Below are 57,077 nucleotides of genomic sequence, written 5' to 3'. Positions count from 1 at the left end.
TGATGCCGGCGGATGCGCTGCATATCCGCGGCATGCACAACGCCACCAACGCGATGGCCGCGCTAGCGCTGTGCCGTGCCATCGACCTGCCGCTGAATGCCTTGCTGCACGGCCTGCGGGAATACCGCGGCGAGCCGCACCGGGTGGARTGGGTSGCSACGATCGACGASGTCGARTWYTTCGAYGACAGCAAGGGCACCAAYGTGGGCGCCACSGTGGCCGCGCTGTCCGGGCTGGCCAAGCGCGTGGTGCTGATTGCCGGCGGCGAAGGCAAGGGGCAGGATTTCTCGCCGCTGGCCGCGCCGGTGGCGCAGTACGCCCGCGCCGTGGTGCTGATCGGCAAGGATGCGGGCGAGCTGCGCCGCGCGCTGCAGGAGACCGGCGTCACGCTGGCCGACGCCGCCACGCTCGAACAGGCTGTCAGCCTGGCCGCCACTGCGGCGCAGGGCGGCGATGCTGTGCTGCTGTCGCCGGCGTGCGCCAGCCTCGACATGTTCCGTAACTATGTGCATCGCGCCGAAGTCTTTCGTGCCGCGGTGGAAGAACTGGCGATGTCCAGGGGGATCGTGCCATGAGCGACGCACCGGTCAAGCGCAGCGGCTTTATCGGAGCCACCATCGGCAACGCCTGGGGCGGATTGCGCGATGCGGTGTCCGGCGTCAAGCCGACGCGCTCGCGCATGATGGAGTACGACCAGCCGCTGCTGTGGGTGGCGATCGTGCTGCTCGCGCTTGGCCTGGTGATGGTCTTCTCGGCCTCGATCGCGCTGCCGGACTCGCCGCGGTACGCCAACTACCGTGAAAGCCATTTTCTCGCACGACATGCGTTCGCGCTGTTCATCGGGCTGTCCATGGGCTTGCTGGCCTTCCAGATTCCGGTCAAGTTCTGGGACAAGTACGCGCCCAAGCTGTTCGTGATCGCGCTGGTGATGCTGATCCTCGTGCTGGTGCCCTTCGTGGGCAAGGGCGTGAATGGCGCGCGGCGCTGGATTCCGCTCGGCATCATGAACTTCCAGCCGTCCGAGTTCATGAAGCTGGCGGTGGTGCTGTACACGGCCAACTACACCGTGCGCAAGCAGGAGTGGATGCAAAACGTGGGCAAGGGTTTCCTGCCGATGGGCGTGGCGGTGGTAGTGGTAGGCATGCTGCTGCTGCTGGAGCCCGACATGGGCGCCTTCCTGGTGGTGGCCACGGTCGCCATGGGCATCTTGTTCCTGGGCGGCATCAACGGCAAGCTGTTCGCCGGTCTGGTCGGCGTGGCGGTGGGTGCCTTTGCGCTGCTGATCACGGCGTCGCCATGGCGGCGCGAGCGGATCTTCGCCTATCTCAACCCGTGGGAAGAGGCCAACGCGCTCGGCAAGGCCTACCAGCTCACCCACTCGCTGATCGCCTTCGGCCGCGGCGAGTGGACCGGGGTGGGGCTGGGCGGCAGTATTGAAAAACTGCACTACCTGCCCGAGGCGCATACCGACTTCATCCTCGCCGTGATYGGCGAGGAATTCGGCTTTRTSGGTGTGCTGGTGGTGATCGTGCTGTTCTACTGGATGGTGCGCCGCGCCTTCGAGATCGGCCGTACCGCCCTGCAGCTCGACCGCACCTTTGCGGGGCTGGTGGCCAAGGGCGTCGGCATCTGGATCGGCTGGCAGACCTTTATCAATATGGGCGTGAACCTGGGCCTGCTGCCCACCAAGGGGCTGACCCTGCCGCTGGTGAGCTACGGCGGCTCGGGCATTTTGATGAACTGCGTGGCGCTGGCGATCCTGCTGCGCATCGACTATGAGAATCGCGTCATGATGCGCGGAGGGAAAGTATGACCGCACCGCGCACCTTGCTCGTGATGGCCGGCGGCACCGGGGGGCATGTCTTCCCCGGGCTGGCGGTCGCTCGCGCATTGCGCGAGCAGGGCTGGCGCGTCGTGTGGCTGGGCAACCGGACGGGCATGGAAGCCACGCTGGTGCCCAAGTACGACATCCCGATGGAGTTCATCCAGTTCGGCGGCTTGCGCGGCAAGGGTCCGCTGACCAAGCTGATGCTGCCGCTGAACCTGTTGCGCGCCTTCTGGCAAAGCGTGCAGGCGTTGCGCCGGGTGCGGCCCAATGTGGTGCTGGGCATGGGCGGCTATATCACCTTCCCGGCCGGCATGATGGCCTCGCTGTTGGGCCGGCCGCTGGTGCTGCATGAGCAGAATTCGATCGCCGGTCTGGCCAACAAGGTGTTGGCGAAGGTCGCGGACCGGGTGCTGTGCGCCTTCCCGAACGCGCTGCCGGACAGCGAGTGGACCGGCAACCCGGTGCGTGACGAGGTCGCGCGGATGCCGGCGCCCGAGCAGCGCTACGACAGCCGCAGCGGCCCGTTGCGGCTGCTGGTGGTGGGCGGCAGCCTGGGCGCGGCGGCGCTCAACGAAGTCGTACCGAAGGCGCTGGCGCTGCTGCCGGAAGGCGAGCGCCCGCTGGTCAGGCACCAGGCCGGCGCCAAGCAGATCGACACGCTGCGCGCCAATTACCAGGCCGCCGGCGTGGCGGCGGAAGCATTGCCCTTTATCGACGACATGGCAGCGGCCTACGCCGAGGCGGATCTGGTGATCTGCCGCGCGGGCGCGATGACCGTGTCGGAGGTGGCGGCGGCAGGCGTGGCGGCACTGTTCGTGCCTTTCCCGCATGCGGTCGATGACCACCAGACCACCAATGCGAAATTCCTGTCGAGCCAGGATGCCGCCTTGCTGGTCCAGCAGAACGAACTGACCGCGAGCGGGCTGGCGCAGACGCTGGCCTCGCTGTCGCGGCCCCGACTCAAAGAGATGGCGCATCAGGCGCGTGGTCTTGCCAAGCCGGAAGCAACCCGGCGCGTGGCGGAGATCTGCAGCCAGATGGCCAGGGATTGATACAACGGATTCATGAAGCACATCGTCAAGAACATCCACTTCGTAGGCATCGGCGGCGCCGGCATGAGCGGCATCGCGGAGGTCCTGCTGAACCAGGGATATAAGGTCTCGGGGTCCGACGTGGGCAGCAATGCCGCCACGCGGCGCCTCGCATCGCTGGGTGCGACCGTGATGCACGGCCACGACGCCGCCAACATCAACGGCGCCAATGCCGTGGTTGTGTCCACCGCCGTCACCAACGACAACCCCGAGGTGCTGGCTGCGCGGGCCAAGCGCATCCCGGTGGTGCCGCGCGCGGTGATGCTGGCCGAGCTGATGCGCCTGAAGCAGGGCGTGGCCATCGCCGGCACCCACGGCAAGACCACCACCACCAGCCTGGTGGCGTCGGTGCTGGCCGAGGGCGGGCTTGACCCCACCTTTGTGATTGGCGGCCGCTTGAATTCGGCGGGCGCCAACGCGCGCCTGGGCACGGGCGACTTCATCGTGGCCGAGGCCGACGAGTCGGATGCCTCGTTCCTGAACCTGTTCCCGGTGATCGAGGTCATTACCAATATCGACGCCGATCACATGGACACCTACGGGCACGACTTCGCTCGTCTCAAGCAGGCGTTCGTGGAATTCACCCAGCGCCTGCCGTTCTACGGCATCGCGGTGCTGTGCGTGGACGATCCCAACGTGCGCGAGATCATGCCGTTCGTCTCCAAGCCGATCGTGCGCTATGGCTTTGCCGAGGACGCGCAGATCCGCGCGGTCAACGCGCGCGCGGTCGACGGCCAGATGCACTTCACCGTGTTGCGCCAGCTCAACAGCCATGCCGAGGCGCCGCTGGATGTGGTGCTGAACCTGCCCGGCATGCACAATATCCAGAACGCGCTGGCGGCCATCGCCATCGCGACCGAACTGGAAGTGCCCGATGCCGCTATCGTCAAGGCGCTGCGCGAGTTCCACGGCGTGGGACGCCGCTTCCAGCGCTATGGCGAAGTTGCTTGCGTCAGCACGGATGCGCAGGGCGAAACCAGGAGCGAAGGCACCTTCACGCTGGTCGACGACTACGGCCACCACCCGGTCGAGATGGCCGCGACGCTGGCGGCGGCGCGGGGTGCGTTCCCCGGACGCAGGCTGGTGCTGGCCTTCCAGCCGCACCGCTTTACCCGCACGCGCGATTGCTTTGAAGATTTCATCAAGGTGCTGGGCACCGTGGATGCGCTGTTGCTGGCCGAGGTCTATGCCGCCGGCGAAGCCCCGATTGTGGCCGCCGACGGCCGCGCGCTGACGCGCGCGCTGCGCGTGGCCGGCAAGGTTGAACCCGTTTTTGTGGAGCAGATCGACGAAATGCCGCAGGCTATCCTGAATGCCGCCCGGCCCGGCGACGTGGTGGTGACAATGGGCGCCGGCACGATCGGCACCGTGCCCGGACAACTGGTTTCGCAACAGGCTGGGGGGCAGGCATGAGTTTCGTCGCCCATCCCAATATCGATCCCAAATCGCTGGGCAAGGTCGGCGTGCTGCTCGGCGGCCGCTCGGCCGAGCGCGAGATTTCACTGCTGTCGGGCAACGGCGTGCTTGCCGCGCTGCGCTCGCGCGGCGTCGATGCCCATGCCTTCGATCCCGGCCTGCAGTCGGTGGCCGAGCTGGCCACGGCCGGTTTCGATCGCGTATTTATCGCCCTGCACGGCCGCTACGGCGAGGATGGCACCATCCAGGGCCTGCTGGAGCAACTGGGCGTGCCCTACACCGGCAGCGGCGTGCTGGCCTCTGCGCTGGCCATGGACAAGCAGGCAACGAAGCGCCTGTGGATGACCCACGGCCTGCCCACGCCGCGCTTTGCCATGCTGCATGCCGATACGGATTTCGACGCCGTTGCCGCCGACCTGGGCCTGCCGCTCATCGTCAAGCCGGCGCGCGAGGGTTCGTCGATCGGCCTGACCAAGGTGACCGAGTCCGGCCAGATGCGTGCCGCCTTCGAGAAAGCCGCGGCGCTGGACAACGACGTCATCGCCGAGACATTTATCGACGGCGCCGAGCTGACCTGTCCGATAGTCGGGGAGGGCGCTAGCGCCGAAGCCCTGCCGGTGATCCGCATCGTCGCGCCCGGCGCGAACTACGACTATCAAAATAAGTACTTTACTGACGATACCCAATATCTGTGCCCGTCGGGCCTGCCGGACGACGTGGAAGCCGAGGTCCGGCGCCTGGCTGTGCAGTCCTTCCGCGTGCTGGGTTGCCGCGGCTGGGCGCGCGCCGATGTGATGCTGAGCGCCGACGGCAAGCCTTTCCTGCTCGAGATGAATACTTCGCCCGGCATGACCGGCCATTCGCTGGTGCCGATGGCGGCGCGCGCGGTGGGCATCAGCTACGAGGATTTCGTCATGCAGGTGACCGCGGCCGCCACGCTGGACCTGCATCCCAGCGAGGCCTGGAAACCCGATTGAGCACTGGACAAACACTGCAACCCGACCGACCGGAACCGGAACAACGCTAAGCCATGTGGCACAACACTCGCCTGCTCAACCTGATCGCTTCCACGCTCTACGCGCTGGTGGCGGTGATGGCGTTCGCGGCCGGCCTGCTGTGGCTGGCGCAGCGGCCGGTATTTGCCATCACGCACGTCGAGCTGGCGCCGATGGAAGGCGGCTCACTGCGGCATGTCAATGCGCCGAGCGTGCGCGCCAACGCGCTGGGCAAGCTGTCGGGCAGCTTCTTCACGCTCGATCTCAACGAGGCGCGGCAGATTTTCGAGTCGGTGCCCTGGGTGCGCCGCGCCAGCGTCCGCCGCGAATGGCCCAACGGGCTGGCGGTCGAGGTCGAGGAGCACGAAGCGCTCGGTACGTGGGGCAATGCAGACAGTAGCCGCCTGATCAACACCTATGGCGAAGTGTTCGTCGCCAACCCGGCGGAAGCCGAGGAAGATGCCCAGTTGCTCGCGCTCGACGGCCCGCCGGACAGCGAGGGCGACGTGGTCGACAAGCTGGAGACCATGCGCGAATGGTTCAAGCCGCTCAAGGTCGAGCCGCTGGCGGTCACGCTGTCGTCTCGCTATGCCTGGCGCACCAAATTGTCCAACGGCATGGTGGTGGAGCTCGGGCGCGAACAGAACGACGAGGAGCGCGACGCCATGGCGCAGCGCGTCAAGCGATTCGTCGTGGCCTGGCCCCAGGTCACCGAGCAGTGGGGCAAGCAGATCGAGTACGCGGACCTGCGCTACCCCAACGGGTTCGCCATCCGCGCGGCCAACGTGCGGTTCCTGACCGATGCCCAGGCAGCCGCGGCCGCCAAGGCGAAACCCGGCGGCGCCGGCACGAATACAAGTACGAGTACAAGTACCAACACCAATCCGAATAACAATCCGACGCGACTCAAGAGCAAGAACGCGGAGAAAAACCGATGAGCAAGGAATACAAGGACCTACTGGTCGGTCTCGATATCGGCACTTCCAAGGTGGCCGCGGTAGTGGCGGAGTTGCGCCCCGACGGCAGCTACGAAGTGATCGGGATGGGCCAGTCAGAGTCCAAGGGTCTGAAGAAAGGGGTCGTGGTCAATATCGAGGCCACCGTGCAGTCCATCCAGCGGGCGCTGGAAGAGGCTGAGCTGATGGCCGACTGCAAGATTTCCGAAGTGTTCACCGGCATTGCCGGCAGCCATATCCGCAGCTTCAATTCCAGCGGCATGGTGGCGATCAAGGACAAGGAAGTCACCCAGACCGATGTGGCCCGGGTGATCGAGACCGCCAAGGCGGTCAATATCCCGACCGACCAGCAGATCCTGCACATTCTCACGCAGGAATTCATCATCGACGGCCAGGAAGACGTGCGCGAGCCCATCGGCATGAGCGGCATCCGGCTGGAGGTGAAGGTGCATATCGTCACCGGCGCGGTCAGCGCGGCGCAGAACATCGTCAAGTGCGTGCGCCGCTGCGGGCTGGAAGTGCACGACCTGATCCTGCAGCCGCTGGCGTCGAGCCTGGCGGTGCTGACCGAGGACGAGAAGGAACTGGGCGTGGTGCTGGTCGATATCGGCGGCGGTACGACCGACATCGCCATCTTCAGCGAAGGCGCGATCCGGCATACGGCCGTGATCCCCATCGCCGGCGACCAGATCACCAACGACATCGCCATGGCGCTGCGTACGCCTACACCCGATGCCGAAGACGTCAAGATCCAGTATGGCATCGCCAAGCAGGCTATCGCCGATCCGGAAGACATGATCGAGGTGCCCGGCGTGGGCGACCGCGGCACGCGCTCGCTGTCGCGCCAGGCGCTGGCGGCGGTGATCGAGCCGCGTATCGAGGAGTTGTACTCGCTGGTGCATCAGGTGGTGCGCGAGTCGGGCTATGAAGAACTGCTGTCGTCGGGCGTCGTGATCACCGGCGGTACCGCGATGATGCCGGGCATGGTGGAACTGGGCGAGGACATCTTCCTCAAGCCGGTTCGGGTCGGCGTGCCGGAATATCGGGGAAATTTGCACGAAGTTGTTAAGAGTCCGCGCTATTCGACCGTAATGGGACTACTGCTCGAAGGCCGCGTGCAACGCATGCGCGGCCGCAAGGTCGCGGTGCAGAGTGGTTCCGTCAAGCAGGTGTGGACCCGCATGAAGGAATGGTTCGTCGGCAATTTCTAAGTTGCCGCCGATTGGATTGCACTTGAATGAATGACGGGATTGTCCACGCTATTGTGGGCAATCCGTTGAACAGGCAGTTTTCTTTTGATGGTTTCTTGTTCAGTAACCAAGGGTTGCGGCGGGGAGGCTGCAGCGTTTGGCGGCTGATACTACTTGGAGGCAGTGATGGACTTTGACATGATCGAAACGGAATTGCAGGACGGCACCATCATCAAGGTGATCGGCGTGGGCGGCGCGGGCGGCAACGCTGTGCAGCACATGATCAGCCGTGGCGTGCAAGGCGTCGAATTTATCTGCATGAACACCGATGCGCAGGCGCTCAAGCGCTCCAGCGCTTCGCGTGTGCTGCAGCTCGGCAACACCGGCCTTGGGGCAGGCGCCAAGCCGGAGGTCGGCCGCAACTGCGCGGATCAGGCGCGCGAGCAGATCGCCGACTCGCTGCGCGGTGCCCATATGGTCTTCATCACTGCCGGCATGGGCGGCGGCACCGGTACCGGCGCTGCACCGGTCGTGGCCCAGGTTGCCAAGGAAATGGGCATCCTGACCGTGGGCGTGGTCAGCAAGCCCTTCGAGTTCGAAGGCGCGCGCCGTGCCAAGGTGGCGGAAGCCGGTTCCGGTGAGCTGGAGTCCTGCGTCGATTCGCTGATCGTTGTGCTTAACGAGAAGCTGTTCGAGGTCATGGGCGACGACGCCGAGATGGACAAGTGCTTCCAGTGCGCCGACGACGTGCTGCATAACGCAGTCGCGGGCATCGCCGAGATCATCAACGTCGATGGCTTGGTGAACGTCGACTTCGAAGACGTGAAGACGGTCATGGGCGAGCAGGGCAAGGCCATGATGGGCACGGCTACCGTGTCGGGCGTGGACCGCGCCCGCCTGGCTGCCGAGCAGGCTGTCGCCAGCCCGCTGCTGGAAGGCGTGGACCTGTCGGGCGCGCGCGGCGTGCTGGTCAACATCACGGCCAGCCGCTCGCTGAAGCTGTCGGAAACCAAGGAAGTCATGAACACCATCCGCAGCTATGCCGCGGAAGATGCCACCGTGATCTTCGGTACGGTGTACGACGATTCCATGGGCGACGCGCTGCGCGTGACGGTGGTGGCGACGGGCCTGGGCCGTTCGGCCAAGAAGCAACAGCCGATGACCCTGCTCAAGACCGGTACCGACAATATGCCGGTGCAGATGATGGGCAATATGACCAGCAGCGTGAACGCCGGCCACAGCAGCGCTCCCGATTACAGCAACCTGGACACGCCGGCGGTATGGCGCAGCTCGCGCGAGTCTGCGTCCGCCCACGTGGCCGCGTTGCAGGAAAAGGGTGTGGATACGTACGACATCCCGGCGTTCCTGCGCAAGCAGGCGGACTGAGTTGGCTCGGCAAGGTGTCGACAAGGCCGGCTGCCAGCCAGGCCCCGCCCCGGATCGGCGAAACACGCTAGCGCTCCCTATCCGCTCGTGTTGCGCCCGGTGGCGGTGGACTGACCAGCAGCCAGCCATGCCGCACCCGCGCTGACGCCCTCAGGCCGCATCCCGTCGCCGGGACAGGCGTGCCTCCGGCCGCCTCCCCGGACTGGTCTCCCGCCATCCCGGCCGGGATGTGCCGTCGTCCGCGCGTCGATCGCAAGATCGGCACGCGGACCCATTTGAAAAGCAGTGCGGCTCGAAGCCCTCCGGGCCTTGAGCCTGGCGCCATCAATGCCGCCCAGGAAACGAGTCTGGCGTGCCGCGCAGATCTGCGCGCGGCGCCATAGGCTCCCTCCGCCAGCCAAAGTCTCGCCTATGTCGGACAATTCCTACGGCATACCCGGCAGTGTCAGACTTGGGCGCCTGCGGCTGGCGCACTATGATGCTAAACAGGGTTTTTACCGAGACAGGAAGACACAGCATGATCGAAATTGGAGCGCGTGTGCCCGACGCCACGCTGAACGAGTTCTTTGAGGTCGAGACCGGCGGCTGCGCTCTCGGGCCCAATTCCTTCTCGGCCGCCGAACTCGCCCGTGGCCGCAAGATCGTGGTGTTCGGCCTGCCCGGCGCCTTTACCCCCACCTGCTCCGCCAAGCATGTGCCGGGCTACTTGGCGCAGGCCGAAGCGCTGCGCGCGGCCGGCGTGGACGAAGTCTGGTGCGTCTCGGTCAACGATGCCTTTGTCATGGGCGCCTGGGGCCGCGAGCAGAACACCGAAGGCAAGGTGCGCATGATGGCCGATGGCAGCGCCGAGTGGACGCGCCGCCTGGGCCTGGACCAGGACCTTACCGCACGCGGCATGGGTGTACGCTCCAAGCGTTACGCCATGGTCATCGACGATGGCGTGGTGACCCACCTGTGGCTTGAAGCGCCTGGCGAATTCAAGGTCAGCAGCGCTGAAGCGGTGCTTGCGGCGTTGCGCGCGTAATACGTGAATGTGTCATTGAGTAACTAACAAGTTACTTAAAGTGCACTTGTGGCGGCTTATTTCTTCGGTACTAACAGACCGAAACAAAGTGGCGCAGCGCAGCAAACGAAGCAATGGTAAAATCGCTATATTAGAAAGTGTACTTGATAGATTTTAATAATAGCTGAGAACGTCATGCTCAAACAGCGCACCATCAAATCCCTGGTCAAGACCGTTGGCATAGGCTTGCACTCGGGCCGTAAAGTGACGCTGACGCTGCGCCCGGCTCCGGTGGATGCCGGTATCGTATTCACCCGCGTCGACCTGCCCGAAGCCGTCGAGATCCCCGCGAGCGCGTCAGCCATTGGCGATACGCGTCTTGCATCGGTCCTGCAGAAGGATGGCGCGCGCGTGTCGACCGTGGAACATTTGATGTCCGCCTGCGCGGGCCTTGGCATCGACAATCTGTACGTGGATGTCGATGCCGAGGAAATCCCGATCATGGACGGCAGCGCTGCATCCTTCGTCTTCCTGTTGCAGTCGGCCGAAATCGAGCAGCAGTCCGCGCCCAAGCGTTTTATCCGCGTGAAGAAGGCCGTGGAAGTCCGCGAGGGCGACAAGCTGGCGCGCCTGGAGCCTTACTTCGGCTTCAAGCTGGCTTTCACCATCGACTTCCGTCACCCCGCGGTGGACAAGACCGGCCAGACCTTCTCCATCGATTTCGCCGATACAAGTTACGTGCGCGAGATTGCCCGCGCCCGCACTTTTGGCTTCGCCCACGAAGTCGAGGCGTTGCGGGAGATGGGGCTGGCGCGTGGCGGCAGTCTGGATAACGCCATCGTGCTCGATGAGCATCGGATGCTGAACAACGAGGAGCTGCGCTACGGCGACGAGTTCGTGCGCCACAAGATCCTTGATGCGATCGGCGATCTGTATGTGGTCGGCCATCCCTTGATTGGTGYCTATGTCGCCAACAAATCCGGCCACGGGCTGAACAACCAGCTGTTGCGGGCATTGCTGGCGGATCAGGAAGCGTATGAGATGGTGACGTTCGAGCGGGCCGAGGAAGCGCCGCCGGCGTTTTTGCCGCAGTTGCAGCCGGTGTTTGCATAACGCCTGCCGGGGGGGCAGGGTTCTGGTATCACCGGAAGGCCGGCGCAAGCCGGCTTTTTTACGTCCAGGGCACGGGCTTCAGGAACCAGCGCCGGTCGTCGTCTTTTGCCGATGATGCGACAACAGGGTATTCAGGGCATCCCGCAACGGCGACTCGGGCAACTCCTGCGCCAGTTGCGTCAGGCTGGACAAGCCGGTCGCCGACATCCGGGCCACCTTGGGCCGCACTACCGGCCCGGTGTCCCAGTCACTCTGCCGGCCCACCTCGGGTTGTACCCTCACCCGGATTGCGGTAATCTGCGATCCCCGCTGTTGCAACCTGGAAAGTAGTGTAGGAACCACTTGCCGGACACGTGCAGCGGCTGCCCCATGGGCGGCCAGCAACAGCAAAGTTCGCTCCGACTGGCCTTGGCCGACACCGCGGGCGTCCTGCTTGACGCCCGCGACAGCGATGCCGTCCTGCAGGCCGCGTGGCAGGAGCGACAGCACCTCAGCTTCCAGTACCGCCAGTTCCCGCGCCGTCTGCATCAGGGCCGAGACCGGGCCGGCTTTGTCCAGCCAGTCGTTAAGCGGCTTGGCGGCGGGCGTCTGGAGGGCGTGATGGGTAAACATGCGCATGCGCGCATTCTAGCGTGCCGTTCGCGCCAGCGCGGCGGCTTATGCGCCGCAGCCACGAAGCCGGCGCCAGGCCTTGCATGGGAAGGATTGCATCATGCAGATCATCGTGCTTCATCCGCGCCTGCCGCGCGTGCGTCATTTCACCTTGTCACGGGGGAAGATTTTCGCCGGCATCGTGCTGCTGTGCCTGGTTGTCGCGCTGGTCTCGTCGGCGCTGACCTGGATCGTGGCGCGGGCGGGCATTAGCGCGCCAGTCCGTGCACCGGGCGACGATGCCTACCTGCGCGCCAATCTCAATGTGCTGGCCGCCCGCGTGGGCGAGATCCAGGCCCGTATGGTGAGGCTGGATGCGCTTGGCGAGCGGGTTTCCGGGCTTGCCGGCATCGCACCCAAGGAATTCGACTTCAAGCAGCCGCCTGGCCGTGGTGGCCTCGCGCCCTCGGCGCAGTCGCGCACCTCGAGTCTGCCTGAGCTGCAACTCGCGCTGGCGAGTCTGTCCGAGCAGGCTGACAGGCATGCGGACTATTTCGATGTGGTGGCCAGCACCTTGCTGGATCGCCGGATCGAGGATCGCCGGGTTCCACGCGTGCTGCCGGTAGCGACCGGCTACGATGCATCCGGCTTCGGCTGGCGCTTCGACCCATTTACCGGGCGCCGCTCCCCGCATGACGGCGTCGATTTTTCCGCGCCCGCGGGCACGCCGATCGTCGCGGCCGCCGGGGGCGTGGTGGCGGCGGCGGAGTGGCACGCCGAATACGGCAACCTGATCGATCTCGATCACGGCAATGGCCTCAAGACCCGTTATGCGCATGCTTCCAGGCTGCTGGTGAAGCCCGGCGACCTCGTCAAGCCGGGCCAGCAGATCGCGCTGGTGGGCTCCACCGGGCGCTCCACAGGCGCCCACCTGCATTTCGAGGTGCATGTGGACGGTGTGCCGCAGAATCCGAATCGCTTCCTCGCCGTGGCGAAATCATCACCTGCGCAGGTTGCCCAGGCAATAATTCCAACCGATCGTACGGCAATCCGTTGAAGAATCCGCGACCCGCCCCGATGTCGGGGGGATTGGATGCGCGGGCCCCATCCGGACAGGTAGCGTTTCGCCCGCCGCTTGGTTCCGGTCGTGACCCGCGCGCGTGATAAACTCGGCGTTTTGCGCCAATCTTCCTATTTCCTCGCGCGGTCCGCCCTGGGCAGCCGGCCAAGCCGGCGGCCAGGCCGCCTAGTGCGTACCACGGCGGCGTACCACTCGCGTAGGTGAAAGCAATCGATGATCACGGGCCTTCTCAAGAAAGTCTTCGGCAGCCGTAATGAACGGCTGATCAAACAATATGGCAGGACCGTCGCGCAGATCAATGCGCTGGAGCCGAAGTTCGAGGCACTTTCGGATGACGACCTGCGTGGCATGACCGAGGTCTTCCGGCAGCGCCATGCCGCCGGGGAGTCGCTCGAGGCCTTGCTGCCCGAGGCCTTCGCGGTGTGCCGCGAGGCCAGCAAGCGGATCATGAAGATGCGCCACTTCGACGTCCAGATGATCGGCGGCATGGTGCTGAACGATAACAAGATCGCCGAAATGCGCACCGGCGAGGGCAAGACSCTSACCGCSACGCTGGCSGTGTACCTCAAYGCCATYACCGGCAAGGGCGTGCACGTTGTCACGGTCAACGACTACCTGGCCCAGCGCGACGCCGAATGGATGGGGCGCCTGTACAACTTCCTCGGCCTGTCGGTCGGCGTGAACCTGTCGCAGATGCCGCATGACCAGAAGGCGGCGGCCTATGCGGCCGACATCACCTACGGCACSAACAACGAGTTCGGCTTCGAYTACCTGCGCGACAACATGGTCTACGACCCKKSSCAGCGCGTGCARCGSCCGCTGMACTACGCSATCGTCGACGARGTGGACTCGATCCTGATCGAYGAGGCGCGCACGCCGCTGATCATCTCGGGCCAGGCGGAGAACCATACCGACCTGTACCAGCGCATGAACGGCGTTCCCAAGCTGCTCGAGCGCCAGATTGGCGAGGAAAAGGCCGATGGCACCGGCGTCGAGAAGCCGGGCGACTACTTCGTCGACGAGAAGGGCCACCAGGTCTACCTGACCGAGGCCGGCCATGAGAAGGCGGAGGTGATCCTGGCGCAGCAGGGCCTGATCGGCGAGGGCGAATCGCTCTACGCGCCGCAGAACATCACGCTGATGCATCACCTGTACGCGGCCCTGCGCGCGCACAGCCTGTTCCATCGCGACCAGCATTATGTGGTGCAGAACGACGAAGTCGTGATCGTCGACGAGTTCACCGGCCGCCTGATGACGGGACGGCGCTGGTCCGACGGCCTGCACCAGGCGGTGGAAGCCAAGGAAGGCGTGACCATCCAGCAGGAAAACCAGACGCTGGCCACGATCACCTTCCAGAACTACTTCCGCATGTACGAGAAGCTGTCCGGCATGACCGGCACGGCCGATACGGAAGCCTACGAATTCCAGGAAATCTATGGCCTGGAAGTGGTGGTGATCCCCACCAACCGCACGGCCCAGCGCAAGGACTTCCAGGACCAGATCTACAAGACCTCGACCGAGCGCTACGATGCCGTGGTGCGCGATATCCGCGATTGCTACGACCGCGGCCAGCCCGTGCTGGTGGGCACCACCTCGATCGAGACTTCGGAATACCTCTCGGACCTGCTGAACAAGGCAAAACTGCCGCACCAGGTGCTCAACGCCAAGCAGCACGCGCGTGAAGCCGAGATCGTGGCGCAGGCGGGCCGGCCCAAGATGGTCACCATCGCCACCAATATGGCGGGCCGTGGTACCGACATCGTGCTGGGCGGCAATGTGGAGAAGCAGGCCGGCTTTATCGAGGCCGACGAAAGCCTATCCGACGCCGACAAGGCCGCGCGCATCGCCCAGCTGAAGGGCGAATGGCAGTCGCTGCACGAGCAGGTCAAGGCCGCCGGCGGCCTGCATATCGTGGGCACCGAGCGCCACGAGTCGCGCCGTATCGACAACCAGCTGCGTGGCCGTGCCGGCCGCCAGGGTGACCCGGGCTCGTCCCGCTTCTACCTGTCGCTGGACGACCAGCTGCTGCGCATCTTCGCCGGCGACCGCGTGCGCGCCATCATGGAACGCCTGAAGATGCCGGAAGGAGAGCCGATCGAGGCGGGCATCGTCACGCGCTCGATCGAGTCCGCCCAGCGCAAGGTCGAAGGCCGCAACTTCGATATCCGCAAGCAATTGCTGCAGTACGACGACGTTGCCAACGACCAGCGCAAGGAAATCTACAAGCTGCGCAATGAAGTGCTCGAGTCGCAAGATGTCGGCGAGATGGTGAAGAACCTGCGCGAGAGCGTGCTGGTCGAGATGTTCCGCGACCACGTGCCGGCCGACACCATGGAAGAGCAGTGGGACATCGCCGGCCTGGAAGCCAAGCTGCGCGACGAATGGTCGCTGGAAGTGCCGCTGGCCAAGACCATCGAGGCCGCGCAGAGCATCGAGGACGAAGAACTGCTGAACCTGATCATGCGTGCCGCCGACGAGCGTTACGAAGCCAAGGTCAGCCAGGTCGGCCGCGAATCCTTTGCCGGGTTCGAGCGCTCGGTGATGCTGCAAAGCATCGACACCCACTGGCGCGAACACCTGGCGGCGCTGGACCACCTGCGCCAGGGCATCCACCTGCGCGGCTATGCGCAGAAGGATCCCAAGCAGGAATACAAGCGCGAATCGTTCGAACTGTTCGCCCGCCTGCTCGACGTGATCAAGGTCGAAGTCACGCGCGTGATCTTCAACGTGCAGATCCAGTCTCCGGAAGAGCTCGAGCAGGCCTCGGAGCAGATCGAGGAAGGCCTGTCGCATCTCGCCAACGTGCAGTACAAGCATGACGAGTTCGACGAGGCTACCCAGGTGGCCGAGGGCGCCGGCAGCAGCGCGCCCGAGCGTGCCGGCATCGCCTACGCCGCCGCGGCTGAGGCTGCCGGCATGGCCAAGGTGGGGCGCAACGATCCCTGCCCGTGCGGCTCCGGCAAGAAGTTCAAGCTGTGCCACGGCAAGCTCAGCTAAGCCGCGCACAGTGAAGTCAGCAAACATGCCCGCGCAAGCGGGCATGTTCGTCAGGGGAGGCGCACCATGTACTGTCCGCCGCCGCCTGGCAGCAGCAGAAACTGCATAACCAGCAACGTCGAACGCATAGAGGAACGCACATGGCCGTCAACCTGCCCCTGCCGCTGGCAGAGAACCTGAAACCTGTCGCCGGCGTCGAGCTCGGCTGGGCTGAAGCGGGTGTCCGCAAGGCCAACCGCAAGGACGTGCTGGTGGTGCGCGTTGCCGAAGGCAGCACCGTGGCCGGCGTGTTCACCCGCAACCGCTTCTGCGCCGCGCCGGTGCAGGTCTGCCGCGAGCACCTGGCCGCGGCCAAGGGCATCCGTGCGATCGTGGTCAACACCGGTAACGCCAACGCAGGCACCGGCGAACCGGGCCTGGCCAACGCCCGCGCCACGTGCGACGCGCTGGCCGCGCAACTCGGCATTGCTGCCGAGCAGGTGCTGCCGTTCTCGACCGGCGTGATCCTCGAGCCGCTGCCGGTGGACCGCATCGTCGCCGCGCTGCCTGCCGCGATTGCCAACGCCAAGGCCGACAACTGGCTGGCCGCGGCGGAATCGATCATGACCACCGACACGCAGCCCAAGGCCGCCTCGCGCACCGTGCAGATCGGCGGCAAGACCGTGACGCTGTCCGGCATCAGCAAGGGCGCGGGCATGATCCGTCCCAATATGGCGACCATGCTGGGCTTTATCGCTACCGACGCTACGGTGTCGCAGGACGTCGTACAGGCACTGGTGTCGTACGCGGCGGACCGCTCCTTCAACAGCATCACCATCGACGGCGACACCTCGACCAATGACTCCTTCGTGCTGATCGCCAGCGGCAAGGCAGGCGCGCCGGCCATCGAGCGTGCCGAAGGGGCGGATTTCGAGGCGCTGCGCGCCGCGCTGACCGACCTGTCGCAGGAACTGGCGCAGATGATCGTGCGCGATGGCGAAGGCGCCACCAAGCTGATGACCATCCAGGTCGAGGGCGGCAAGGACGTGGCCGAATGCCGCCTGATCGCCTACGCGGTGGCGCATTCGCCGCTGGTCAAGACCGCCTTCTACGCCTCGGACCCCAACCTGGGCCGCATCCTGGCGGCCGTGGGCTACGCCGGCGTCGACGATCTCGAGGTCGAGCATGTCAATTTGTGGCTGGACGATGTCCTGGTCGCGCGCGACGGCGGCCGTAATCCCGATTATCGCGAGGAAGACGGCCAGCGCGTGATGAAGCAGGYCGAGATCACCGTGCGCATCGCGCTCGGGCGCGGCGATGCCACCGCCACGGTCTGGACCTGCGACCTGTCGCACGATTACGTTTCGATCAACGCGGACTACCGTTCGTAAGCACCATCGCGTGCGTGCCGCTCCCGCCAGCGCGGGGCGGCGCGCTAGCCGCCAGCACTCCCGCCAACGATCCGCCAGCCTTTCCTTCAAGCCGCCATGTCCGACCTTGCCGCCCGCCTCGACAGTTTCCTCGCCCGCCTTGAACAATGGCTGCCGCCCCAGCTGACCGAGTCTGACTGGAAGGAAGCGGTCGCCTTCCGCTGGCGCAAGCGGCAGAGCCTGTTCGGCAACATCGGCTACCTGCAGRCGATCCGCCAGCTGCCGCCGATCCATCTCGACGACCTGAAGAACATCGAGCGCCAGAAAGACGCCATCGTCGCCAACACGCGTCAGTTCGTGCAGCGCCTGCCGGCCAACAATGTGCTGCTGACGGGCGCGCGCGGCACGGGCAAGTCCTCGCTGATCAAGGCCTGCCTCAATGCCTTCGTCAAGGATGGCCTGCGGCTGGTGGAAGTCGACAAGGACGACCTGGGCGACCTGGGCGACATCGTCGAGCAACTGTCGGGGCGTCCGGAGCGCTTCGCCATCTTCTGCGACGACCTGTCCTTCGAGGAAGGCGAGTCGGGCTACAAGTCGCTGAAATCGGCGCTGGATGGCTCGGTGGCGGCGCAGTCGGACAATGTGCTGATCTACGCCACTTCCAATCGCCGCCACCTGCTGCCCGAATACATGAAGGACAACGAAACCTACCGGCACACCGACGATGGCGAGATCCATCCCGGCGAGGTGGTGGAGGAAAAGATCTCGCTGTCCGAGCGCTTCGGGCTGTGGCTGTCGTTCTATCCGCCCAAGCAGGACGAGTACCTGGCCATCGTTGGCCACTGGCTCGGGCATTTCGGCTGCAGCGCCGAAGACGTCGCCGCGGCGCGCGGCGACGCGCTGGTGTGGGCCCTGGAGCGCGGCTCGCGCTCGGGCCGGGTGGCCTGGCAGTTCGCCCGCGACTGGGGCGGCAAGCATGGCAAGCCCTTCATCGCTTCCGCGCAGGACGGCCAGGCATGAGCGAGGCAGCGCGAGCAGCCGGCGAAGCCACGCCGGCGCGCAAGGTGACCGAGGTTGCCGTGGGCGTGATGGTGCAGGCCGACGGCCGTTTCCTGCTGGCCCAGCGGCCGGCTGGCAAGCCCTACGAAGGCTACTGGGAGTTTCCCGGCGGCAAGCTGGAGCAGGGTGAATCGGTGGAAGATGCGCTGGCGCGCGAACTGCACGAGGAACTCGGCATCGAGGTGGGCGCGTGCGTGCGCTGGCACGTGCTGGAGCATGACTACCCGCATGCCTATGTGCGCCTGCACTTCTGCAAGGTCACGGCGTGGACGGGCGAACTGGTCGGCCGCGAGGGCCAGGCCTTCTCATGGCAATCGGCGCCGGTGGACGTGGGGCCCTTGCTGCCCGCCACCATCCCCGTGGTGGACTGGCTGGCTGCCGAGGGCGGCGGCGCCTGAACTGGCGGGGCCGCAACGGCCCTGCGGAGCTTACTCCTCGTCTTCCTGGTCCTGCGAGGGGTTCTCGCCGGGTTTGCCGCCGATCACGTACTTCTCGGAAGCCCAGGCGCCCAGGTCGATCTGTTTGCAGCGGTTGGAGCAGAAGGGACGGAATTTATTCTCCGGCACCCAGGCCACGTCCGTACCGCAGGTGGGGCATTTGACTACGGTTGTCATTGCTTCAGAAATCAAAAATCAGAAATTGCAGAGCTTGAGCAGGAAAGGGATGTCGGCGTCGACCGAGCGCGGACGAAGGTCGCCATCCTGCTGCGTGAAACGAACCCACAGCATGTACTTGTTGGCGCTCATCTCTGGGATGAAAGCCAGCAGGGAATCATCCAGCAGCACCTGCATCAACTGGTAGCTGCGCCCGGACAGCATCTGCTGGTAGCTGCCGCCGGTGGCGATGACCTTGCCGCTCTGGCCGGACTCGCGCAACAGGCGCAACACGGTGTCGGTGCCAATGCGAAGCGGCACCAGCGGGCGTGCCCACTTGAGGATGTCCGAGCGGCGGTCTTCGGCGGGGCGATGCTGCCAGGCGTAGTAGGCCGGCAGGTCGAACTCGCAGGTGCCGCCCGGGATGATGGCGCGGCTGCGGATACTGGTCAGCCACTCGTTGTCGGTGAGCAACTGGCCGGCCTTGCCGACGGTCTGGTTGAGCTGGGCCATGGCCTGCTCGATCTCACCGATTACGCCATCCAGCGCGCCCTGGTCGATCTGCGGATTGGCGCGCAGCGCGGCCAGCGCCTGGCGCTGGCGCTCCAGTTCCTTGAGCAGGTCGGTCTTCAGGTCCGCGCGGCCGGCGACGTCAATGATCTCGAACAGAGTCGTCAACGCCACATGATGCTGCAGGGCGTGATCCTGGGCGAGGAAATAATCCAGCCGATCGAACAGGTCTTCCAGGCGCAGGAGAGTCCTGATGCGTTCGTTAAAAGGATATTCGTACAGAATCAATGGGTATGTCCGTGCAACAGGGCGGGTTGGCGGGTGGGCAGTCTGACCCTGGGCGGCGTATCGGAGCCGAGATTGCATCCGGTGCGCCTGGGTCCGCTCGATGTGACTCGGCGTGGGCCCGCGATATCGGCAGTATGCGGCCATTTCCCGCGTGGTTCCAGCGCATTCTATGCGAGTCCGCAAATCAGAACAAATGAAACAGCCGACTTAGGGTGCAGCATTCAGGGTGCGGCATTCGTCGCCGCACAAACATGGTGCCTAGCCAGCGGCCAGGCCGCGGTAAAGCTGGTCGAGACGGTCCACCTGCGCTGGCAGCGCCTCCGGCGGCCCATCGTTGTCGATCACATCGTCGGCAGCGGCCAGGCGGTCGCCGCGCCGCGCCTGCCTGGCCATGATGGCCTGGACCTGGCCCTGGCTGAAGCCGTTGCGCGCCATGACGCGGGCGACCTGGGTGGTCTCGCTGCAATCAACCACCAGCACCCGGTCCACCCGCGCGCGCCATGAGCCTGATTCGACCAGTAGCGGCACCACGTAGATCAGGTAGGGGTGAAGCCCGGAGGCGCGGATCGCGGCGGCGCGCGCTTCGGTCAGTTGGCGGATCAGGGGATGGGTAATGCCTTCGAGCCGGGCCTTGGCCGCCGGGTCGGAGAACACCAGCTCGCGCATGGCGTTGCGGTCCATGGCGCCGTCGTCGCGCAGGCACGTGGGGCCAAACGCTTCGAGCAGGGCCGGGATGGCCAGGCCGCCCGGCGCGGTGATCTCGTGCGCGAGCAGGTCGGTGTCGATCAGGGCGGCGCCGCGCGCGGCGAACAGGTCCGCCACGCGAGTCTTGCCGGAGCCGATGCCTCCGGTCAGTCCGATTTGCAGCATATCGATCTCAAAGCTTGCGGTGGTGCTTGTCGTGGTTCCATGGGCCGGCATGCGGCCGGCGTCATTCAGCCCGCGATGCCCAGCGGCAGCACATTGCTGCCGAAGAACAGCACGAGCAGGCCGGCGCCGGCGATATAGGGGCCGAAGGCGAAGTGCGTATCGCGATCCTGACGGCGCAGCGCGATATTGGCAAGCGCGAATACCAGGGCCACCACCGACGACAGCAGCACCAGCGCCGGCAGCGCCTGCCAGCCGAACCAGGCTCCCATCGCGCCCATCAGCTTGAAGTCGCCGTAGCCCATGCCCTCCTTGCCGCGCACCAGCTTGAACACCCAGTACACCGTCCATAGCAGCAGATAGCCTGCGGCGGCGCCGGTCACCGCGTCGGCCAGCGGGGCGAAGAGTCCGCCGAGATTGAGCAGCAGGCCCAGCCACAGCAGCGGCAGGGTGATCTGGTCGGGCAGCAGTTGCGTGTCGGCGTCGATCAGGGTGAGGGCGATCAGGGCCCAGATCATGGCGATGGCCGCCAGCGCCTGCCAGGTCGGCCCGAAGTGGGCGGCGGCCAGCGCGGTCAGCAGCGCGGTGGCTGCCTCTACCAGGGGATAGCGTGCGCCGATGGGTGCGCGGCAGGCCGAACAGCGTCCGCGCAGCACCAGATAGCTCAGCACCGGGATGTTCTCCAGCACGCCGATGGCATGTCCGCAGTGCGGACATGCCGAGCGCGGCACCATCAGGTTGTAGGCCTCGGGATGGGGAAGCGGGTCATCGCGTAGCTCGGCGATGTAGTTGGCTTCCTCGCGGTCGATCATGCGCGGCAGGCGGTGCACCACCACATTCAGGAAGCTGCCGACCAGCAAGCCAACCAGCGCGGCGGCGGCCACCAGGAACCAGGGCGGCAGCGCCGCAAGCCCGGCGATGGTCTGCGCGGGGGCAGCCAGTGAGGAAATCGCGCCGCTGGCGCCGTCCGCGGAAAACAGCCACATGCCTTACACCACCTGTCCCAGTTTGAAGATCGGAAGATACATTGCCACCACCATGCCGCCAATCAGCACGCCCAGCACCACGATGATCAGCGGCTCGATCAGGCTGGAGATGGCGGCCACGGCGTCGTCGACCTCGCGCTCGTAGAACTCGGCCACCTTCAGCAGCATATTGTCCAGCGCGCCCGACTCCTCGCCGATCTGCGTCATCTGCAGCACCATATTGTCGAACACATGGGTGGCCTGCATGGCGTTGGTCAGGCTGGTACCGATGCGCACCGATTGTTCGATCTCCTTGGTGGCGTCGTAGTAGACCCAGTTGCCGGCGGCGCCGGCCACGGATTCCATCGACTCCACCAGCGGCGTGCCGGCGGCGAACATGGTCGCCAGCGTCCGCGTCCAGCGGGCGATTACCGCCTTGCGGAACAGCGAGCCGAAGATCGGCAGCTTGAGCAGCATGCGGTCGCTGGCGCGCTGGACTTTTTCCGATCGTTTCAGGCTCCGTATATACAGTGTGATGGACAGTATTGGCGCGCCGATGACCAGGTACCAGTTGTCGACGAAGAAATCCGACATCGCGATCACGGCGAGCGTGGGCGCCGGCAGGTTGGCGCCAAAGCTGGAGAACACGCCCTTGAAGGCCGGGATCACGAAAATCATCAGGATCACCGTCACGGCAAAGGCCACCGACAGCACGGCGATCGGGTAGATCATGGCCGACTTGATCTGGCTTTTCAGCGCGATGGTCTTTTCCATGTAGAGCGACAAGCGCTCCAGCAGGGCATCCAGGATACCGCCTTGCTCGCCGGCATCGATCAGGTTGCAGTAGAGCGTGTCGAAGTAACGCGGATGGCGGCGGAAGGCTTGCGCCATGCTGCTGCCCGATTCGATATCGAAGCGGATCTCGGCCAGCAGTTGCGTGAAGTTGGGGTTGGAGTGCCCGCGCGCGATGATGTCGATCGACTGCAGCAGCGGGATGCCGGCCTTGAGCATGGTGGAGAGTTGGCGCGTGAAATACGCGATGTCCTTCTCTGTGATCCTGCGCCCGCGCGCCGCCCGGCGCTTCTTCAGCTTGACGACGGTCAGCCCCTGCTTGCGCAGGGTGGCATTGACCTCGGCCTGGCTTTCGGCGCGCAGTTCGCCCGAAAAGGTCTTGCCTTTGCGGTCCTTGCCCTCCCACTCGAAGATGTACTGCGTGGGCGCCTTACGCCCGGATTTCCCCTTGGGCGCAGCCGCCTTGCGCGCGGCGGCGGCTGGTGCGCGTGTAGCCATGATTGACCCCCAATGACATCTTGTTGTTTTGCGTTTCTTACGCTTTTACGCTTCTACGTATTTGTTGTTGCCAGCACTTCCTCGAGCGAGGTGACGCCCTGTTTCACCTTGGCCAGCCCGGCTTCGCGCAACGATAGCACGCCGTCTTTGCGCGCCTGCTCGGCAATCTGCAAGGCCGTGCCGTGCGTCAGGATGATCTGTTGCATGGCCTCGTTGATCGGCATCACCTGATAGATGCCGCAGCGGCCCTTGTAGCCGCTGCCGTTGCAGCGTTCGCAGCCGACCGGGTGATACGGCTGCCAGCTGCCGTCCAGATCCGCCTCCTGGAAACCGGCGTCGACCAGCACCTCGCGCGCCAGTTCGCCGGGCCGCTTGCAGGAGCACAGCCGGCGCGCCAGGCGCTGCGCGGTGATCATCAGCACGCTCGATGCGATATTGAAGGGCGCCACGCCCATGTTCATCAGGCGCGTGAGCGTGGTCGGCGCATCGTTGGTGTGCAGCGTGGAGAACACCAKGTGGCCGGTCTGCGCGGCCTTGATCGAGATSTCGGCSGTYTCCAGGTCGCGGATTTCGCCGACCATGATSAYGTCCGGATCCTGSCGCAGGAAGGAGCGCAGCGCCGCGGCGAAGGTCAGGCCCGCCTTCTCGTTGACGTTGACCTGGTTGATGCCGGGCAACTGGATTTCGGCCGGGTCCTCGGCCGTTGAGATATTGATGTCGCCCTGGTTCAGCCGGTTCAGGAAGGTGTACAGCGAGACCGTCTTGCCACTGCCGGTGGKGCCGGTCACCAGCACCATGCCGTAGGGGCGCTTGATGACGTCCAGCAGCATGGCCTTCTGCGCCGGCTCGTAGCCGAGCTGGTCGATGTCCAGCTTGTCGGAGGACGACTCCAGGATCCGGATCACGATCTTCTCGCCGAACAAGGTCGGCAGCGTAGAGACGCGGAAGTCGATCGCCTTCTCAATGGTTTCCTTGGGCTCCTTGCTGTCCTTGGCGTCCTTCTCGCCGCCTTTCTCCTTGGGCAGCGCGATCAGCAGTTTCATGCGGCCGTCCTGCGGCACGCGCTTCTCGGAGATGTCCAGGCGCGACAGCACCTTGATGCGGGTGGATATCTTGTCGCGGATATCCACCGGCGGACGCGCGACCTCCTGCAGCACGCCGTCCACGCGGAAGCGGATGCGGTAGAAGGTTTCGAAAGGCTCGAAATGCAGGTCGGAGGCGCCGCGGTGGAAGGCTTCGGTCAGCAGCTTGTGCAGGAAACGCACCACCGGCGCATCGTCGATATCGGCCGCGGTCTTGTTGCGCAGCGCGCTGGCGGAGGCGACCGGGTCGTACTCGATCATCTTGCGCTCGGCCTGCGCCGGGGCGATCGACTTGAGCGTGCCGCCGCTGTCGTCAGTGGCGGAGCGCACGTAGGTCATCAGCTTGTCGTGCTCGACCACGACGGCGTCCACCGGCAGGTTGTATTTCTGCTTGATGGCGTCCAGCCCGGCCTGGTTGCCGGGGTCCGACAGCGCCAGCACCAGCCGGTTTTCGCGCCGGCCCAGCGGCAGCAGCCGGTGTGCGTGGAATTCACGGTTGCCCGCCAATGCCGGCGGCACCTTGTTCAGGTTGTACTGACTCAAATCGACCAGGGGCAGCTGATATTTATCAGCCGCGAAGATCGCCACATCATGCGCAGTCATGGTGCCGCTGGCGATGATCTCGTCGATCAGCTGCGACTTTTTTTCTCGTGCCGACTGTTCAAGCTGGGCGAGCAGGGCCGGCGCGATACGCCGGCTCTGTGCAAGAGCTAGACCAAGTGTCATGGCAAAACGCTAGTTGGCCGGCAAGCGGCCGAAAGACCCCGAATCGGGGCAGTTTGCCGCCGGGGTCACTTTTTGTAAAGGCGAGCCGGGAGGGGTATTGGCGTTTGCGCGACACGGGCGCAACCCTACTTGCGCGGGGGGACGAGCAAGAGGTGGGATTCGGCCGGAGCGGTGGCGCGCGCGCAAATGAAAAAAGGCCGCACATTGCTGTGCGGCCTTTTTTGTACGGTCTCGGGGACCGTGAAACTGGTCGGGGTGAGAGGATTCGAACCTCCGGCCTCTACGTCCCGAACGTAGCGCTCTACCAGGCTAAGCTACACCCCGTTTGTTATTTTCAGCGCCAGAAAGTTGCTGCAGCGCGAAAGCACACAAGTGTAGCAGCCTTTTTTTCAGAATGGAAGAGGGCGAGCGCTTGTACGTGCCGACTCTCGCAGTTGGGCAGTATGGCATCGGGATAGACGCTGAAAAAGCGCGCCTATTTGCCAGACGTTGCCTTTACCAGGCACTCGGAAAGCTTGTCGAAATGGCGAAGTGCGGCCTGCGTCAGTTCCACCTGCTTGCGCCGCGCATCTTCCGTATCCGACAGCGTGATCCAGCCCTTCTTGCGCATGGACTTCAGGCGGGCGTGCAGGGTCGCGGGCGACCCCAGATCGCTATTGGCCATCATGTCCCTGACGGATAAGCGTTCTTGCGTCTGGCTTGCCCGCGCTACCAGTTCGAGAATGCGTTCCTCGAGCGGGTCCAGGGCCGGTAACGCAGGCAGGCCTCGCAACGCTTCGGCAAGCTGCAAGAATCGCAGGTAGATATCAGCGGGTCGGGTCATGAATTCGTCCCCAGAAGCGAGGGGCTGCACTTGTGCTGTTCGCGGATCAGCTATCATCCACTCACCACCGCGGAATTCTACGCCAATGTCAAACCTACGCCTGCAACTCGGCATGGTCATCACGACAATCGTGATGTTCATCCTGATGTTGGTGCTCAACGAATGGTTGTTCCGCAACCTGGAATTCGTGCCCGGCATCAACTGGGTTTATCTGCCCGCTGGCATGCGGCTCTTGTGCACGCTGCTGTTCGGAGAAGCTGGTGCGATCGGGTTGCTGCTCGTATCGTGGCTGRTTAGCTTCTTCTACTTTTTCCCGAACGACTTCAGCAGGGCATTCATGGGCGGCATCGTGGCAACAGTCGCCCCCTACCTGGTCTATCGGCTTGCGCAGCAAATTTTCGGCCTGCGCGCGTCGCTTACCAATCTGACGCCGAAGCGGCTATTGCTCTGCGTTGTTGCGTATGCCGTCGCTAGCCCGCTGTTGCACCATATCTGGTTCGCCCTGCATGGCGATAGCAGCAATCTTGTGCAAGGCTTTCTGGTCATGTTCGCAGGGGATCTGAGTGGAACTTTGATCGTGATCTACGCGATCAAGGGGCTCCTGTTGTTGATGCCTACGCGCAAGACTCTGATGCAGATGGCGGGCAAATAGGGGCAAACAGGGCCAGATGTTAGGCGACGCGAAAGCAATATCCCTGATTCCGCTTTCGCACCTCCCCTGCCGGATTCTTTTCCGGCGCTAGCTACGCTGCGGGGCAGTGCGAGAATCAGGTGCAAGTGCCAGATGTTGGGTTTGCTTGATTTGTTAACGGCGCACAACGGTGGGCCATCAGCATCTAGGGCAGGAGAGTACTGTCGTCAGGTGCATCCTCAGCGCGGCGGCCTTTCTTGCCGAACGGAGCGAGCGGCCGGGCCGCCGCTCCCTTGCGGGCCGCCGCGCGCTGTTCGCGCTACGGTATCAGGACAGCCGTTGCAGCGAAAACGCGCACAGCTCGATCAGCGTTTGCTTCAAGGGGGAGTCGGGGAACTGCCGGGCCGCTTTTTCCGCCGCATCGGCTTCGCGCTGCGCTGCCTGGAAGGTGACCTCCAGTGCGCCGCAGGCGTGGATTGCCGCGAACACGGCATCGAAATGCTCGGTGCCGCCTTGCACGATGGCCTCGCGGGCCAGCGCACGCTGTTCGGCGGTACCGTGCTCGAGCAGATGCAGCAACGGCAGGGTCGGCTTGCCTTCGCGCAGGTCGTCGCCGGCGTTCTTGCCCATCTGCTCGGCGCTGGCGGTGTAATCCAGCATGTCGTCGATCAGTTGGAAGGCGGTACCGATGCGCCGGCCATACTCCGCGGCGGCTTCCTCGGTGGCGGCGTCGACGCCGGCCAGCACGGCGCCCAACTGGGCAGACGCCTCGAACAGCTTGGCGGTCTTGTAGCGGATCACCTGCAGGTAGCGCTCCACCGTGACGTCGGGGTCGTGCATGTTCAGCAGTTGCAGGACCTCGCCTTCGGCGATCACATTGGTGGCATTGGAGAGGATCTCCATGATGCGCATGCTGCCGGCGTCGACCATCATCTGGAAGGCGCGCGARTAGAGGAAGTCGCCTACCAGCACGCTGGCGGCGTTGCCGAATACCGCGTTGGCGGTCTGACGGCCGCGCCGCAGCTCCGATTCGTCGACCACGTCGTCGTGCAGCAGGGTGGCGGTGTGGATGAACTCGACCACCGCGGCCAGGTCGTGGTGCCGGTTGCCGTCGTAGCCGAAGGCCCGCGCGGACAGTAGCAGGATCACCGGGCGCAGGCGCTTGCCGCCCGCGCTGATGATGTACTCGCCGATCTGCTCGATCAGTGGCACCTCCGATGCGAGGCGCTGGCGGATAACCGAATCAACGGCGCGCATGTCGGCAGCGACCGGGGCAAGCAAGGCAGTGGCGGAAGACTGGGACAAGATGTTCACCGTTACGCAAAACCCGCCGATTATAAGCGATGCGGGTGTATGTATGTCCCCCAAACGGAGGGTGCAGCGGTGTCGCAGCCTTGCCAGGAAGAGCGCGGCCGCGGCCGCTGGGGCAACCTATAATGCGGGCATGACCCAGCAACATTCCTCCTCAAGCCGCCGCTTGCGCCGCACTGCGCTGTGGGCAGCTTTCGCCGCCCTGGCCGGTTTTTTGCTGGCGGACCTGATCTGACCCAGGCGGGCGGAGAAGTGCCTCAGGCGGCGCCGGACGCCGCCGGGCAGGCTATGTGTCTGTTTTCTTTGTACTTTTCCTGGCTTTGGTATAGAATCGTGGGTTTCCTCCGGCCGCTTTGTGTTGTCTGCGGGTGCGCTGGCGGGAGATAACCGGGCCAATTGGGCCGTCCGGCTTGTCTGTTTTCCTAGCTTGCGGCTGATCCCAGGATCGGCGGCGGCGGGATGAAACGGACGCAAGGGCGCGCCGGCGTTGGTTTTCGGCGTTTTATTTCACATCGAGAGGTTCGACAATGTACGCGGTCGTAAAAACCGGCGGCAAGCAATATAAGGTTGCTGCTGGCGAAAAACTTAAAGTAGAACAGATACCGGCAGACATTGGCGCAGAAATCACGCTCGACCAGGTGCTCGCAGTGGGCGCAGGCGACCAAATCAAGTTTGGTACGCCGCTGGTTAGCGGGGCTTCCGTCAAGGCTACCGTTATCTCCCAAGGTCGTCACGATAAGGTGAAGATCTTCAAGATGCGCCGTCGCAAGCACTATCAAAAGCGTCAAGGCCATCGTCAAAATTACACCGAGCTGCGCATCGAAGCGATCGTTGCCTGAGCCCGCGCTCAGTCCTCATCGAAATCGAATTCAAGCGTAACTAGGTAAAGTAAAGCGACAGGAGTTAGTCATGGCACAGAAAAAGGGCGGCGGTTCCACACGGAACGGCCGCGATTCCGAATCGAAGCGTCTGGGCGTCAAGGTGTTTGGTGGCCAGGCCATTAACGCCGGCAGCATCATCGTGCGTCAGCGCGGTACCCGCGTGCACCCGGGCGAGAACGTTGGCATTGGCAAGGATCACACCCTCTTTGCCCTGGTCGACGGTCACGTGCAGTTCGCCGTCAAGGGCGCTGCCAAGAAGCAGCAGGTCAGCGTCGTTCCGGCAGTCTGATCACAGCCTTTGCAGCATGAAGGCCCCGCAGTACTTGCGGGGCTTTTTCGTTTCTGGCGACAATATCAGTGTCGCCATCCGCCGAGCGCGCGGCCCCGCCATCCTGGCCGGGCACGCGCTGCGGCCGCTCCACCACGGAAGGTCATCATGAAGTTCATCGACGAAGCCAGAATTGAAGTCATCGCCGGCAACGGCGGCAATGGCAGCGCATCGATGCGGCGCGAGAAATTTGTGCCCTTCGGTGGCCCGGACGGTGGCGACGGCGGCGACGGCGGCAGCGTCTATGCGGTGGCAGACCGCAACATCAATACCCTGATTGACTTCCGCTATGCCAAGAAGCATGTGGCGCGCAACGGCGAGAACGGCCGCGGCGCCGACTGCTACGGCGCGGGCGGCGAGGACGTGAAGCTGCGCATGCCGGTCGGCACGCAGATCCTGGACATGGATTCCGGCGACCTGATCGCCGACCTGACCGAGCATGGCCAGAGCGTCTGCCTGGCCCAGGGTGGCCTGGGCGGCTGGGGCAACCTGCACTTCAAGTCCAGTACCAACCGCGCGCCGCGCCAGCAGGTGGACGGCAAGCCCGGCGAGCGCCGCATGATCAAGCTGGAGCTGAAGGTGCTGGCCGACGTGGGCCTGCTGGGCATGCCCAATGCCGGCAAGTCGACCTTTATCTCGCACATCTCCAATGCGCGCCCGAAGGTGGCGGACTACCCCTTCACCACGCTGCATCCCAACCTGGGCGTGGTGCGGGTCGATCACGAGCAGTCCTTCGTGGTGGCTGACATCCCCGGCTTGATCGAGGGCGCGGCGGAAGGCGCCGGGCTGGGCCACCAGTTCCTGCGCCACTTGCAGCGCACGGGGCTGCTGCTGCATATCGTCGACCTGGCGCCGTTCGACGAAAGCGTGGACCCGGTGGCCGAAGCCCGCGCCATCGTCAACGAGCTGAAGAAGTACGACGAAAGCCTTTACGAAAAACCGCGCTGGCTGGTGCTCAACAAGCTGGACGTGGTGCCTGACGAAGAGCGCGAGGCGCGCGTCAAGGACTTCGTCAAGCGCTACAAGTGGAAGGGCCCGGTGTTCCGCATCTCCGCCCTGACCGGCGAAGGTTGCCGCGAACTGATCTACGCGATCAAGGATCACCTGGCCGCGATCAAGGCCGAGGAAGTGGCCGCGCTGGCGGAGCCGGACATCCGCCTGGATGAGCGGCTGCACAACGTTGACCAGTCCGGCGGCGAGCAGAACTAAGCCGGGGGGCCAGACAGGCAGCCCGGCACCAGGGCGAGACGATGCGCTCGCCCGCCAAAAAACGACAGTACCCAGCAGACAGGATTCTCTCCATGCAATCGGTCATCGCCCAGGCAAAACGTATCGTCGTCAAGGTTGGGTCCAGCCTGGTGACCAACGACGGCAAGGGTCTCGATCACGAGGCCATCGCCCGCTGGGCGGCGCAGATCGCCAAGCTGCGCATGGCCGGCAAGGAAGTCGTGCTGGTCAGCTCTGGCGCCATTGCCGAGGGCATGCAGCGGCTGGGCTGGGTACGGCGCCCCAAGGAAATCCACGAATTGCAGGCCGCCGCCGCGGTGGGCCAGATGGGCTTGGCCCAGGTCTACGAGAGCCAGTTCGGCCGCTACGGCATCCGCACCGCCCAGGTCCTGCTGACCCACGCCGACCTGGCTGACCGCGAGCGCTACCTCAATGCGCGCTCGACCCTGCTGACCCTGCTGTCGCTAGGCGTCGTGCCCATCATCAACGAGAACGACACCGTGGTCACCGACGAAATCAAGTTCGGCGACAACGACACTCTGGGCGCCCTGGTCACCAATCTGATCGAAGGCGATGCGCTGGTGATCCTGACCGACCAGCGTGGCCTCTATACCGCCGATCCGCGCAGCAATCCCCAGGCCGAATTCGTGGATGAGGCGCTGGCCGGCGCGCTGGAGCTGGAAGCCATGGCCGGCGGCGCCGGCACGTCGATCGGGCGCGGCGGCATGCTGACCAAGATCCTGGCCGCCAAGCGCGCCGCCAAGTCGGGCGCGCACACCGTGATCGCGTCGGGACGCGAAGCCAATGTGCTCGAACGGCTGGCTGGCGGTGAAGGCATCGGCACGCAATTGCTGGCACCGACCGGACGTCTTACCGCGCGCAAGCAGTGGATGGCGGATCACCTGCAACTGCGCGGGCGGGTGGTGATCGACGCTGGCGCGGTCGACAAACTCACCAGCGGCGGCAAGTCCCTGTTGCCGATCGGCGTGGTGGAAGTGCAGGGCGAGTTTGCGCGCGGCGAAGTCATCGCCTGCATCGACGCCGCCGGGCATGAGGTGGCTCGCGGCATCACCAACTATTCCAGTTCAGAGGCAAAGCTGATCGCGCGCAAGCCGTCGTCCGAGATCGAACGTGTGCTGGGCCACCAGAATGAGCACGAACTGATCCACCGGGACAATCTCGTGCTGGTCTGAATGGCGCGAAGCGCGCGGCAACAAACACAAAGGGCTGCCCAGGCAGCCCTTTGTGTTTGATACGGCGCCCTACTACCGCGCCGCATGCGTTCTCAGCGCTGGATCGCGCTCTTGCGCGGCGCCTCGCCACGCAAGTCCCTGACGATCTCCTGTGCCGTGCCGGCCGCCCCGCGGCCCTCGCACATGAAATCCTTGGCCAGCGTGCCAGCGTAGTTGTTGCGCGAGATACCGGCCAGCTGGGTCCAGCCTTCGCGGTCGTCGCTGCGGTTGCGCACCCAGTCGGTCGCCCCCTTGGGCAAGGTGGCGTACATCTTGCGCTGGAACGTGTCACAGCGCACGGCTTCAAAGCTGACGTTGCGCATGCCGCTTGCACCTGTAACGACCGCGGTATAGCGCACCGCGCCATCCGCGCCCACGGACACCGACTTTGCGTCCACCGCGAAATTGAAGTTGCCTGCGGGGCTGACCTCGAACGTGATCAGGTCCGCATCGCGCGGCAATGCCGGCAGCGGGACCTCGACTTCCTTGAAGTCCTTCGGGGCGAAGGGGTCGAGTATGCTCCATTCCTTCTTCGGCGGCGTGTAGTTCTCGGCCTCATCCGCTGGCTGCGGCTGCGGCTGCGGCGTGGGCTTGCTGGCGCAGCCAACCAGCCCGAGGCAAAGGGTTGCCGCCAGCAAGCAGGCGGCAGGCAGGCTCGGGCGCAAGCCGCGGCCGGCGAATTCAATCATCGGTACTCCGTTCTGTGGACGCCGGTTCGGCCGGCGAAGTTGGGCCCGGATCGCGGGCCAGGTCCTGATGCGCCAGGGCCGGCACGCTGTCGGGATGCTCGTCCAGCCCCCCGCGGGCATAACCGGAGCGCGCGGAGCCGTGCCGGCCATGCGTGCCGTAAGGGCTCAGCGGCGCGCGGGTATTGCGCTGCAGGAAGCGGGACAGCTCGGTCAGCGCCAGTTGATAGACGTCGCGCTTGAACTCGATGACAGCATCGAGCGGGACCCAGTAATGGCTCCAGCGCCAGGCATCGAACTCCGGGTGGTCGGTAGCACGCAGGCGGATGTCGCAATCGCGGCCCGCCATGCGCAACAGGAACCAAATCTGCTTCTGTCCCCTGTAATGGCCGCGGATTTCGCGGCGGATGAACTTGTCCGGCACCWCATAACGCAGCCAGTCGCGCGTGCGACCAACAATCCTGACATGCTCGGGCAGCAGACCGACTTCTTCATGTAGCTCGCGGTACATCGCCTGTTCCGGCGTTTCGCCGTATTTGATGCCGCCTTGCGGAAACTGCCACGAATGTTCGCCGATACGCTTGCCCCAGAACACCTCGTTCCGTGCGTTGATGAGGATGATGCCGACGTTCGGGCGAAAGCCTTCACGATCGAGCATGACTGCACCTCGAATCCTTTAGAATTACGTCGATTATAAAGGAAGCGCGTAATGGGGCTTTGTGCAACGGGGTGCTGGTTTTCCCCGAGCAGAAAGCGCCGCATCAGGCGCACGCGCAATGGATTCGCGCCATCCCGCACCCGGAACCCGCCGGGGCGGGCATGGCCTCACGAGAAAGCAACGGATGAAAGCCTCGCAATTCTTCATTTCCACCCTCAAGGAAGCCCCCTCCGACGCGGAAATCGTGTCGCACAAACTGATGATGCGCGCCGGCATGATCAAGAAGCTCGGCGCGGGCATCTATAACTACATGCCGGTGGGCCTGCGGGTGATCCGCAAGGTGGAGGCCATCGTGCGCGAGGAAATGAACCGCGCCGGCGCGGTCGAGCTGTCGATGCCGGTGATCCAGCCGGCCGAGCTGTGGCAGGAAACCGGCCGCTGGGACAAGATGGGCCCGGAACTGCTGCGCCTGAAGGATCGCAACGAGCGCGATTTTGCCGTGCAGCCCACCTCCGAAGAGGTGGTGACGGATATCGCCCGCAGCGAAATCCGCAGCTACAAGCAGCTGCCGGTCAACTTCTACCAGATCCAGACCAAGTTCCGCGACGAACGCCGGCCGCGCTTCGGCATCATGCGCGGGCGCGAATTCACCATGAAGGACGCCTACTCCTTCGACCGCGACGCGGCGGGGCTGAAGGTCTCCTACGACAAGATGTTCAACGCCTACGTGCGCATCTTCCAGCGCTTTGGCCTGGAATTCCGTGCCGTGGCGGCGGATAACGGCGCCATCGGCGGCTCCGGCTCGCACGAGTTCCATGTGATCGCCGATACCGGCGAAGACGCCGTCGTCTATTGCCCCACCTCGGACTACGCCGCCAACATGGAAGCGGCCGAAGCCCTGCCGCTGCTGGCGCAGCGCGCCACGCCGGCCGAAGACATGGTCAATACGCCCACCCCGGGCAAGGCCAAGTGCGAGCAAGTGGCCGAACTGCTTGGCATTCCGCTGGCGCGCACGGTCAAGTCGATCGTGCTGGCCACCGACAGCGAGGCCGGTTCGCAGATCTGGCTGCTGCTGCTGCGCGGCGATCACGAGCTCAATGAGATCAAGGCCACCAAGGTGGCCGGCCTGGCCGAGTTCCGCTTTGCCACCGAGTCGGAGATCGTCGAGACCTTCGGCACGCCCCCTGGCTACCTCGGGCCGATCAACACCAGGAAGCCCGTCAAGGTGGTGGCTGACCGTACCGTGGCCAATATGAGCGACTTCGTCTGCGGCGCCAACGAAAAGGATTACCACCTGACAGGCGTSAACTGGGGCCGCGACCTGCCCGAGCCGGTSGTGGCCGACCTGCGCAACGTGGTGGCGGGCGATGCCTCGCCGGACGGCAAGGGCACGCTGGAAATCTGCCGTGGCATCGAGGTCGGTCACGTGTTCATGCTCGGCACGCGCTACTCGGAGTCGATGAGCGCCACGTTCCTGGATGAGAACGGCAAGACCCAGCCCATGCAGATGGGCTGCTACGGCATTGGCGTGACCCGTATCCTGGGCGCCGCCATCGAGCAGAACTTCGACGAGCGCGGCATTATCTGGCCGGCGGCGATCGCCCCGTTCGCGGTGGTGATCTGCCCGGTTGGCTACGACCGCTCCGAGGCCGTCAAGGCCGAAGCCGACCGTATCCATGCAGAACTGCTGGCGGCCGGCGTCGACGTGATCCTGGACGATCGCGGCGAGCGACCCGGCGCCATGTTCGCCGACTGGGAGCTGATCGGCGTGCCGCACCGCGTGGTGGTAGGCGACCGCGGCCTGAAGGAAGGCCGGGTCGAATACCAGGGCCGCCGCGACGCCGAAGCGACCCAACTGCCGGTCGCGGACGTGGTTGCCCACGTGCGCGGACTGCTGTCCGCCTGAACGCCATGCGCCTCCCGCGCCTGCAGGACCTGACCCCGGACCGCCGCCTGCGCCTGGCGCGGGCCGGCGCCGGCTTRCTGCTGGCGTTGAGCGCCGCCGCGCACGCGRGGGCGCAAAAGGAGGAGGACCTGGCGGATTCGGTGCGCGGCGCGCTTGCCGCGGCTATCGCGGATAGCCGTCCCCTGCGCCCGGCGTTCGCCACCGGTGGCGAACAGCTGGCGTATATCAAGTGGCTGGAGGAGATGTCGCACCGGCTCGCGGGGCGTATCCCGGAGCCGCAGGTGCGCATCGAACTGATCGAGACCGCCTACTACGAAGCCAAGCGCGCCGGGCTGGAACCGGCGCTGGTGCTCGGTCTGGTGCAGGTCGAGAGCAACTTTCGCAAGTACGCGATCAGCTCGGCCGGCGCCCGCGGGCTGATGCAGGTGATGCCATTCTGGGTGCGCAGCATCGGCGATGGCGACTCTCGCAAGCTGTTCCACCTGCAGAGCAACCTGCGCTACGGCTGTACCATCCTGCGGCACTATCTCGACCGCGAGCAGGGCGACCTGTTCCTGGCGCTGGGCCGCTACAACGGCAGCCGGGGCCGCCCCGACTACCCCAACGCAGTGCTGGCGGCCTGGAAGCGCTGGCAATACTCCGAAGCCACCGTTACCGTGGCCGGCGATCCCGAAACGGGCACGGCCACCCGCAGCCGCGTGCTGCCGCCCGAAGCGCCGTCGCGCAATCCATTCTCGCCGCAGCGCCTGGCCAACCCCTCATGAGCAATACACCCGGCACGCCCGGTAGCACCGGCAAGGCGGGCTACACCAGTTCCTCCGCGGACCTGGAGCGCTGGCTGCGGCGCCATATCGGGCAGGGCTTCGGCGCCGAGGCGCTGGTGCAGTCGATGTGTCAGTCGGGCTACGACCAAGCCTTCGCACAGGCCACCGTGGCTGCTGCGCTGGCTGTCGCGGCGAGGGCAGAGGCGCGCGGGACCGCAGCCGACACCGCCGCGGAGATGGCGGCCGAGCTTGGCATCGACAAGCCCGCCGGCAATGCTGGCGAATGTGCCGGCGGCAAGGGCCAGGCCGGCGCGCAGCCCGGGCGCAACGCGGCCCATCATGCCGGGCGCGAGATTCCCATCCTGTTTACTCTCGCGGCGCCGCGCGTCACCCTGTTTCAGCATTTGCTGACCGATGCCGAGTGCGATGGCCTGGTGGAGCTGGCGCGCGGTCGCCTGGCGCGTTCGCCGGTGATCAACCCCGATACCGGCGACGAGAACCTGATCGAAGCGCGCACCAGCCTGGGCGCGATGTTCCAGGTTGGCGAGCATCCGCTGATCGAGCGCATCGAGGACTGCATCGCCGCGGTGACGGGGATTGCGGCGGATCGCGGCGAGGGCTTGCAGATCCTCAACTACAAGCCTGGCGGCGAGTACCAGCCGCATTACGACTATTTCAATCCCCAGCGGCCCGGGGAGGCGCGGCAACTAAGGGTGGGCGGGCAACGTGTGGCCACCCTGGTGATCTACCTGAACAGCCCGGCAGCCGGCGGTGCCACCGCTTTTCCCAAGCTTGGCCTGGAGGTGGCGCCGGTCAAGGGCAATGCCGTCTATTTCAGCTATCGCAAGTCCGACGGCTCGCTGGATGAGCGCACGCTGCACGCCGGCCTGCCGGTCGGGGCGGGCGAGAAATGGATCGCCACCAAATGGCTGCGCGAGCGGCCGTACCGGAGCGAGTGATGCGCCGCTGCGGCCGCGCCGGCACGGAGCAGGCCTGTTACTGGTTCGATCCGGCCATGCCCTATGTCGAAAGCCGCCGCGCCAGCGACAGCGGCGCCGCCTACCTGCCGCATACCCATCCCACCCTGTCGATCGGCGCCGTCGATGGCGGCCACAGCATATTCAGTACGGAAACCGAGTCGGTGCGGCTCGCTGCAGGCGATGTGGTCGTGATTCCGGCAGGCCAGGTGCACGCCTGCAACCCGGAGCCGGATGGGCGCTGGAGCTACCAGATGTTGCACCTGGACCAGGCCTGGGCCGGCGCGGTGGTGGAGGCGCGCGGCGCCGGGCAGGCGTTGCCGGCGGCGCTGGCACGGGTGCGCGTCACCAGCGCGGCCGACACCTATGCCGGCCTGTGCCGCCTCAACCATGTGCTGTTCTCCGCGGCTTCCATCGCGCAAAAGGAATCCATGCTGGCTGGCTTCGTCGCTGCGCTGTTCGGCTGCGCCGACCGGCGCCAGGCGGTGCGCGCGCCGCGCCCGCCCGGCACGCCCGAGGCTCGCCTGGCTGGCCTTGTGGCGATCCTGCAGGCGCGCCACGCGGAAACGCTGCCGCTGGCCGAACTGGCGCGCGGCGCCGGCATGAGCCGCTACCAGCTGATCCGTGCCTTCCGCGCCGAGGTCGGCATGACGCCGCATGCCTATCAGCTGGACCAACGCATCAACCATGCGCGCCAGTTGCTGCGGGCGGGCGGGGCGCCCGCCGAGATCGCCCAGGCGCTGGGCTTTTCCGACCAGAGCCATTTCCAGCGCGCGTTCAAGCAGCGTGTCGCGCTGACGCCGCGCGGCTACCAGCGCCGCGCCGGCTGAGCCTCCGCACGCAATTTTCTCCAATACGCGCCACTACCTCGCAGCCCACACTTCGTGCCCATCACAAGACACGAAAGGACTGGCGTGGACTTTCCCCTCGATTCCGGCTTCGGCCAATTTGCCATGGTGGCGGGCGCGCACTTTCTCGCGCTGCTCAGTCCGGGCCCCGATTTCTTCCTGGTGGTGCGCAGCGCGCTGGTGCATGGCGTGGGACGTGCCAGCGCGGTATGCCTGGGCATTGCGCTCGGCAATGGCGTGTTCATCGGCCTCGCCATTGCGGGCCTGGCCGCCACGCGTACCAGCCAGGGCGTGTTCGCGGTGTTGCAGTGGGCCGGCTGCCTGTACCTGGCCTGGCTCGGCTGGCGGTTGCTGAGCGCCCGCGGCGAGACGCGGATGCCGGGCGCTGACGGCCCGCAGGCGCATGGCGCCGGCCACGCCGCCTACGCGGCGCAACTCGCCACCGGCTTTCTCTCCGCGGTGCTCAACCCCAAGAATGCATTGTTCTACGCCAGCCTGTTTTCCGTACTGGCTGGCACGCGCACGCCGCTGCCGGTCCAGCTTGGCTACGGTGCCTGGATGTTCGCCATGGTGTTCGGCTGGGACGTCCTGGTGGCCTGGGGYGTGCGCCATCCGCTGGTGCGGGCGTGTTTTGCCCGCTCGGTGCGCGGTGTCGAACGTGCCACCGGTGTCATCCTCTGGGGCATCGCGCTGGCCGTGGCAGTCAATGCGGCGAACCCGTGAAGCAGCCCGATGCGGGGTGCCATTGGCGACACGCAAAGGCGTATTGCCAGTTTTCTGGTTAACTGTACCGGTACTGTACTGTTCCCCGTGGCTAGACTGCCATCATTCCCTTTTGCATGCGATGGAGTCAGTCATGGCCGTGCCCCAGCTTGTCGCCGGATCCGGCGTGTTTGCCGCGTTCTGCGCGTTCGCCCTTGTGTCCTCGATCACGCCGGGCCCCAACAACACCATGGTGCTGGCCTCGGGCGTGAACTTCGGTTTCGCCCGCACCGTGCCCCATGTGCTGGGCATCAGCGCCGGTTTCGGCTTGATGGTCGCGGTGGTCGGACTCGGCCTGGGATCGCTGTTCGCGGCATTGCCGTGGACCTGGCAGGTACTTCGCGTCGTGGCTGCGCTCTATCTCACCTGGCTGGCATGGAAGCTGGCGACGTCGGGCGGCGTGCAGGACCAGGAGGTGGGCAAGCCCATGGGATTCCTGGCTGCGGCCGCGTTCCAGTGGGTCAACCCCAAGGCGTGGGTGATGGCGGTGGGCGCGTGCAGCACCTACGTGCTGCACGGCAATGTCTGGCTGAATGTGTTGCTGCTCTCGGGGTTGTTCGCCGTGATCAACCTGCCCAGCGTGGCGATGTGGGCGGTGTTCGGATCGGCCTTGCGGCGCTGGCTGGCGCAGCCGCGGGTGCTGCGCCTGTTCAACGTGGCGATGGCGCTGTTGCTGCTGGCCTCGCTGTGGCCGATCCTTAGCGCAAGGCCCTGATGGCGGGCAGGTTGCGCCAGTAGCCGTGGGCGTCCATGCCGCAACCGAATACATAGCGTTCCGGCACAGTGAAGCCGCAGAAATCCGGGTGCATGGGTTTGGGTTTCTGCAACACCTTCTCGCACAGCACGGCTGCGTAGACGGCGGTGGCGCCCATGTCCATGATGCGCTGGCGGATGGCGGCCATGGTTTCGCCTTCATCCAGGATGTCGTCCAGCACCAGCACCGTACGGCCCTTGACCGACTCGCGCGGCGCGACGCGCCATTGCATCTCGCCGCCCACCGTCTTGTTGTTGTAGCGCGAGAGGTGGATGTAGTCGAATTCCAGCGGGAAGGCCAGCTTGGGCAGCAGCATGCCGGTGAAGACCACCGCGCCGCCCATTACCGACAGCACCAGCGGGAAGGTGTCGCCCATCTTTTCCGTGATCTCGCCGGCCATGCGGTCCAGCGATTCCTGGACGGCTTGCGCGCTGACGATTTCCTCGGAGTTGGCCCACAGTTCGCGGGCCTGTTCGACGGTCATCATGATGTGGATCCTGTCTCTGTCTTGATCTTTTGCGGGTGAAACGGCGGCGCCGGGAAAGGGCGCCGCCACGCCGGATGGCTTAGCGGTTGAAGAGTCCCTTCATGCCGCCCTTCATCGCGCCCATCGAGCGCATCATCTTCATCATGCCGCCGCCCTTGAGCTTCTTCATCATGCTCTGCATCTGGTCGAACTGATTGAGCAGGCGGTTGACTTCCTGCACCGGCACGCCGGCGCCGGTGGCGATGCGGYGCTTGCGGCTGGCCTTGATCAGTTCCGGCTTGGCGCGTTCGGCGGCGGTCATGCTGTTGRTGATGCCYTCCATGCGGCGCACCKRCTTYTCGGCCWSGTCCATRTTGGCGCCCTGSGCYTGCTGGGCGAACTGSGCCGGCAGCTTGTCCACCAGGCTGCCCAGGCCGCCCATCTTCTTCATCTGGCCGATCTGGGCCTTGAAGTCTTCGAGGTCGAAGTCGCCCGTCTTCTTGATCTTCTTGGCCAGCTTCTCGGCGGCTTCCATGTCCACGCCGCGCTGGGCTTCCTCGACCAGGGCGAGGATGTCGCCCATGCCCAGGATCCGCTGGGCCATGCGATCGGGGTAGAAGGGCTCCAGGCCATCGAGCTTTTCGCCAACGCCGACGAACTTGATCGGGCGCCCGGTGATGTGGCGCACCGACAGCGCGGCACCGCCGCGCGCATCGCCGTCCAGCTTGGTCAGCACCACGCCGGTCAGCGGCAGCGCGTCATGGAAGGCACGCGCGGTGTTGACCGCGTCCTGGCCCAGCATGGCGTCGACCACGAACAGGGTTTCGACCGGCTTGATCTCGGCGTGGAGAGCGGCGATTTCCTGCATCATCGCTTCGTCGATACCCAGGCGGCCTGCCGTATCGACGATCAGCACGTCGTGATAATGCTTGCGGGCCCAGTCAACCGCCGCGCGGGCGATGTCCACCGGCTTCTGGTCCGGCTCGGAGGGGAAGAAATCGGCGCCGACCTGCTCGGACACGGTCTTGAGCTGGGCGATGGCGGCGGGCCGGTACACGTCGCACGACACCGTCAGCACTTTCTTCTTCTTGTTTTCCTTGAGCCACTTGGCCAGCTTGCCCACGGTGGTGGTCTTGCCCGCACCCTGCAGGCCGGCCATCAGGATGATGGCGGGCGGCTGCACCGCGAGGTTCAGCTCGCCGCTCTTGTCGCCGGCGGCCAGGCTTTCCTCGCCACCGATGACGGCGGTCAGCTCGCGCTGCACCACGCCAACAAGCGCCTGGCCCGGCGTCAGGCTGGACACCACGTCTTCGCCGAGTGCCTTTTCCTTCACGCGGGCGATGAATTCGCGCACCACGGGCAGGGCGACGTCGGCCTCCAGCATGGCCAGGCGCACCTCGCGCAGCATTTCGGCGGTATTGGCTTCGGTCAGGCGAGCCTCGCCGCGCATGGTCTTTACGACCCGCGCCAGGCGTTGAGTGAGATTGTCCAGCATGGCAGAAGTCCGGGGGATAGGGCTTGATCGAGGCTTGATGCGGGCTCGGGACCCGGCTCAAGCGGGGCGCCACCGGGACGGGGCGCTAAGGTAAACTGTGCAAATGGCCATTGTACTGTATGCCTTGACGGCACTTCTCTATTGCGGCCTGGCCTATCACGGCTGGGCGACGCGCAACCCGCAGCTATCGGCTGCCGGCGCCGGCGGCGCCATCGGGGGCGCGGCGACCACCGTGTTGCTGCAGGGCGGCGGGGGCGCCGGCGGACGCGGCGAGGACCGCCCGGCCTGGTGGCATGTGCTGATGCTGGCCGCGGTGGCCAGCCACGGCCTGCTGCTGCACGAAACCATCTTCCCGGCCGACCGCATGGTGTTCGGCTTTGCCTTCGCGCTGTCGGCCATGTTGTGGCTGGGCGTGGGCATCTACTGGATCGAGAGCTTCTTCTTCTCRCTGGCCGGTCTCGGCCTGATCGTGATCCCGGTGGCGATGCTGGCCAGCCTGATGCCGCTGGCCTTTCCCGGTGCGCAGATCCTGGGCTATGCGGCGCGGCCGTTGTTCAAGCTGCACTTCATCATCGCCAACGTGGCCTACGGCCTGTTCACGCTGGCAGCCTTCCATGCTTTCCTGATGCTGCTGGCTGAACGCCGCCTGCACGGTTTCAACCGCTCGCCCCAGATCGGCCAGGCCAGCGAGCCGGCGCAATGGATAGGCCGCTGGCTGGACCTGCTGCCGCCGTTGCTGACGCTCGAAAAACTGCTGTTCCGCCTGATCGGCGCCGGCTTCGTGCTGCTGACGCTGACGATCCTGTCGGGCCTGCTGTTCTCCGAGCAACTGTTCGGACGGGCCTTCCGGCTCGATCACAAGACCGTCTTCGCGCTGCTGTCGTGGGCGATGTTCGCCGGCATCCTGGCCGGACGTACCTTTTATGGCTGGCGCGGGCGCACCGCGCTGCGCTGGGTGATCGCATCCTTCGGCATCTTGCTGCTGGCCTATGTCGGCAGCCGCTTCGTCATCGAAGTCATCCTGCACCGACTCTGAGGCCGGCATGGCACGCATCTTCCTGGTCCTGGCCGTGGTGCTGGGCTTCTTCTGGTGGCTTCGCCAGCGCGCCGAGGCGCGCCAGCGGGAGGATCGCGCCGCCCGGCATGGTTCCGCGCAAGGGTCGCAAGGCCGCACCCAGCCCGCGCAGGAACCCATGGTGCAGTGCGCGCAATGCGGCGTGCACCTGCCGCTGGGCGAAGCGATCGCCTATCGCGGCCTGCACTACTGCCGGCGCGCCCACCTGCCTGCCGACAGCGATCCGGACAGCCCGGCCGCATGAACGGTAGCATCTCGTTCTGGTCCCGCCTGAATGCCTGGCGCGCCGTCACCGCACTGTGGCGCCAGTTGGAGCCTCCCGAATTCCACTGGCGCCTGCTGCGCTATTTCAGCTGGACGCGGCTGGCGGTGGCCGTGCTGCTGCTGGGTTACGCCTGGCTGCCGGCGCAGCGCGGCGATACCGAGCGGGTCGCGCAGGGGTTGGGCAACGGCCTGGCCGCGCTGCCGCTGGCCGTGCCGTATGCCGGGGTGGCGCTGGCGATGGTGATCGCGACGCTGTGGTGGCGCCGCGGTTTTCATCTGCGGGTGCGCTTCCAGGTGCTGGCCGACCTTGTCCTGCTGGGCCTGATTTTTCTCGCGCAGGGCCACCGCGGCGAGGGATTGGCCATGATCTTCCTGCTGCCGGCGCTGCAGGCCGGCGCGCTCACCAGCCTGTTGTTCGCGCTATTCACCGCGGCGGTCTCGGCGCTGGTGGTGATGAGCGCCCCCTTCGCGCAGACCCTGCTGCTGCGCCAGGCGGACACTGGCCTGCTGGGCTCGGGTTTGTATGGCCTGGTCTTCATGATCGCGGCCTCGCTGATGTACCTGCTGGCCAACCGCCAGCTTGCGCAGGAGCGGCTGGCGCTGGCGCGCGAGCAGGAGCTGCGCCTGCAGCAGCTGGTCAACCGGCTGATGGTCAACGACATGCAGGATGGCGTGATGCTGCTGCGCGCCAACGGCGTGGTGGTGGCGGCCAACCCGGCCGCGGTGGTGCTGTTGGGCGTGCAGCCCGCCGAACGGGGCAAGCAGACGTCCACGCCGGCTACCGGGCGCGACGCGCTGTTCGACCTGCGCCAGATTCCCCGCCTGCAGCCGCTGATGGAGATGCTGCGCGACTGGGTGCGCAGCAAGGATGACGCGCCGCGCATCCTGCAATTGCTGCCGCTGCCTTCGCGGCCCTCCTCGGGCCGGGGCCCCATCCTGCATACGCGGCTGCGGCTGCGCTTCCTGCTGCCGGGGCTGGCCAGCCTGCGCTCGACCTTTGCATCCTCGCTGTCGGTCTCGCTCGGGGCGCAGAGCGCCATGAACACCGGCACCTGGAACGACCTGTCGCCCGAGGCGGCGGCGCGGCTGCGCCTGGCCATCGCGCAGAGCGAGGCCATGGCCTGGCGCCCGGAGGACGAGGCCCTGCTGCGCAGCGAGATGCGCGATACGGTGCTGGTGCACATCGAGAGCTGGGAACGCATCGCCGAGCAGGTGCAACAGGAAAAACTGGCCGCCATGGGGCGGCTGGTGGCGAGCGTGGCGCACCAGATCCGCAATCCGCTGGCGGCCATCAGCCAGGCCAGCGAACTGCTGGCCGAGACCAGCCGCCGGGGCGTGCGTCCCGGCGAGGCGGGGCGGCCCGAAGGCGATGTGGATGCCCGGCTGCTGCGCATCATCCACGACAATGTGCGCCGGCTCGACCAGGTGGTGTCGGACGTGCTGCAGATGTCGCGCCGCCCGCGCACCGAGCGCTCTGCCGTGGACCTGAACCAGGCCCTGCCCGAGATCATCAGCCGCTGGCGGCTGGAGATGCGCTCGCGCTCCGTCAACGACGATCCGGTCGGCGCGCGGCGCGTGCCGCGGCCGGCGGAGATCAACGCCAATGCGGTGCGGCTCACGGTGGATGTAGCGCGCCCGGTCATCTTCGATCCGTCGCAGCTGCAGCAGGTCCTTGGCAACCTGCTCGACAACGCCTGGCGCTATTGCAGCCGCCTGCCCGGCGCGATCCGGCTGCTGGCCCACGCGCTGGACCAGCACCACGTCGAGCTGATCATCTGGAACGATGGCGTCGAGGTGTCGCGCGAGCACCAGCGCACGCTGTTCGAGCCATTCTTTACCAGCAACGCCCAGGGCACCGGCCTGGGCCTGTTCATGGCGCGCGAGCTATGCGGCGCCAACGACGCCCAGGTACGCTACGGTACGATTTCACTTGACGCGCTGCTGGCGCAGACCGGCATGCTGGCGCCCGCGGCACGCGATACACTGCCGGCCAAGGCCTTTGTCCTGACCCTGCGCATCGACGCGCCGGACAACGCGGGCGGCTGAGCCGCGCTGCCGCCGCGAACGGTTCGCCAGGCCGTCAGCCAGGCCGCCGCGCGCCAATGCACCAATTCCACTTCGCCAGACCGCCAGACGCAGACCCATGCTCCTCAAGACGCCAGGCCCCGATCCGATTCTCGTCATCGACGACGAGGCCGACCTGCGAGAACTGCTCGATATCTCGATCCGCCGCATGGGCCACGACGTGGTGCTGGCTGGCTCGCTGGCGGAGGCGCGCCAGCAGCTAGCCGCGCGCCGCTATAGCCTGGTGCTGACCGACATGCGGCTCGGCGACGGGCTTGGCATCGATATCGTGCGCCAGCTCTCGAGTGCGCCGGAACGGGTGCCGGTCGCCGTGATCACAGCCTATGGCAGCGCCGACAACGCCGTGGAGGCGCTCAAGGCCGGCGCGTTCGACTACATCGCCAAGCCGGTCTCGCTGGACCAGTTGCGCAGCCTGATCCTCAATGCGCTGGGACGCCAGCAGCGTGACGGCGCCGAGGGTGCCGGCGCGGTTGTGCGGGAGAGCGCGGACCGCGCGGCCAGCCTGCTGCCTGGCCATTCGCCGGCCATGCATGAGGTGCGCCGCTCGCTGTCCCGGCTGGCGCGCAGCATGGCGCCGATCGTGATCAGCGGCGAGTCCGGCAGCGGCAAGGAGCGCGCCGCGCGCGCCATTCACGCGGTGAGCGCGCGCGCCGCGCATCCCTTTATCGCGGTCAATTGCGGCGCCATCCCCGAAACCCTGATGGAATCGGAGTTCTTCGGCCATGTGAAGGGAGCCTTCACGGGCGCCGACGCCGAGCGCGGCGGTTTCTTCCAGGCCGCCAACGGCGGCACGCTGCTGCTCGACGAAGTGGCCGATCTGCCGCTGGCGATGCAGGTCAAGCTGCTGCGCGTGCTGCAGGAGCGGCGCGTGCGCAAGATCGGCGCGAGCCGCGAAGAGAGCGTGGATGTACGGGTGCTGTGCGCCAGCCACAAGGATCTCTCCGCGATGGTCGCGTCCGGCCAGTTCCGCCAGGATCTGTTCTACCGGCTCAACGTGCTGGCGCTGCGCGTGCCGACGCTGCGCGAACGGCACGAAGATATCCCGGTGCTGGCGGGCGCCATCCTGGAGCACCTGGCGGTGCGCTACGGCGATCCCCATCCCAAGCGGCTTTCGGCGGCCGCGCTGCAACGCCTGTCCGACTATTCGTTCCCCGGCAACGTGCGCGAACTGGAGAACCTGCTGGAGCGGGCCTACGCCTTCGCGGAAGGCGAAACCATCGAGGTGGACGACCTTGGCCCGCTGGACGCGGGCACGGGGTATTCGGCCTTGCCGCGCCCGCCTGCCTCTGTGTCTTCGGCGGACGCGGCGCCCTGGGCGGCGCCTGTCGCCTACCCAGGGGCCGGCGCGCCACCGCCGCTGCCTGCTGTGCCGGCAGCGCCGTCCGGTCTCAGGCCGGATCTCCAGCATGAAGCGCCGCCGGAATCCCGATCCGGCGCGCACGCGGCTGCGCTTTCGCAGCCAGCGGCGCCAAGCCTGGGCGATGGGGAGGGAGCGGCTTGCCGCGCGACCTTCCCGATCGACCTGACCGGCCGCCTGGAAGCGCTTGAGCGCGACCTGATCCTGCAGGCGCTGCAGCAGACCGGTTTCAATCGCACCGCCGCCGCGCCGCTGCTGGGCCTGAGTTTCCGGCAATTGCGCTACCGCATCCAGCAACTTGGCATCCGCGAGGGCCGCGACGACGCGGCCGACGGTGCCGACGCCAGCGAAGCGATGCGCGACGGCCCGATGGGTGGGCTGCTGGCCGCCGATGGAGAGCGCGATGCCTGAGCACGACAACGGCAAGATCGCGCCCGGGCCTGGATTCCACCCGGATCCGGCCGGCTGGGTGCCCGCGGCGCGCCGCGTTCCGTCGCCCAACTTCGACGCCCGGCCCGCGCACATGCCGGTCGACCTGGTGGTGATCCACAATATCAGCCTGCCGCCGGGCCAGTTCGGCAGCGGCGATATCGAGGCCTTCTTCCAGAACCGCCTCGACCCGTCCCGCCATCCTTTCTTCGCGACGATCCATCAGGTGCGGGTTTCGGCGCATTTCCTGGTGACGCGGGAGGGCGAACTGGTCCAGTTCGTTTCCTGCCTGGACCGGGCCTGGCATGCCGGCCAATCCGAGTTCTTCGGGCGGCCGCGTTGCAATGACTTTTCCATCGGCATCGAAATTGAAGGCAGCGACGACCAGCCTTTCGCGTTGGCCCAATACCACACCACCTCCGCGCTGGTGCGTGCCCTGCTCGGCGCTTATCCGGTGCGCGCGGTGGCGGGGCACAGCGATATCGCACCCGGACGCAAGACCGATCCTGGCCCGCATTTCGACTGGGCCGGCTTTGCCGCCGCTGCTGGCGTGGCTCCGGGGCAGTTGCCTTACCGCAAAGACCAGCCTTGAAGCAAGCCTCAATTGCGGGGCCTGGGGGATAGCGTGAATCTGGGGAAAACCCTGATAAAGTCCGCGCCTATCGGAGTGGCCAGCTCAATCAAAAAAATTTCGCGTCACAGTGCGGTAACGCACCGTCGGGCGGGATCCCTTGAGTCGCTTGGGTTGGCGGGTTTGGCGCAGCGCCGCATGCTGCGCCCGCACCAGAAATCGCGCCAAAAAAGCGCTTGTCAAGACTGGTGAATCCGCCCCATTTCACTATACTTAGTCCAGTTTTTCGCATCGACCACTAGATCTAGTGGTGCTTTCGGGGAGCCGGCCTAGGTGTGCAGTTTCCGCCGCAGCAATGGCTGCGGTCCGCCGAAGGGCCGGCGCATCACAAGAGTCCCAGCAGAATCCAGCAAAGCAGCGCGCCCTCCCGGGTAAGACCGGCCGGCGTGTCAGAGCCTTTTTGCGCATTTTGCCCGGGACTCTTTGTCACTCATAAAACACGGGTCAGAACAGGAGTTCCTCATGCAGACAGCCCAGAACGACATTTCCACCGGCGCCGCCGCCGCCGGTGCAGCAGCGAACGCGCAGTCGAGCCCCGCTACTGCCGGCGCTGGCAGCTACCAGGATTACAAGATCATCCGCCGCAACGGTGCCGTTGTGGCGTTCGAGCCGAGCAAGATCTCGGTGGCGGTGACGAAGGCCTTCCTCGCCGTCAACGGCGGGCAGGGTGCCGCTTCGGCGCGTGTGCGCGAAGTGGTCGAGCAAGTGACCCAGAACGTGGTCCGCGCCCTGCTGCGCAGCCGCCCCAACGGCGGCACCTTCCATATCGAGGACGTGCAGGATCACGTGGAACTGGCGCTGATGCGCTCGGGCGAGCATGAAGTGGCCCGCTCCTATGTGCTGTACCGTGAAAAGCGCACCCAGGAGCGCGCCCAGGCCAATGCCCAGGCAGTCGCCCGCGTGCAGGAAGGCGGCGTCACGTTCAACGTGACCGATGGCGGCGTGGCCCGCGTGCTGGACCTGAACGCGCTGCACGGCCTGATCGACAATGCCTGCTCGGGCCTTGGCGACGCCGTGAGCGCCGAGCCGATCCTGAAGGAAACGCTGAAGAACCTGTACGACGGCGTGCCGATGACCCAGGTCTACGACTCCGCCATCCTGGCCGCGCGTACCCTGATCGAGAAGGACCCGGCCTACAGCCAGGTCACCGCGCGTATCCTGCTGCACACCATCCGCAAGGAAATCCTGGGAGCCGAAGTCACCCAGACCGAAATGGTGTCGCGCTACGCCGAATACTTCCCCAAGTTCATCGCCCGCGGCATCGAAGCCGAGCTGCTGGACGAAAAGCTGGCCACCTATGACCTGGCCCGCCTGGGCGCCGCACTGGACGCCCAGCGCGACTTCCAGTTCAACTACCTGGGCCTGCAGACCCTGTACGACCGCTACTTCCTGCACATCGACGAAACCCGCATCGAAATGCCGCAGRCATTCTTCATGCGCGTGGCGATGGGCCTGGCACTGGGCGAGAAGGACCGCGAAGCACGCGCCATCGAGTTCTACCAGCTGCTGTCGTCGTTCGACTTCATGTCGTCCACGCCGACCCTGTTCAACTCGGGTACCCGCCGCTCGCAGCTGTCGTCGTGCTACCTGACCACCGTGTCGGACGACCTGGAAGGCATCTACGAAGCGCTGAAGGAAAACGCGCTGCTGTCGAAGTTCGCCGGCGGCCTGGGCAACGACTGGACCAATGTGCGCGCCCTCGGCTCGCACATCAAGGGCACCAACGGCAAGTCGCAAGGCGTGGTGCCGTTCCTGAAGGTGGTAAACGACACCGCCGTGGCGGTCAACCAGGGCGGCAAGCGCAAGGGCGCGGTCTGCGCCTACCTGGAAACCTGGCACCTGGACATCGAGGAATTCCTCGAGCTGCGCAAGAACACCGGCGACGACCGCCGCCGCACCCACGACATGAACACGGCGAACTGGATTCCCGACCTGTTCATGAAGCGCGTGATGGAAGGCGGCGAGTGGACCCTGTTCTCGCCCGCCACCTGCCCGGACCTGCACGACCTGGTCGGCAAGGCCTTCGAGACCGCTTACCTGGGCTATGAAGCCAAGGCCGCCAATGGCGAGCTGAAGCTGTTCAAGAAGGTTCCCGCCATGCAGCTGTGGCGCAAGATGCTGGGCATGCTGTTCGAGACCGGCCATCCCTGGATCACCTTCAAGGATCCTTGCAACATYCGCAGCCCGCAGCAGCACGTGGGCGTGGTGCACAGCTCCAACCTGTGCACGGAAATCACGCTCAACACCAACGACAGCGAAATCGCCGTGTGCAACCTGGGTTCGGTGAACCTGGTTGCCCACCTGAAGCAGCAGGCCGACGGCACCCAGGTGCTCGACCACGCCAAGCTCGAGAAGACCATCCGCACCGCGATGCGCATGCTCGACAACGTGATCGACATCAACTACTACGCCGTGGAGAAGGCCCGCAACTCCAACCTGCGCCACCGTCCGGTCGGCATGGGCATCATGGGCTTCCAGGACTGCCTGCACATGCTGCGCCTGCCGTACGCCAGCGACGCCGCCGTGCAGTTCGCCGACACCTCGATGGAAGCGGTGTGCTACTACGCCTACCGCGCCTCCAGCGAGCTGGCCGAGGAACGCGGCCGCTACAGCACCTATGAAGGCTCGCTGTGGGATCGCGGCATCCTGCCGCAGGACTCGCTCAAGCTGCTGGCCGAAGAGCGCGGCGGCTACCTGGAAGTGGATCACTCCTCGACCATGGACTGGGACAGCCTGCGTGCGCGCATCAAGCAGCACGGCATGCGCAACTCGAACTGCATCGCGATCGCGCCGACGGCAACGATCTCGAACATCATCGGCGTGTCGGCCTGCATCGAACCGACCTTCCAGAACCTGTACGTCAAGTCCAACCTGTCGGGCGAGTTCACGGTGGTCAACGACTACCTGGTGCGCGACCTGAAGGCGCGCGGCCTGTGGGACGAAGTGATGGTCGCCGACCTGAAGTATTTCGACGGCAAGCTGGCCCGCATCGACCGCATCCCGCAAGACCTGCGCGATATCTACGCAACGGCCTTCGAAGTCGAGCCGAGCTGGCTGGTGGAAGCCGCCAGCCGCCGCCAGAAGTGGATCGACCAGGCTCAGTCCCTGAACATCTACATGGCCGGCGCCTCGGGCAAGAAGCTGGACGACACCTACAAGCTGGCCTGGCTGCGCGGCCTGAAGACTACGTACTACCTGCGCACGATGGCAGCCACCCACGTGGAGAAATCCACGGTGTCGCGCGGCTCGCTGAATGCCGTGTCGTCGGGTAGCGACGGTGGCATCGGCGCCGCCGGTATCGACCAGGCCGCCGCCTCCGCACCGGCCATGCCGGAAGCCGAGGGCGCGGTCTGCACGATGCGCCCGGGCGACGCTGGCTTCGACGAGTGCGAAGCCTGCCAGTAAGTCATTACCTGCCGGCCCCCTCGCCGCGCCGCTGCGCGGCGAGGGCCACGGCAAACCAAAGCATTCCACGGAGAACCACACCATGCTGAGCTGGGACGACGACGTTCAAGCCACCCCGCAGGCTGCCCCGCAGCCCGCGCCGAACCCCACCGCCACGCCTGCCGCCGCACGCTCTGTCGACCAGCACGGCGTGCTGCCGCCGGCCGCCACGCAGCCGGCCGGCACGGGTATCCTCGGCAACCTGCCGGCGTCCGACGCGCCGACGGACCGCCGCGTGAATGCCGCCGACAAGCGCGTCATCAACGGCTCGACCGACGTCAACCAGCTGGTGCCGTTCAAGTACAAGTGGGCCTGGGAAAAATACCTGGCCGGCTGCGCCAACCACTGGATGCCGCAGGAAATCAACATGTCGCGCGACATCGCGCTGTGGAAGGACCCGAACGGCCTGACCGAAGACGAGCGCCGCATCATCAAGCGCAACCTCGGCTTCTTCGTCACCGCCGACTCGCTGGCCGCCAACAACATCGTGCTGGGCACCTACCGCCAGATCACCGCGCCGGAATGCCGCCAGTACCTGCTGCGCCAGGCCTTCGAGGAGGCGATCCACACGCACGCCTACCAGTACATCGTGGAGTCGCTCGGCCTCAATGAAGCCGAGATTTTCAACGCGTACCACGAAGTGCAGTCGATCCGAGACAAGGACGAGTTCCTGATCCCGTTCATCGACACGCTGACCGACCCGGCCTTCAAGACCGGCACGCCGGAAAACGACCAGAAGCTGCTCAAGTCGCTGATCGTGTTCGCCTGCATCATGGAAGGCCTGTTCTTCTACGTGGGCTTCACGCAGATCCTGGCAATGGGCCGCCAGAACAAGATGACCGGCGCCGCCGAGCAGTACCAGTACATCCTGCGCGACGAATCGCTGCACTGCAATTTCGGCATCGACCTGATCAACCAGATCAAGCTCGAGAACCCGCACCTGTGGACCGCCGAGTTCAAGGAAGAGATCACCGCGCTATTCAGGAAGGCCGTGGACCTCGAATACCGCTACGCCGAGGACACCATGCCGCGCGGCGTGCTGGGCCTGAACGCGCCGATGTTCAAGGGCTACCTGCGCTTCATCTGCAACCGCCGCTGCCAGCAGATCGGCCTGGAGCAGTTGTTCCCGAACGAGGAAAACCCGTTCCCGTGGATGAGCGAGATGATCGACCTGAAGAAGGAACGCAACTTCTTCGAGACGCGTGTGATCGAGTATCAGACGGGTGGAGCGTTGTCCTGGGATTGAGCGTCGTTGTCATGTTGTTGTCGCACGCGGCATGGCGTGACGCATGAACAAAAAAGCTCCTTCGGGAGCTTTTTTGTTTTCATTGACCGCATCAGGATGAAGGCGCTCCGTCGATTCGCGTCAACGCCTCTTCAATCGCCCCCGCATCACCCGGCCGCACCAGCCGCGCGACCTCCAGGCCATCGCGCATAAACACCAGCGTGGGCCATAGCCTGACCCTGAACGCGCGGCCCAGCCGCTTGCCGCTGCCGTCCTCGATCTTGATGTGCCGGACTGCCGGATGGGCGTTCATCGCGCTGGCCAGGTGGGGCTGGGCCCGCACGCAGTGGCCGCACCACGGTGCGCCGAATTCGATCACGGCCGCCCCTTTCATCTCGTCGATCTCGGCCCGCGCCGGTTCGCGCGCAGCGTACACATCGGTCATCGTCATGGTCAGTCCCCTCGCTTGCCGGATCTCCGTTTGTGAATTGTAATTCTTGCGAACGCGGCATCGCACTGCCGACTACCAGCCGATTGGGCAATGCCGCTGGCTACCTCTAAATCCCCGACACTGGCTATTGCCCCCGCGCGTTCCGCCTCCTAGGCTGGATTGTCCTGATGGACTCCCACAAACACCAAGGAGCGTGACCATGTCATTCCCGCTTGTCCCCAACGGAACCCTGATTACCCCGACCGCCGAAGAAGGCCGCCAGCTGGCCGTGAAAATGGCAAGGCTGATCATCAGGGCGACCCAGCCCGACGACCAGGTCCGCGAAACGCTGCGGGCCGTCTATGCCAACGACGCGACCATGCTGCTGCAGGTCGGGCAGATCGTCGCAACGGAGTTTGCGACCATCGCCGCCGCGAACAATCACTGGCGCGGCTGAGCGCGGGCGTCAGGCCTGCGTGGCCTGCGGTACCTCTGCCTTGGCCGGCTTGCGCCAGCGCACCGTGGCCAGCAGCGATGCCGCGACGATCAGGCCACCGCCGGTCCACGCGGTGGCCGAGATCCTTTCCCCCAGCCACAAGGCTGCGAACAGGGCGCCAAACGCGGGTTCGCTGCCCATCAGCAAGGCCACGCGCGTGGGGCTGCTGCGCTTGATGGCGTAGTTCTGCGCGAAGAATGCGAACAGCGTGCAGGCGATCACCAGGTACAGCACCGTGGCCCAGAATGCCCCGTGGCCGGAGAGCGACGGGATGGGTTGCCACTGGGCGGGCATCAGGACCAGCGCCAGGGCCGCGCTGCCTGCGGCCACCACGCCCGCTTGCACCGCCGTCATCGTCAGAGCCGGCAGCGGCGCCGCGCGCATCACTCGCTTGGTCACGCACACCATTAGCGCCCGCAACACCGCGGCGGCCAGGATCAGTCCATCGCCGGGATTGAGGACGAACTCGCCGTCGCCGGCCAGCAACCACGCGCCCAGCAACGAGAGGGCTACCGCCGCCCATTCGATGGTGCCCGGCCTGCGCTTGAGCAGCAGCCATTCGACCAGCGGCGTCAGCACCACGCACAAGCTGATCAGGAAGGCGGCGTTGGACGCGCGCGTGAGCAGCACGCCAAACGTCTCGCACAGGAAGATGCCCAGCAGCAGTACCCCGGTGCCAAGCACGGCGCGCATCGTGGCGGCGTCGGCGTGGCGCAGCCTGGCCAGCGTGGGCGACAACACCAGGAAGGTGATGCCGAAGCGCAACGCCAGCAGGCCCAGTACGGGATAAAACACGAGCGCGCTCTTGACCGCGCCGTAGCTGCTGCCCCAGACCACGGCAACCGCGAGCAGCATCAGGTCGGACAGCAGGAGTAAGCGTTTTTGAGCAGGCATGGCGGTTCTCGGGCAATGGGTCCTGCATTGTCGAATTTTGCATCCACGGTGATAATCGGGTCGATGTGCAAAGCCTTTATGTCACAGATGCATTAATCCAGTGCACCGGCCGCGATCACGCCATATGAACCCAACCGAACTTTTCGCCTTGCTGCCCGACATGGCGGTGTTTGCGCGCGTTGTCGATGCGGGCAATTTTTCGGTCGCCGCGCGCCAGCTCGGCAGCACGCCTTCCACGGTCAGCCGCCAGATCAAGCGGCTGGAGGAAGCCTTGGCGACCCGCCTGCTGGAGCGGTCGACCCGCAAGGTGCGCGTAACGGAGTCGGGTGCGCAGGTGTACCGGTACTGCCGCGACGTGGTGAGCGCCGCGTCGGGGGCGATGGATGCGGCCGGTCACCTGATGGGCCGGCCGCAAGGCCGGGTCAGATTGAGCGCGCCGACCGCGTTTGCGAAGACGGTGATCCATCCGCTCGTGCCGGGTTTCCTGCGCGCGTACGCGGAGATCGACCTCCAGTTGCTGTTTACCGATCACGAGGTCGATCCGCTCGATGACGACCTCGATCTCGTGATCCGCCCGACCCAGCACCCGCCGCCCGGCCTTGCGGGCCGGCGCCTGGGCACGGTGCGCTGGGTGCTGTGCGCCTCGCCGGCTTACCTGCGCGCACGCGGCACGCCGGCGCATCCGCGCGAGCTCGCGCAGCACGATTGCCTGTACCTTGGCGAAACCGCCGACGACAACCGCTGGCGGTTTCGCAGAGACACCGAGACGCAGACCGTGGAGGTACGGGGGCGCTATATCGCGAACCACGCTGGCGCGCGGCTTGAAGCCGCGCAGCAGGGCTTCGGCGTCGCCAGCCTGCCGGATTTCGCCGCGGCCGGCGCGTTGCAGAGTGGCGAACTGGTGCAGGTGCTGGCCGACTGGGAGCTGCAGGCGCGCGCCTATGTGGGTTCGGTGTGGCTGCTCTATCCGCCCAATCGCTTTTTGCCACCGAAGGTGCGGGTGCTGATCGATTACCTGGCGGAACACATCGGCAGCGCCGGCTGACAAAGCTTGCGCTGCTGCCGTGGCGGTCAGCGGCTGTTTGCCGACGTGTTTTGCGAGCGCTGGTAGTCGCCCGGCGAAACCCCGACCAGCCTGGTGAAATCGCGCGTCAGGTGGGCCTGGTCGAAATAGCCGAGATCCGCGGCGAGTTGGGCAAGGCCGACTGGCTCCCCGCGCGCCAGCCGCCATGCCGCTTCCTGCAGGCGATAGCGCCGCAGCATCCATTTGGGCGACACGCCCACATATTCCTGGAACAGCCGCTGCAGGGCGCGCACGCCCACGCCGGCGTATTGCGCCAGCGCTTCCACGCTGGCCGGGCCCTGCGCGCTGGCGGCATGCGCCACCACGCGTTGCAGTTGCTCCACGGCCGGGTCTGGCGCGGGCAATGCGCCGGACAGCAGGGATTCGGCGGCGCTCACCATGGCCTCGTCACTGCCGGCATCGAGCACCAGTGCTTCCGCGTGGCGTTCGTCGCACTGCAGCAGAGGGCGCGCCGGGCGCGTGCCATCGGTCAACGCCGACATCGGCTCATCCAGAAAGGGGCGCAGGCCGCCCACGCGAAAGCGCGCGCCGAGCACATGGCCAGCGCCTTCGAGCTTGCGGTCGAAGACACCGCGCACCACGCCGAAAATCGCCGTCTGTCTGTGGTCGAACACCAGGTTGGCGTTCGGATAGGGCAGCACTCGCTGCACCTCCGGCGCGTGGCCCTCCAGGTTCCACTCGACGATCCAGTAGTGCTCGACAAAGGGCGCCAGCGCCTCGGATGGCAGATAGCGGCCGAGCCGGATGCGGCGCCCGGTGCCGCGCGGGTCAACGATGCCTTTGGGCTCGGCGGTGACGGGTGCATGCGTGTCGCGTTTTTCCAATCTGGGCATGAGGATCGGTGCAAAACTATGGGCTTCGGCAAAGCGCCATGATATCGGAGACAACCATGCCAGAATCCCGTTACTCCGGCGGCTGCCATTGCGGCGCTGTACGGTATGAAGTGGACATCGACCTGGCTGGCGCCATCGAGTGCAATTGCTCGTTATGCAGCAAGCGCGGGTTCATCTGGTCGTTCACCCCCGCGGACAAGTTCACGCTGACCGACGGCGCGCAGGCCACGCGCACTTACAAGTTCAACAAGCATGTGATCGACCATCGCTTCTGCGAGACCTGCGGCGTGGAGGCCTACGCGCTGGGCAGCATGCCGGACGGCTCGCGCGTGGCGGCCATCAATGTGCGCTGCCTGGATGGCGTCGACCTGACACAACTGCAGCCCAGGAAAGTGGATGGCGCCAGCCTGTAGCGGCGCTCTCTTCCGATCCGATCCGATCTTACCGATTGCTTTCCCCCTCTGGAGCCAACGCAATGTCCCAGCCTGAAGTCACCCTGTTCCACTCGCCCAATACGCGTTCCACCGGCGCACTGACCCTGCTCGAGGAACTGGGCGTGCCGTATCGCCTCCACCCGCTCAACATGAAGGCCGGCGAGCAGCGCGAGCCGGCTTACCTGGCCATCAATCCGATGGGCAAGGTGCCGGCGATTCTTCATGGCGACGCGCTGGTGACAGAGCAGACCGCCGTGTTCATCTTCCTGGCCGACCTCTTCCCGCAGGCAAGACTCGCTCCCGGGCTGACCGATCCGCTGCGCGGGCCTTACCTGCGCTGGATGGCGTTCTACGGCTCGTGCTTCGAGCCGGCGCTGGTGGACCGCTCGCAGCAGCGCGAGACGCCGCGCGCGATGTGTCCCTATGGAGACTACGACACCACGATCGGCACGCTGCTCGGCCAGCTGGAAAAAGGGCCCTACCTGCTGGGCGATACCTTCACCGCCGCCGATGTGCTGTGGGGCACCGCGCTGACCTGGACCACCATGTTCAAGCTGGTCGAGGCGACGCCGGTGGTGCAGGCTTATATCGACCGCATCAACGCGCGTCCGGCGGTGGCGCGCGCGCGTGCGATCGACGCCAGGCTGGTGGCGGAGCAGGGCGGCTGATCGACTCGGCCAACGACGGCGGCGCGCGGACAAGCGCCGCCGCTCACAGCTCCAGCACCAGCCGCGTGCACTTCGCGCGCGAGCAGCACGCCATCATCTTCGTATTGGCTTCGCGCTCGGCGCGGGTGAGCACCACGTCGCGATGATCCACTTCGCCGGCCAGCACGCGCACTTCGCACGAGCCGCACAGGCCTTCTTCGCAATCGCTCTGCATGTCGATGTTTGCGGCGCGCAGCGCGGCCAGCAGGGTCTGGCCGGGCGCCACCGTGACGACAAGGCCGGAGTCCTTCAGCTCGGCTTCGAAGGCCTGCTCCTGGCCGGGGTCCAGGGTGCTCAGCGCGGACTGGAAATGCTCGATCCGCAGCGCGTCCTCGGGCCAGCCCGCGCAGGCTTGCTGCAGGGCTTCGAGCATGCGCGCCGGGCCGCAGGCGTAGATCTGCGTATCCGGCTCGGGATGCGCGAGCAGGCTGGCGAAATCGTTGCGCCGTCCTTCGTCCCTGGCGTAGAGATGCAGGCGATCGCCATGCAGCGCGGACAGTTCGTCGAGCAGTGCCATGGATGCGCGTGAACGGCCGCTGTAGTGCAGTTCGTAGTCCATGCCGAGCAGCTTCGCCCGCCGCGCCATCGCGCTGACGGGCGTGATGCCGATGCCGCCGGCGATAAGAATCAGCTTGCCCGCGCTCTCGTCCAGCCGGAAGTGATTGCGCGGTCCGCGGATCTTCAGCCGGTCCCCGGCCTTTACGCTGTCATGGACCCATGCGGAGCCGCCGCGGCCTTGCGCTTCCCGCAGCACGGCGATCTCCAGCGCGCCGCTGTCGTCCGGATCGCCGCACAGCGAGTACTGCCGCGACAGGCCGGTATCGCCGCATTCCACGTCGATATGCGAGCCCGGTGTCCAGCGCGGCATCGGCTGGCCATCGGGCGATACCAGCCGCAGCCTGACGATGCCCTCGGCCGCGCGGGCTGCGCCAGCCACCACCACCGGCCGGCTCAGGGCATGGCCCGAAGGCTCGCCGATGCGTACCGGCACCTGTACGTCCAGCAAGGCAGGGTCGGCGCGCTCGGGATTCTGCCTCGGGTCCCACTCCACCCACACGTGCTCGGGGCCGCGGAACGAGGTGTTGGGTACGTAGCTGAAGCGCTGCTCCGCCAGGCGCATATGGGGCAGGCGCCGCGTGAGTTCCTCCAGGAAAACCTGCATCTCCATGCGCGCCAGGTTCTTGCCCATGCACTGGTGCGAACCGTAGCCGAAGGTGAGCTGGTCGCTGGCGTTTTCTCGGCGGATGTCGAACAGATCCGCGTCGGCGAAGTGCCGCTCGTCGTGATTGGCCGACGACGTCACGATCAGCAGCCTGGAGCCGGCGGGAATGTCCACGCCGCCAACCTGCACGTCGCGCGTGGCCAGGCGCCGCCAGGCGGCCACCGAGCCGTTGTGCCGCAGGCATTCCTCCACCGCGTTCGGGATCAGGCCCGGGTCCTCGCAGATCTCCTGCCATGCGCGCGGATGCTGCAGCAGCAGCTTGATGGCATTGGCGGTCGCATTGGCGGTGGTTTCATGCGCGGCGACAATGCCGGCCATCATCATCGAATGGAGGTAGGAGTC

Annotated in this window: 54 protein-coding genes and 1 tRNA gene (2 of these 55 cut by a window edge); 37 read left to right on the top strand and 18 right to left on the bottom strand. The window is 65.7% G+C overall.

What is annotated here, in order from left to right; translation table 11 throughout:
• The 10 genes from murD to lpxC form a co-directional block, all read left to right on the top strand.
• Positions 1-575: the final stretch of a UDP-N-acetylmuramoyl-L-alanine--D-glutamate ligase gene (gene murD, locus AC1DKD_RS00530; protein ID WP_477142817.1), read on the top strand. 952 nt of this gene lie to the left of the window's left edge; only the last 575 of its 1,527 coding nucleotides appear in the window; its start codon lies beyond the left edge, outside the window; its stop codon occupies positions 573-575.
• The gene (ftsW, locus tag AC1DKD_RS00525; RefSeq protein ID WP_477142816.1) at positions 572-1,813 is read left to right on the top strand and encodes a putative lipid II flippase FtsW; all 1,242 of its coding nucleotides are present in this window, start codon (positions 572-574) and stop codon (positions 1,811-1,813) included. Before murD ends, ftsW begins: the two co-directional genes overlap by 4 nt.
• A complete protein-coding gene (murG, locus tag AC1DKD_RS00520; RefSeq protein WP_035875611.1) occupies positions 1,810-2,880 on the top strand; it encodes an undecaprenyldiphospho-muramoylpentapeptide beta-N-acetylglucosaminyltransferase in 1,071 nt (356 codons plus the stop codon). Before ftsW ends, murG begins: the two co-directional genes overlap by 4 nt.
• A gap of 12 nt (positions 2,881-2,892) precedes the next feature.
• Positions 2,893-4,332, top strand: a complete 1,440-nt coding sequence (murC, locus tag AC1DKD_RS00515) for a UDP-N-acetylmuramate--L-alanine ligase (protein WP_276291242.1) — start codon at positions 2,893-2,895, stop codon at positions 4,330-4,332.
• The gene (locus tag AC1DKD_RS00510) at positions 4,329-5,312 is read left to right on the top strand and encodes a D-alanine--D-alanine ligase (protein WP_035875606.1); all 984 of its coding nucleotides are present in this window, start codon (positions 4,329-4,331) and stop codon (positions 5,310-5,312) included. The genes murC and AC1DKD_RS00510 overlap by 4 nt, the downstream gene beginning before the upstream one ends.
• 53 nt (positions 5,313-5,365) lie before the next feature.
• Entirely contained in the window at positions 5,366-6,268 is a 903-nt protein-coding gene (locus AC1DKD_RS00505) for a cell division protein FtsQ/DivIB (protein WP_441625636.1), read from the top strand.
• The gene (gene ftsA, locus AC1DKD_RS00500) at positions 6,265-7,497 is read left to right on the top strand and encodes a cell division protein FtsA (protein WP_035875601.1); all 1,233 of its coding nucleotides are present in this window, start codon (positions 6,265-6,267) and stop codon (positions 7,495-7,497) included. Before AC1DKD_RS00505 ends, ftsA begins: the two co-directional genes overlap by 4 nt.
• A gap of 165 nt (positions 7,498-7,662) precedes the next feature.
• Positions 7,663-8,862 (top strand): cell division protein FtsZ, encoded by a 1,200-nt coding sequence (gene ftsZ, locus AC1DKD_RS00495; RefSeq protein WP_035875600.1) that lies wholly within the window; start codon positions 7,663-7,665, stop codon positions 8,860-8,862.
• 517 nt (positions 8,863-9,379) lie between these two features.
• Positions 9,380-9,886 carry a peroxiredoxin gene (locus AC1DKD_RS00490; protein ID WP_045237181.1) on the top strand — a complete coding sequence of 169 codons (507 nt, stop codon included), beginning with the start codon at positions 9,380-9,382 and terminating at the stop codon, positions 9,884-9,886.
• A 174-nt stretch (positions 9,887-10,060) separates the two neighbouring features.
• Positions 10,061-10,978: a UDP-3-O-acyl-N-acetylglucosamine deacetylase gene (gene lpxC, locus AC1DKD_RS00485; RefSeq protein WP_477142815.1), complete on the top strand. Its 918-nt coding sequence runs from the start codon at positions 10,061-10,063 to the stop codon at positions 10,976-10,978.
• A gap of 78 nt (positions 10,979-11,056) precedes the next feature.
• Here the strand turns inward: lpxC and AC1DKD_RS00480 are convergent, their stop codons facing one another.
• A complete protein-coding gene (locus AC1DKD_RS00480) occupies positions 11,057-11,596 on the bottom strand; it encodes a hypothetical protein (protein ID WP_035875596.1) in 540 nt (179 codons plus the stop codon).
• 94 nt (positions 11,597-11,690) lie between these two features.
• Between AC1DKD_RS00480 and AC1DKD_RS00475 the strand changes: the two genes are divergently transcribed.
• The 5 genes from AC1DKD_RS00475 to AC1DKD_RS00455 all read left to right on the top strand — a co-directional run bounded on the left by AC1DKD_RS00475 (position 11,691) and on the right by AC1DKD_RS00455 (position 18,453).
• Positions 11,691-12,626, top strand: coding sequence for a M23 family metallopeptidase (locus tag AC1DKD_RS00475; protein ID WP_441625629.1), 936 nt, complete (start codon positions 11,691-11,693; stop codon positions 12,624-12,626).
• Between the two features lie 237 nt (positions 12,627-12,863).
• Positions 12,864-15,647 (top strand): preprotein translocase subunit SecA, encoded by a 2,784-nt coding sequence (gene secA / locus AC1DKD_RS00470; RefSeq protein ID WP_477142814.1) that lies wholly within the window; start codon positions 12,864-12,866, stop codon positions 15,645-15,647.
• Between the two features lie 140 nt (positions 15,648-15,787).
• Entirely contained in the window at positions 15,788-17,017 is a 1,230-nt protein-coding gene (argJ, locus tag AC1DKD_RS00465) for a bifunctional glutamate N-acetyltransferase/amino-acid acetyltransferase ArgJ (RefSeq protein WP_477142813.1), read from the top strand.
• A gap of 96 nt (positions 17,018-17,113) precedes the next feature.
• Complete coding sequence (locus tag AC1DKD_RS00460) at positions 17,114-18,016, top strand: ATP-binding protein (RefSeq protein ID WP_477142812.1); 903 nt, start codon at positions 17,114-17,116, stop codon at positions 18,014-18,016.
• Complete coding sequence (locus tag AC1DKD_RS00455; protein ID WP_441625622.1) at positions 18,013-18,453, top strand: NUDIX domain-containing protein; 441 nt, start codon at positions 18,013-18,015, stop codon at positions 18,451-18,453. Before AC1DKD_RS00460 ends, AC1DKD_RS00455 begins: the two co-directional genes overlap by 4 nt.
• Before the next feature lie 30 nt (positions 18,454-18,483).
• On the opposite strand, the gene AC1DKD_RS00450 is transcribed toward AC1DKD_RS00455, so the two are convergent.
• The 8 genes from AC1DKD_RS00450 to AC1DKD_RS00415 form a co-directional block, all read right to left on the bottom strand.
• Complete coding sequence (locus tag AC1DKD_RS00450) at positions 18,484-18,669, bottom strand: DNA gyrase inhibitor YacG (RefSeq protein ID WP_035875584.1); 186 nt, start codon at positions 18,667-18,669, stop codon at positions 18,484-18,486.
• Positions 18,670-18,687: 18 nt separating this feature from the next.
• Complete coding sequence (zapD, locus tag AC1DKD_RS00445; RefSeq protein ID WP_035875582.1) at positions 18,688-19,446, bottom strand: cell division protein ZapD; 759 nt, start codon at positions 19,444-19,446, stop codon at positions 18,688-18,690.
• Positions 19,447-19,704: 258 nt separating this feature from the next.
• Positions 19,705-20,316: a dephospho-CoA kinase gene (coaE, locus tag AC1DKD_RS00440; RefSeq protein ID WP_441625620.1), complete on the bottom strand. Its 612-nt coding sequence runs from the start codon at positions 20,314-20,316 to the stop codon at positions 19,705-19,707.
• A 65-nt stretch (positions 20,317-20,381) separates the two neighbouring features.
• Complete coding sequence (locus tag AC1DKD_RS00435) at positions 20,382-21,299, bottom strand: prepilin peptidase (RefSeq protein WP_441625618.1); 918 nt, start codon at positions 21,297-21,299, stop codon at positions 20,382-20,384.
• A gap of 3 nt (positions 21,300-21,302) precedes the next feature.
• The gene (locus AC1DKD_RS00430; RefSeq protein WP_441625616.1) at positions 21,303-22,568 is read right to left on the bottom strand and encodes a type II secretion system F family protein; all 1,266 of its coding nucleotides are present in this window, start codon (positions 22,566-22,568) and stop codon (positions 21,303-21,305) included.
• A 53-nt stretch (positions 22,569-22,621) separates the two neighbouring features.
• Positions 22,622-24,376 carry a type IV-A pilus assembly ATPase PilB gene (gene pilB / locus AC1DKD_RS00425; RefSeq protein ID WP_477142811.1) on the bottom strand — a complete coding sequence of 585 codons (1,755 nt, stop codon included), beginning with the start codon at positions 24,374-24,376 and terminating at the stop codon, positions 22,622-22,624.
• A gap of 247 nt (positions 24,377-24,623) precedes the next feature.
• Positions 24,624-24,700, bottom strand: a tRNA-Pro gene (locus AC1DKD_RS00420).
• A gap of 151 nt (positions 24,701-24,851) precedes the next feature.
• A complete protein-coding gene (locus AC1DKD_RS00415; protein WP_035875574.1) occupies positions 24,852-25,199 on the bottom strand; it encodes a transcriptional regulator in 348 nt (115 codons plus the stop codon).
• A gap of 85 nt (positions 25,200-25,284) precedes the next feature.
• On the opposite strand from AC1DKD_RS00415, the gene AC1DKD_RS00410 reads away from it, so the two are divergent.
• Complete coding sequence (locus tag AC1DKD_RS00410) at positions 25,285-25,851, top strand: hypothetical protein (protein ID WP_477142810.1); 567 nt, start codon at positions 25,285-25,287, stop codon at positions 25,849-25,851.
• A gap of 306 nt (positions 25,852-26,157) precedes the next feature.
• Here AC1DKD_RS00410 and ispB read toward each other — a convergent pair whose 3' ends face one another.
• Entirely contained in the window at positions 26,158-27,087 is a 930-nt protein-coding gene (gene ispB / locus AC1DKD_RS00405; RefSeq protein WP_051649341.1) for an octaprenyl diphosphate synthase, read from the bottom strand.
• Positions 27,088-27,668: 581 nt separating this feature from the next.
• Between ispB and rplU the strand changes: the two genes are divergently transcribed.
• From rplU to proB, 4 genes are all read left to right on the top strand, one after another.
• The gene (gene rplU, locus AC1DKD_RS00400) at positions 27,669-27,980 is read left to right on the top strand and encodes a 50S ribosomal protein L21 (RefSeq protein ID WP_006576525.1); all 312 of its coding nucleotides are present in this window, start codon (positions 27,669-27,671) and stop codon (positions 27,978-27,980) included.
• A gap of 70 nt (positions 27,981-28,050) precedes the next feature.
• Positions 28,051-28,311, top strand: a complete 261-nt coding sequence (gene rpmA / locus AC1DKD_RS00395) for a 50S ribosomal protein L27 (protein ID WP_035875569.1) — start codon at positions 28,051-28,053, stop codon at positions 28,309-28,311.
• A gap of 147 nt (positions 28,312-28,458) precedes the next feature.
• Positions 28,459-29,559 carry an Obg family GTPase CgtA gene (gene cgtA / locus AC1DKD_RS00390; RefSeq protein WP_441625609.1) on the top strand — a complete coding sequence of 367 codons (1,101 nt, stop codon included), beginning with the start codon at positions 28,459-28,461 and terminating at the stop codon, positions 29,557-29,559.
• 92 nt (positions 29,560-29,651) lie between these two features.
• Positions 29,652-30,770 (top strand): glutamate 5-kinase, encoded by a 1,119-nt coding sequence (gene proB / locus AC1DKD_RS00385; RefSeq protein ID WP_035875564.1) that lies wholly within the window; start codon positions 29,652-29,654, stop codon positions 30,768-30,770.
• Between the two features lie 92 nt (positions 30,771-30,862).
• Here proB and AC1DKD_RS00380 read toward each other — a convergent pair whose 3' ends face one another.
• Together AC1DKD_RS00380 and AC1DKD_RS00375 are read right to left on the bottom strand one after the other, a co-directional pair.
• Positions 30,863-31,498 carry a CNP1-like family protein gene (locus AC1DKD_RS00380; protein WP_441625606.1) on the bottom strand — a complete coding sequence of 212 codons (636 nt, stop codon included), beginning with the start codon at positions 31,496-31,498 and terminating at the stop codon, positions 30,863-30,865.
• Positions 31,491-32,153, bottom strand: coding sequence for an RNA pyrophosphohydrolase (locus AC1DKD_RS00375; RefSeq protein WP_477142809.1), 663 nt, complete (start codon positions 32,151-32,153; stop codon positions 31,491-31,493). Before AC1DKD_RS00375 ends, AC1DKD_RS00380 begins: the two co-directional genes overlap by 8 nt.
• Before the next feature lie 184 nt (positions 32,154-32,337).
• Between AC1DKD_RS00375 and AC1DKD_RS00370 the strand changes: the two genes are divergently transcribed.
• From AC1DKD_RS00370 to AC1DKD_RS00345, 6 genes are all read left to right on the top strand, one after another.
• Positions 32,338-34,059 carry a proline--tRNA ligase gene (locus tag AC1DKD_RS00370; RefSeq protein WP_441625604.1) on the top strand — a complete coding sequence of 574 codons (1,722 nt, stop codon included), beginning with the start codon at positions 32,338-32,340 and terminating at the stop codon, positions 34,057-34,059.
• Between the two features lie 5 nt (positions 34,060-34,064).
• Positions 34,065-34,823: a lytic transglycosylase domain-containing protein gene (locus AC1DKD_RS00365; RefSeq protein WP_477142808.1), complete on the top strand. Its 759-nt coding sequence runs from the start codon at positions 34,065-34,067 to the stop codon at positions 34,821-34,823.
• Complete coding sequence (locus AC1DKD_RS00360; protein ID WP_441625602.1) at positions 34,820-35,782, top strand: 2OG-Fe(II) oxygenase; 963 nt, start codon at positions 34,820-34,822, stop codon at positions 35,780-35,782. Before AC1DKD_RS00365 ends, AC1DKD_RS00360 begins: the two co-directional genes overlap by 4 nt.
• On the top strand, positions 35,782-36,630 hold the full coding sequence (locus AC1DKD_RS00355; RefSeq protein ID WP_441625600.1) for a helix-turn-helix domain-containing protein: 849 nt from the start codon (positions 35,782-35,784) through the stop codon (positions 36,628-36,630). Before AC1DKD_RS00360 ends, AC1DKD_RS00355 begins: the two co-directional genes overlap by 1 nt.
• Before the next feature lie 84 nt (positions 36,631-36,714).
• Positions 36,715-37,371: a LysE family translocator gene (locus AC1DKD_RS00350; protein ID WP_441625598.1), complete on the top strand. Its 657-nt coding sequence runs from the start codon at positions 36,715-36,717 to the stop codon at positions 37,369-37,371.
• Positions 37,372-37,504: 133 nt separating this feature from the next.
• Complete coding sequence (locus AC1DKD_RS00345) at positions 37,505-38,125, top strand: LysE family translocator (protein WP_441625596.1); 621 nt, start codon at positions 37,505-37,507, stop codon at positions 38,123-38,125.
• Here the strand turns inward: AC1DKD_RS00345 and AC1DKD_RS00340 are convergent.
• Together AC1DKD_RS00340 and ffh are read right to left on the bottom strand one after the other, a co-directional pair.
• Positions 38,109-38,651 carry a hypoxanthine-guanine phosphoribosyltransferase gene (locus tag AC1DKD_RS00340; RefSeq protein ID WP_441625594.1) on the bottom strand — a complete coding sequence of 181 codons (543 nt, stop codon included), beginning with the start codon at positions 38,649-38,651 and terminating at the stop codon, positions 38,109-38,111. The two genes, AC1DKD_RS00345 and AC1DKD_RS00340, sit on opposite strands and share 17 nt — an antisense overlap.
• Positions 38,652-38,730: 79 nt before the next feature.
• The gene (ffh, locus tag AC1DKD_RS00335) at positions 38,731-40,125 is read right to left on the bottom strand and encodes a signal recognition particle protein (protein WP_477142807.1); all 1,395 of its coding nucleotides are present in this window, start codon (positions 40,123-40,125) and stop codon (positions 38,731-38,733) included.
• Between the two features lie 103 nt (positions 40,126-40,228).
• On the opposite strand from ffh, the gene AC1DKD_RS00330 reads away from it, so the two are divergent.
• The 7 genes from AC1DKD_RS00330 (at position 40,229) to AC1DKD_RS00300 (ending at position 50,656) form a co-directional block, all read left to right on the top strand.
• Positions 40,229-41,161, top strand: a complete 933-nt coding sequence (locus AC1DKD_RS00330; protein WP_441625590.1) for a cytochrome C assembly family protein — start codon at positions 40,229-40,231, stop codon at positions 41,159-41,161.
• Between the two features lie 7 nt (positions 41,162-41,168).
• Positions 41,169-41,444 carry a PP0621 family protein gene (locus AC1DKD_RS00325; RefSeq protein WP_441625588.1) on the top strand — a complete coding sequence of 92 codons (276 nt, stop codon included), beginning with the start codon at positions 41,169-41,171 and terminating at the stop codon, positions 41,442-41,444.
• Entirely contained in the window at positions 41,441-43,510 is a 2,070-nt protein-coding gene (locus AC1DKD_RS00320; RefSeq protein ID WP_441625586.1) for a sensor histidine kinase, read from the top strand. The genes AC1DKD_RS00325 and AC1DKD_RS00320 overlap by 4 nt, the downstream gene beginning before the upstream one ends.
• A 97-nt stretch (positions 43,511-43,607) precedes the next feature.
• The gene (locus tag AC1DKD_RS00315; RefSeq protein ID WP_441625584.1) at positions 43,608-45,317 is read left to right on the top strand and encodes a sigma-54-dependent transcriptional regulator; all 1,710 of its coding nucleotides are present in this window, start codon (positions 43,608-43,610) and stop codon (positions 45,315-45,317) included.
• Positions 45,310-45,927 (top strand): 1,6-anhydro-N-acetylmuramyl-L-alanine amidase AmpD, encoded by a 618-nt coding sequence (gene ampD / locus AC1DKD_RS00310; protein WP_441625582.1) that lies wholly within the window; start codon positions 45,310-45,312, stop codon positions 45,925-45,927. Before AC1DKD_RS00315 ends, ampD begins: the two co-directional genes overlap by 8 nt.
• 501 nt (positions 45,928-46,428) lie before the next feature.
• Positions 46,429-49,371, top strand: coding sequence for a ribonucleoside-diphosphate reductase subunit alpha (locus tag AC1DKD_RS00305; protein ID WP_477142806.1), 2,943 nt, complete (start codon positions 46,429-46,431; stop codon positions 49,369-49,371).
• An 82-nt stretch (positions 49,372-49,453) separates the two neighbouring features.
• On the top strand, positions 49,454-50,656 hold the full coding sequence (locus tag AC1DKD_RS00300) for a ribonucleotide-diphosphate reductase subunit beta (RefSeq protein ID WP_035875536.1): 1,203 nt from the start codon (positions 49,454-49,456) through the stop codon (positions 50,654-50,656).
• Positions 50,657-50,747: 91 nt separating this feature from the next.
• On the opposite strand, the gene AC1DKD_RS00295 is transcribed toward AC1DKD_RS00300, so the two are convergent.
• Complete coding sequence (locus AC1DKD_RS00295) at positions 50,748-51,086, bottom strand: thioredoxin family protein (RefSeq protein ID WP_441625578.1); 339 nt, start codon at positions 51,084-51,086, stop codon at positions 50,748-50,750.
• Between the two features lie 199 nt (positions 51,087-51,285).
• Here AC1DKD_RS00295 and AC1DKD_RS00290 point away from each other — a divergent pair, with 199 nt between their 5' ends.
• Positions 51,286-51,522: a hexameric tyrosine-coordinated heme protein gene (locus AC1DKD_RS00290; RefSeq protein ID WP_441625576.1), complete on the top strand. Its 237-nt coding sequence runs from the start codon at positions 51,286-51,288 to the stop codon at positions 51,520-51,522.
• A 9-nt stretch (positions 51,523-51,531) separates the two neighbouring features.
• Here the strand turns inward: AC1DKD_RS00290 and AC1DKD_RS00285 are convergent, their stop codons facing one another.
• Positions 51,532-52,455: a DMT family transporter gene (locus AC1DKD_RS00285; RefSeq protein WP_441625574.1), complete on the bottom strand. Its 924-nt coding sequence runs from the start codon at positions 52,453-52,455 to the stop codon at positions 51,532-51,534.
• 124 nt (positions 52,456-52,579) lie between these two features.
• Here AC1DKD_RS00285 and AC1DKD_RS00280 point away from each other — a divergent pair, with 124 nt between their 5' ends.
• Positions 52,580-53,500, top strand: coding sequence for a LysR family transcriptional regulator (locus AC1DKD_RS00280; RefSeq protein ID WP_477102589.1), 921 nt, complete (start codon positions 52,580-52,582; stop codon positions 53,498-53,500).
• 26 nt (positions 53,501-53,526) lie between these two features.
• Here the strand turns inward: AC1DKD_RS00280 and AC1DKD_RS00275 are convergent, their stop codons facing one another.
• Entirely contained in the window at positions 53,527-54,372 is an 846-nt protein-coding gene (locus tag AC1DKD_RS00275) for an AraC family transcriptional regulator (protein WP_441625570.1), read from the bottom strand.
• A 56-nt stretch (positions 54,373-54,428) separates the two neighbouring features.
• On the opposite strand from AC1DKD_RS00275, the gene AC1DKD_RS00270 reads away from it, so the two are divergent.
• Entirely contained in the window at positions 54,429-54,785 is a 357-nt protein-coding gene (locus AC1DKD_RS00270; protein WP_035875530.1) for a GFA family protein, read from the top strand.
• A gap of 62 nt (positions 54,786-54,847) precedes the next feature.
• Entirely contained in the window at positions 54,848-55,474 is a 627-nt protein-coding gene (locus tag AC1DKD_RS00265) for a glutathione S-transferase family protein (RefSeq protein WP_441625568.1), read from the top strand.
• Between the two features lie 43 nt (positions 55,475-55,517).
• Here the strand turns inward: AC1DKD_RS00265 and AC1DKD_RS00260 are convergent, their stop codons facing one another.
• Positions 55,518-57,077: the 3' portion of a cytochrome P450 gene (locus AC1DKD_RS00260; RefSeq protein ID WP_477142805.1), read on the bottom strand. Its footprint extends 789 nt past the window's final position; 1,560 of the gene's 2,349 nt are visible here — the last part of the coding sequence; its start codon lies off the right edge, out of view; its stop codon occupies positions 55,518-55,520.

The organism is Cupriavidus sp. 05T313 (genome assembly GCF_056396665.1).
The sequence above is the reverse complement of the archived record's forward strand: the minus strand, read 5'-3'. Positions and strand labels throughout refer to the sequence as shown.

Coding starts and splice junctions, on each gene's coding strand:
- murG (WP_035875611.1), top strand. CDS start 1,810: ATGACCGCACCGCGCACCTTGCTCGTGATGGCCGGCGGCACCGGGGGG.
- murC (WP_276291242.1), top strand. CDS start 2,893: ATGAAGCACATCGTCAAGAACATCCACTTCGTAGGCATCGGCGGCGCC.
- AC1DKD_RS00510 (WP_035875606.1), top strand. CDS start 4,329: ATGAGTTTCGTCGCCCATCCCAATATCGATCCCAAATCGCTGGGCAAG.
- AC1DKD_RS00505 (WP_441625636.1), top strand. CDS start 5,366: ATGTGGCACAACACTCGCCTGCTCAACCTGATCGCTTCCACGCTCTAC.
- ftsA (WP_035875601.1), top strand. CDS start 6,265: ATGAGCAAGGAATACAAGGACCTACTGGTCGGTCTCGATATCGGCACT.
- ftsZ (WP_035875600.1), top strand. CDS start 7,663: ATGGACTTTGACATGATCGAAACGGAATTGCAGGACGGCACCATCATC.
- AC1DKD_RS00490 (WP_045237181.1), top strand. CDS start 9,380: ATGATCGAAATTGGAGCGCGTGTGCCCGACGCCACGCTGAACGAGTTC.
- AC1DKD_RS00480 (WP_035875596.1), bottom strand. CDS start 11,596: ATGCGCATGTTTACCCATCACGCCCTCCAGACGCCCGCCGCCAAGCCG.
- AC1DKD_RS00475 (WP_441625629.1), top strand. CDS start 11,691: ATGCAGATCATCGTGCTTCATCCGCGCCTGCCGCGCGTGCGTCATTTC.
- AC1DKD_RS00455 (WP_441625622.1), top strand. CDS start 18,013: ATGAGCGAGGCAGCGCGAGCAGCCGGCGAAGCCACGCCGGCGCGCAAG.
- AC1DKD_RS00450 (WP_035875584.1), bottom strand. CDS start 18,669: ATGACAACCGTAGTCAAATGCCCCACCTGCGGTACGGACGTGGCCTGG.
- coaE (WP_441625620.1), bottom strand. CDS start 20,316: ATGCTGCAAATCGGACTGACCGGAGGCATCGGCTCCGGCAAGACTCGC.
- AC1DKD_RS00435 (WP_441625618.1), bottom strand. CDS start 21,299: ATGTGGCTGTTTTCCGCGGACGGCGCCAGCGGCGCGATTTCCTCACTG.
- AC1DKD_RS00430 (WP_441625616.1), bottom strand. CDS start 22,568: ATGGCTACACGCGCACCAGCCGCCGCCGCGCGCAAGGCGGCTGCGCCC.
- AC1DKD_RS00415 (WP_035875574.1), bottom strand. CDS start 25,199: ATGACCCGACCCGCTGATATCTACCTGCGATTCTTGCAGCTTGCCGAA.
- rplU (WP_006576525.1), top strand. CDS start 27,669: ATGTACGCGGTCGTAAAAACCGGCGGCAAGCAATATAAGGTTGCTGCT.
- rpmA (WP_035875569.1), top strand. CDS start 28,051: ATGGCACAGAAAAAGGGCGGCGGTTCCACACGGAACGGCCGCGATTCC.
- cgtA (WP_441625609.1), top strand. CDS start 28,459: ATGAAGTTCATCGACGAAGCCAGAATTGAAGTCATCGCCGGCAACGGC.
- proB (WP_035875564.1), top strand. CDS start 29,652: ATGCAATCGGTCATCGCCCAGGCAAAACGTATCGTCGTCAAGGTTGGG.
- AC1DKD_RS00380 (WP_441625606.1), bottom strand. CDS start 31,498: ATGATTGAATTCGCCGGCCGCGGCTTGCGCCCGAGCCTGCCTGCCGCC.
- AC1DKD_RS00360 (WP_441625602.1), top strand. CDS start 34,820: ATGAGCAATACACCCGGCACGCCCGGTAGCACCGGCAAGGCGGGCTAC.
- AC1DKD_RS00355 (WP_441625600.1), top strand. CDS start 35,782: ATGCGCCGCTGCGGCCGCGCCGGCACGGAGCAGGCCTGTTACTGGTTC.
- AC1DKD_RS00345 (WP_441625596.1), top strand. CDS start 37,505: ATGGCCGTGCCCCAGCTTGTCGCCGGATCCGGCGTGTTTGCCGCGTTC.
- AC1DKD_RS00340 (WP_441625594.1), bottom strand. CDS start 38,651: ATGATGACCGTCGAACAGGCCCGCGAACTGTGGGCCAACTCCGAGGAA.
- AC1DKD_RS00325 (WP_441625588.1), top strand. CDS start 41,169: ATGGCACGCATCTTCCTGGTCCTGGCCGTGGTGCTGGGCTTCTTCTGG.
- AC1DKD_RS00320 (WP_441625586.1), top strand. CDS start 41,441: ATGAACGGTAGCATCTCGTTCTGGTCCCGCCTGAATGCCTGGCGCGCC.
- AC1DKD_RS00315 (WP_441625584.1), top strand. CDS start 43,608: ATGCTCCTCAAGACGCCAGGCCCCGATCCGATTCTCGTCATCGACGAC.
- ampD (WP_441625582.1), top strand. CDS start 45,310: ATGCCTGAGCACGACAACGGCAAGATCGCGCCCGGGCCTGGATTCCAC.
- AC1DKD_RS00300 (WP_035875536.1), top strand. CDS start 49,454: ATGCTGAGCTGGGACGACGACGTTCAAGCCACCCCGCAGGCTGCCCCG.
- AC1DKD_RS00295 (WP_441625578.1), bottom strand. CDS start 51,086: ATGACGATGACCGATGTGTACGCTGCGCGCGAACCGGCGCGGGCCGAG.
- AC1DKD_RS00290 (WP_441625576.1), top strand. CDS start 51,286: ATGTCATTCCCGCTTGTCCCCAACGGAACCCTGATTACCCCGACCGCC.
- AC1DKD_RS00285 (WP_441625574.1), bottom strand. CDS start 52,455: ATGCCTGCTCAAAAACGCTTACTCCTGCTGTCCGACCTGATGCTGCTC.
- AC1DKD_RS00280 (WP_477102589.1), top strand. CDS start 52,580: ATGAACCCAACCGAACTTTTCGCCTTGCTGCCCGACATGGCGGTGTTT.
- AC1DKD_RS00275 (WP_441625570.1), bottom strand. CDS start 54,372: ATGCCCAGATTGGAAAAACGCGACACGCATGCACCCGTCACCGCCGAG.
- AC1DKD_RS00270 (WP_035875530.1), top strand. CDS start 54,429: ATGCCAGAATCCCGTTACTCCGGCGGCTGCCATTGCGGCGCTGTACGG.
- AC1DKD_RS00265 (WP_441625568.1), top strand. CDS start 54,848: ATGTCCCAGCCTGAAGTCACCCTGTTCCACTCGCCCAATACGCGTTCC.